Origin of the sequence: Agrobacterium larrymoorei, from assembly GCF_005145045.1 — a bacterium.
Taxonomy (GTDB): domain Bacteria; phylum Pseudomonadota; class Alphaproteobacteria; order Rhizobiales; family Rhizobiaceae; genus Agrobacterium; species Agrobacterium larrymoorei.
The window spans coordinates 230253-284240 of record NZ_CP039694.1 but is presented as its reverse complement, the minus strand read 5'-3'; the positions used below and the strand labels follow the sequence as shown (position 1 = coordinate 284240).

Annotated in this window: 55 protein-coding genes and 10 pseudogenes (2 of these 65 running past the window's edge); 30 read left to right on the top strand and 35 right to left on the bottom strand. The window is 57.5% G+C overall.

All coding sequences use genetic code 11. From position 1 onward, the window contains the following. On the bottom strand, positions 1–572 hold the 5' portion of the coding sequence (locus tag CFBP5473_RS24350) for a LacI family DNA-binding transcriptional regulator (protein WP_051441455.1). 448 nt of this gene lie to the left of the window's left edge; 572 of the gene's 1020 nt are visible here — the first part of the coding sequence; the start codon lies at positions 570–572; the stop codon falls past the left edge of the window. A gap of 157 nt (positions 573–729) precedes the next feature. Between CFBP5473_RS24350 and CFBP5473_RS24345 the strand changes: the two genes are divergently transcribed. After that, on the top strand, positions 730–1608 hold the full coding sequence (locus CFBP5473_RS24345) for a xylose isomerase (protein ID WP_051441454.1): 879 nt from the start codon (positions 730–732) through the stop codon (positions 1606–1608). A 25-nt stretch (positions 1609–1633) separates the two neighbouring features. Here CFBP5473_RS24345 and CFBP5473_RS24340 read toward each other — a convergent pair. From CFBP5473_RS24340 to CFBP5473_RS24310, 6 genes and pseudogenes are all read right to left on the bottom strand, one after another. Continuing rightward, positions 1634–1825 (bottom strand): annotated as a pseudogene (locus CFBP5473_RS24340) (IS3 family transposase); the annotation flags it as partial. A 317-nt stretch (positions 1826–2142) separates the two neighbouring features. Continuing rightward, positions 2143–3195 carry a non-homologous end-joining DNA ligase gene (ligD, locus tag CFBP5473_RS24335; RefSeq protein WP_136954453.1) on the bottom strand — a complete coding sequence of 351 codons (1053 nt, stop codon included), beginning with the start codon at positions 3193–3195 and terminating at the stop codon, positions 2143–2145. A gap of 341 nt (positions 3196–3536) precedes the next feature. Continuing rightward, a pseudogene (locus CFBP5473_RS24325) lies at positions 3537–3940 on the bottom strand (pyruvate kinase); the annotation flags it as partial. A gap of 10 nt (positions 3941–3950) precedes the next feature. Continuing rightward, positions 3951–5219, bottom strand: a complete 1269-nt coding sequence (locus CFBP5473_RS24320; RefSeq protein WP_027677242.1) for a glycerate kinase type-2 family protein — start codon at positions 5217–5219, stop codon at positions 3951–3953. Next, positions 5216–6304: a tartrate dehydrogenase gene (locus CFBP5473_RS24315; RefSeq protein WP_027677241.1), complete on the bottom strand. Its 1089-nt coding sequence runs from the start codon at positions 6302–6304 to the stop codon at positions 5216–5218. Before CFBP5473_RS24315 ends, CFBP5473_RS24320 begins: the two co-directional genes overlap by 4 nt. A gap of 2 nt (positions 6305–6306) precedes the next feature. Beyond that, positions 6307–7623 (bottom strand): MFS transporter, encoded by a 1317-nt coding sequence (locus tag CFBP5473_RS24310; protein ID WP_037171910.1) that lies wholly within the window; start codon positions 7621–7623, stop codon positions 6307–6309. 122 nt (positions 7624–7745) lie between these two features. On the opposite strand from CFBP5473_RS24310, the gene CFBP5473_RS24305 reads away from it, so the two are divergent. The 5 genes and pseudogenes from CFBP5473_RS24305 (at position 7746) to CFBP5473_RS24285 (ending at position 12845) form a co-directional block, all read left to right on the top strand. Continuing rightward, positions 7746–8660 carry a LysR family transcriptional regulator gene (locus CFBP5473_RS24305; protein ID WP_027677240.1) on the top strand — a complete coding sequence of 305 codons (915 nt, stop codon included), beginning with the start codon at positions 7746–7748 and terminating at the stop codon, positions 8658–8660. A gap of 424 nt (positions 8661–9084) precedes the next feature. Continuing rightward, on the top strand, positions 9085–10638 hold the full coding sequence (locus CFBP5473_RS24300) for an ISL3 family transposase (RefSeq protein WP_027677239.1): 1554 nt from the start codon (positions 9085–9087) through the stop codon (positions 10636–10638). 29 nt (positions 10639–10667) lie between these two features. Then, positions 10668–10991 (top strand): annotated as a pseudogene (locus CFBP5473_RS24295) (selenium-binding protein SBP56-related protein); the annotation flags it as partial. 377 nt (positions 10992–11368) lie between these two features. After that, positions 11369–11650, top strand: a complete 282-nt coding sequence (locus CFBP5473_RS25675; protein ID WP_337678402.1) for a hypothetical protein — start codon at positions 11369–11371, stop codon at positions 11648–11650. A gap of 754 nt (positions 11651–12404) precedes the next feature. Continuing rightward, complete coding sequence (locus tag CFBP5473_RS24285; protein ID WP_037171906.1) at positions 12405–12845, top strand: hypothetical protein; 441 nt, start codon at positions 12405–12407, stop codon at positions 12843–12845. A 45-nt stretch (positions 12846–12890) separates the two neighbouring features. Here the strand turns inward: CFBP5473_RS24285 and CFBP5473_RS24280 are convergent, their stop codons facing one another. Then, the gene (locus tag CFBP5473_RS24280; RefSeq protein WP_136954452.1) at positions 12891–13085 is read right to left on the bottom strand and encodes a hypothetical protein; all 195 of its coding nucleotides are present in this window, start codon (positions 13083–13085) and stop codon (positions 12891–12893) included. Positions 13086–13516: 431 nt separating this feature from the next. Here CFBP5473_RS24280 and CFBP5473_RS24275 point away from each other — a divergent pair, with 431 nt between their 5' ends. From CFBP5473_RS24275 to CFBP5473_RS24255, 5 genes are all read left to right on the top strand, one after another. Next, positions 13517–14275 (top strand): response regulator, encoded by a 759-nt coding sequence (locus tag CFBP5473_RS24275; protein WP_051441447.1) that lies wholly within the window; start codon positions 13517–13519, stop codon positions 14273–14275. Beyond that, a complete protein-coding gene (locus CFBP5473_RS24270; protein WP_027677234.1) occupies positions 14272–15630 on the top strand; it encodes an ATP-binding protein in 1359 nt (452 codons plus the stop codon). Before CFBP5473_RS24275 ends, CFBP5473_RS24270 begins: the two co-directional genes overlap by 4 nt. 121 nt (positions 15631–15751) lie before the next feature. Further along, positions 15752–16414 (top strand): DUF3313 domain-containing protein, encoded by a 663-nt coding sequence (locus CFBP5473_RS24265; RefSeq protein ID WP_027677233.1) that lies wholly within the window; start codon positions 15752–15754, stop codon positions 16412–16414. A gap of 147 nt (positions 16415–16561) precedes the next feature. Further along, positions 16562–16933, top strand: coding sequence for a hypothetical protein (locus CFBP5473_RS24260; protein ID WP_027677232.1), 372 nt, complete (start codon positions 16562–16564; stop codon positions 16931–16933). Between the two features lie 84 nt (positions 16934–17017). Continuing rightward, the gene (locus tag CFBP5473_RS24255) at positions 17018–17731 is read left to right on the top strand and encodes a hypothetical protein (protein WP_027677231.1); all 714 of its coding nucleotides are present in this window, start codon (positions 17018–17020) and stop codon (positions 17729–17731) included. Positions 17732–17903: 172 nt separating this feature from the next. Here the strand turns inward: CFBP5473_RS24255 and CFBP5473_RS24250 are convergent, their stop codons facing one another. The 4 genes from CFBP5473_RS24250 to CFBP5473_RS24235 all read right to left on the bottom strand — a co-directional run bounded on the left by CFBP5473_RS24250 (position 17904) and on the right by CFBP5473_RS24235 (position 20242). Beyond that, positions 17904–18224, bottom strand: a complete 321-nt coding sequence (locus CFBP5473_RS24250) for a MoaF-related domain-containing protein (RefSeq protein ID WP_037171904.1) — start codon at positions 18222–18224, stop codon at positions 17904–17906. A gap of 18 nt (positions 18225–18242) precedes the next feature. Beyond that, positions 18243–18632, bottom strand: coding sequence for a nuclear transport factor 2 family protein (locus CFBP5473_RS24245; RefSeq protein WP_027677230.1), 390 nt, complete (start codon positions 18630–18632; stop codon positions 18243–18245). Position 18633: 1 nt separating this feature from the next. Beyond that, positions 18634–19533, bottom strand: coding sequence for an MBL fold metallo-hydrolase (locus CFBP5473_RS24240; protein ID WP_027676425.1), 900 nt, complete (start codon positions 19531–19533; stop codon positions 18634–18636). Positions 19534–19609: 76 nt separating this feature from the next. Then, positions 19610–20242, bottom strand: coding sequence for a DsbA family protein (locus tag CFBP5473_RS24235; protein WP_136954451.1), 633 nt, complete (start codon positions 20240–20242; stop codon positions 19610–19612). Positions 20243–20354: 112 nt separating this feature from the next. Between CFBP5473_RS24235 and CFBP5473_RS24230 the strand changes: the two genes are divergently transcribed. Continuing rightward, a complete protein-coding gene (locus CFBP5473_RS24230; protein ID WP_027677345.1) occupies positions 20355–21257 on the top strand; it encodes a LysR family transcriptional regulator in 903 nt (300 codons plus the stop codon). 69 nt (positions 21258–21326) lie between these two features. Here the strand turns inward: CFBP5473_RS24230 and CFBP5473_RS24225 are convergent, their stop codons facing one another. From CFBP5473_RS24225 to CFBP5473_RS25640, 4 genes are all read right to left on the bottom strand, one after another. Beyond that, a complete protein-coding gene (locus CFBP5473_RS24225; protein WP_413228986.1) occupies positions 21327–21698 on the bottom strand; it encodes a winged helix-turn-helix transcriptional regulator in 372 nt (123 codons plus the stop codon). Between the two features lie 146 nt (positions 21699–21844). After that, positions 21845–22597, bottom strand: coding sequence for an IS21-like element helper ATPase IstB (gene istB / locus CFBP5473_RS24220; protein ID WP_027677343.1), 753 nt, complete (start codon positions 22595–22597; stop codon positions 21845–21847). A gap of 18 nt (positions 22598–22615) precedes the next feature. Then, positions 22616–24169 (bottom strand): IS21 family transposase, encoded by a 1554-nt coding sequence (gene istA / locus CFBP5473_RS24215; RefSeq protein ID WP_136954450.1) that lies wholly within the window; start codon positions 24167–24169, stop codon positions 22616–22618. Next, a complete protein-coding gene (locus CFBP5473_RS25640) occupies positions 24138–24260 on the bottom strand; it encodes a hypothetical protein (protein WP_272949278.1) in 123 nt (40 codons plus the stop codon). Before CFBP5473_RS25640 ends, istA begins: the two co-directional genes overlap by 32 nt. 206 nt (positions 24261–24466) lie before the next feature. Between CFBP5473_RS25640 and CFBP5473_RS24210 the strand changes: the two genes are divergently transcribed. Next, positions 24467–24991 (top strand): VOC family protein, encoded by a 525-nt coding sequence (locus CFBP5473_RS24210; protein ID WP_051441453.1) that lies wholly within the window; start codon positions 24467–24469, stop codon positions 24989–24991. Between the two features lie 163 nt (positions 24992–25154). Here the strand turns inward: CFBP5473_RS24210 and CFBP5473_RS24205 are convergent, their stop codons facing one another. Continuing rightward, positions 25155–25544 (bottom strand): winged helix-turn-helix transcriptional regulator, encoded by a 390-nt coding sequence (locus CFBP5473_RS24205; protein ID WP_027677257.1) that lies wholly within the window; start codon positions 25542–25544, stop codon positions 25155–25157. Positions 25545–25823: 279 nt separating this feature from the next. Between CFBP5473_RS24205 and CFBP5473_RS24200 the strand changes: the two genes are divergently transcribed. Together CFBP5473_RS24200 and CFBP5473_RS24195 are read left to right on the top strand one after the other, a co-directional pair. Then, the gene (locus CFBP5473_RS24200; RefSeq protein ID WP_027677256.1) at positions 25824–26414 is read left to right on the top strand and encodes an NADPH-dependent FMN reductase; all 591 of its coding nucleotides are present in this window, start codon (positions 25824–25826) and stop codon (positions 26412–26414) included. Between the two features lie 28 nt (positions 26415–26442). Then, positions 26443–27405 (top strand): NADP-dependent oxidoreductase, encoded by a 963-nt coding sequence (locus CFBP5473_RS24195; protein ID WP_051441452.1) that lies wholly within the window; start codon positions 26443–26445, stop codon positions 27403–27405. 245 nt (positions 27406–27650) lie between these two features. Here CFBP5473_RS24195 and CFBP5473_RS24190 read toward each other — a convergent pair whose 3' ends face one another. The 9 genes and pseudogenes from CFBP5473_RS24190 to CFBP5473_RS24150 form a co-directional block, all read right to left on the bottom strand. Beyond that, a complete protein-coding gene (locus CFBP5473_RS24190; RefSeq protein WP_210163880.1) occupies positions 27651–28991 on the bottom strand; it encodes an LLM class flavin-dependent oxidoreductase in 1341 nt (446 codons plus the stop codon). A gap of 109 nt (positions 28992–29100) precedes the next feature. After that, entirely contained in the window at positions 29101–30012 is a 912-nt protein-coding gene (locus CFBP5473_RS24185) for an ABC transporter substrate-binding protein (protein ID WP_027677253.1), read from the bottom strand. Between the two features lie 145 nt (positions 30013–30157). After that, positions 30158–30835: an ABC transporter permease gene (locus CFBP5473_RS24180; protein ID WP_051441451.1), complete on the bottom strand. Its 678-nt coding sequence runs from the start codon at positions 30833–30835 to the stop codon at positions 30158–30160. Next, positions 30832–31476 carry an ABC transporter permease gene (locus CFBP5473_RS24175; protein ID WP_027677251.1) on the bottom strand — a complete coding sequence of 215 codons (645 nt, stop codon included), beginning with the start codon at positions 31474–31476 and terminating at the stop codon, positions 30832–30834. Before CFBP5473_RS24175 ends, CFBP5473_RS24180 begins: the two co-directional genes overlap by 4 nt. Continuing rightward, positions 31476–32588, bottom strand: coding sequence for an ABC transporter ATP-binding protein (locus CFBP5473_RS24170; RefSeq protein WP_027677250.1), 1113 nt, complete (start codon positions 32586–32588; stop codon positions 31476–31478). The genes CFBP5473_RS24175 and CFBP5473_RS24170 overlap by 1 nt, the downstream gene beginning before the upstream one ends. A gap of 216 nt (positions 32589–32804) precedes the next feature. Beyond that, positions 32805–33626 carry a phosphate/phosphite/phosphonate ABC transporter substrate-binding protein gene (locus tag CFBP5473_RS24165; RefSeq protein ID WP_037171915.1) on the bottom strand — a complete coding sequence of 274 codons (822 nt, stop codon included), beginning with the start codon at positions 33624–33626 and terminating at the stop codon, positions 32805–32807. A gap of 205 nt (positions 33627–33831) precedes the next feature. Next, entirely contained in the window at positions 33832–34758 is a 927-nt protein-coding gene (locus CFBP5473_RS24160) for a fatty acid desaturase (protein WP_027677248.1), read from the bottom strand. A gap of 177 nt (positions 34759–34935) precedes the next feature. Next, positions 34936–35989 (bottom strand): annotated as a pseudogene (locus CFBP5473_RS24155) (NAD(P)-dependent alcohol dehydrogenase). A 94-nt stretch (positions 35990–36083) separates the two neighbouring features. Further along, a complete protein-coding gene (locus tag CFBP5473_RS24150) occupies positions 36084–37493 on the bottom strand; it encodes an aldehyde dehydrogenase family protein (RefSeq protein ID WP_051441450.1) in 1410 nt (469 codons plus the stop codon). A 119-nt stretch (positions 37494–37612) separates the two neighbouring features. Here CFBP5473_RS24150 and CFBP5473_RS24145 point away from each other — a divergent pair, with 119 nt between their 5' ends. From CFBP5473_RS24145 to CFBP5473_RS25550, 3 genes and pseudogenes are all read left to right on the top strand, one after another. Next, positions 37613–38194, top strand: a complete 582-nt coding sequence (locus CFBP5473_RS24145; protein ID WP_337678401.1) for a TetR/AcrR family transcriptional regulator — start codon at positions 37613–37615, stop codon at positions 38192–38194. Positions 38195–38260: 66 nt separating this feature from the next. Further along, positions 38261–39178: an NADP-dependent oxidoreductase gene (locus CFBP5473_RS24140; protein ID WP_027677245.1), complete on the top strand. Its 918-nt coding sequence runs from the start codon at positions 38261–38263 to the stop codon at positions 39176–39178. 120 nt (positions 39179–39298) lie between these two features. After that, positions 39299–40132, top strand: a pseudogene (locus CFBP5473_RS25550) (LLM class flavin-dependent oxidoreductase); the annotation flags it as partial. Here the strand turns inward: CFBP5473_RS25550 and CFBP5473_RS25780 are convergent. The 4 genes and pseudogenes from CFBP5473_RS25780 to CFBP5473_RS24115 form a co-directional block, all read right to left on the bottom strand. Further along, positions 40051–40623 carry an NAD(P)-dependent oxidoreductase gene (locus CFBP5473_RS25780; RefSeq protein WP_136954449.1) on the bottom strand — a complete coding sequence of 191 codons (573 nt, stop codon included), beginning with the start codon at positions 40621–40623 and terminating at the stop codon, positions 40051–40053. The pseudogene CFBP5473_RS25550 and the gene CFBP5473_RS25780 overlap by 82 nt on opposite strands. Continuing rightward, a complete protein-coding gene (locus tag CFBP5473_RS24125; RefSeq protein WP_157835825.1) occupies positions 40620–41018 on the bottom strand; it encodes a VOC family protein in 399 nt (132 codons plus the stop codon). Before CFBP5473_RS24125 ends, CFBP5473_RS25780 begins: the two co-directional genes overlap by 4 nt. Positions 41019–41097: 79 nt before the next feature. Further along, positions 41098–41839: pseudogene (locus CFBP5473_RS25545) on the bottom strand (SDR family NAD(P)-dependent oxidoreductase). Positions 41840–41851: 12 nt separating this feature from the next. Then, the gene (locus CFBP5473_RS24115; RefSeq protein ID WP_027677299.1) at positions 41852–42262 is read right to left on the bottom strand and encodes a DoxX family protein; all 411 of its coding nucleotides are present in this window, start codon (positions 42260–42262) and stop codon (positions 41852–41854) included. A gap of 168 nt (positions 42263–42430) precedes the next feature. On the opposite strand from CFBP5473_RS24115, the gene CFBP5473_RS24110 reads away from it, so the two are divergent. Then, positions 42431–42790: a winged helix-turn-helix transcriptional regulator gene (locus tag CFBP5473_RS24110; protein ID WP_027677305.1), complete on the top strand. Its 360-nt coding sequence runs from the start codon at positions 42431–42433 to the stop codon at positions 42788–42790. A 36-nt stretch (positions 42791–42826) separates the two neighbouring features. On the opposite strand, the gene CFBP5473_RS24105 is transcribed toward CFBP5473_RS24110, so the two are convergent. Continuing rightward, entirely contained in the window at positions 42827–43225 is a 399-nt protein-coding gene (locus CFBP5473_RS24105) for a DoxX family protein (RefSeq protein WP_027677306.1), read from the bottom strand. Between the two features lie 14 nt (positions 43226–43239). Beyond that, on the bottom strand, positions 43240–44091 hold the full coding sequence (locus CFBP5473_RS24100; RefSeq protein ID WP_027677307.1) for an SDR family oxidoreductase: 852 nt from the start codon (positions 44089–44091) through the stop codon (positions 43240–43242). Between the two features lie 183 nt (positions 44092–44274). On the opposite strand from CFBP5473_RS24100, the pseudogene CFBP5473_RS25540 reads away from it, so the two are divergent. Continuing rightward, positions 44275–44373 (top strand): annotated as a pseudogene (locus CFBP5473_RS25540) (winged helix-turn-helix transcriptional regulator); the annotation flags it as partial. A 62-nt stretch (positions 44374–44435) separates the two neighbouring features. Here the strand turns inward: CFBP5473_RS25540 and CFBP5473_RS25805 are convergent. After that, positions 44436–44723, bottom strand: a pseudogene (locus tag CFBP5473_RS25805) (efflux RND transporter periplasmic adaptor subunit); the annotation flags it as partial. Positions 44724–44815: 92 nt separating this feature from the next. Continuing rightward, on the bottom strand, positions 44816–45253 hold the full coding sequence (locus tag CFBP5473_RS24090) for a hypothetical protein (RefSeq protein WP_136954448.1): 438 nt from the start codon (positions 45251–45253) through the stop codon (positions 44816–44818). Here CFBP5473_RS24090 and CFBP5473_RS24085 point away from each other — a divergent pair. The 8 genes and pseudogenes from CFBP5473_RS24085 to CFBP5473_RS24050 all read left to right on the top strand — a co-directional run bounded on the left by CFBP5473_RS24085 (position 45240) and on the right by CFBP5473_RS24050 (position 50890). Further along, positions 45240–45587, top strand: a complete 348-nt coding sequence (locus CFBP5473_RS24085) for a hypothetical protein (RefSeq protein WP_051441462.1) — start codon at positions 45240–45242, stop codon at positions 45585–45587. The genes CFBP5473_RS24090 and CFBP5473_RS24085 overlap by 14 nt on opposite strands. A 47-nt stretch (positions 45588–45634) precedes the next feature. Further along, a complete protein-coding gene (locus tag CFBP5473_RS24080; RefSeq protein WP_136954447.1) occupies positions 45635–45994 on the top strand; it encodes a hypothetical protein in 360 nt (119 codons plus the stop codon). Between the two features lie 118 nt (positions 45995–46112). Continuing rightward, on the top strand, positions 46113–47126 hold the full coding sequence (locus CFBP5473_RS24075; RefSeq protein WP_027677311.1) for an IS30 family transposase: 1014 nt from the start codon (positions 46113–46115) through the stop codon (positions 47124–47126). 172 nt (positions 47127–47298) lie between these two features. Next, positions 47299–48360, top strand: a pseudogene (locus tag CFBP5473_RS24070) (ISNCY family transposase); the annotation flags it as partial. Continuing rightward, positions 48354–48482: pseudogene (gene glnQ, locus CFBP5473_RS25535) on the top strand (glutamine ABC transporter ATP-binding protein GlnQ); the annotation flags it as partial. The pseudogenes CFBP5473_RS24070 and glnQ, both read left to right, overlap by 7 nt. A gap of 103 nt (positions 48483–48585) precedes the next feature. Then, entirely contained in the window at positions 48586–49431 is an 846-nt protein-coding gene (locus CFBP5473_RS24060; protein WP_084631805.1) for a transporter substrate-binding domain-containing protein, read from the top strand. A 64-nt stretch (positions 49432–49495) separates the two neighbouring features. After that, complete coding sequence (locus tag CFBP5473_RS24055) at positions 49496–50164, top strand: amino acid ABC transporter permease (protein ID WP_027676679.1); 669 nt, start codon at positions 49496–49498, stop codon at positions 50162–50164. 3 nt (positions 50165–50167) lie between these two features. Then, on the top strand, positions 50168–50890 hold the full coding sequence (locus tag CFBP5473_RS24050) for an amino acid ABC transporter permease (RefSeq protein WP_027676680.1): 723 nt from the start codon (positions 50168–50170) through the stop codon (positions 50888–50890). Positions 50891–50957: 67 nt separating this feature from the next. Here the strand turns inward: CFBP5473_RS24050 and CFBP5473_RS24045 are convergent, their stop codons facing one another. Further along, positions 50958–52061, bottom strand: coding sequence for a LacI family DNA-binding transcriptional regulator (locus CFBP5473_RS24045; RefSeq protein ID WP_037171562.1), 1104 nt, complete (start codon positions 52059–52061; stop codon positions 50958–50960). Between the two features lie 143 nt (positions 52062–52204). On the opposite strand from CFBP5473_RS24045, the gene CFBP5473_RS24040 reads away from it, so the two are divergent. Both CFBP5473_RS24040 and CFBP5473_RS24035 read left to right on the top strand, forming a co-directional pair. Next, a complete protein-coding gene (locus tag CFBP5473_RS24040; protein ID WP_027676681.1) occupies positions 52205–53227 on the top strand; it encodes an SIS domain-containing protein in 1023 nt (340 codons plus the stop codon). A gap of 9 nt (positions 53228–53236) precedes the next feature. Then, positions 53237–53988: the 5' portion of a PfkB family carbohydrate kinase gene (locus CFBP5473_RS24035; RefSeq protein WP_027676682.1), read on the top strand. It continues 67 nt past the right edge of the window; 752 of the gene's 819 nt are visible here — the first part of the coding sequence; it begins with the start codon at positions 53237–53239; the stop codon falls past the right edge of the window.

Below are 53988 nucleotides of genomic sequence, written 5' to 3'. Positions count from 1 at the left end.
GACTGGGTTTTTGCATCGATATATGCGAATTTGCGATGCCCGAAATCAACCAAATGTCGTGCTAACTCTCGTGCGCCGTCTTCTACAGCGAAATTCAGCGCTGCAATCCCGGGGCCGGAGCGATCAGAATCGACCAAAATCATTGGAATATTGGCTTCTATCGGCTTCAGGTAAGCGCTATCGACAGATATGCCGACAAGTGCATCGATACCGATCGCGAGTAGTTGCTCTATGTTTTGTCGGGCGATATCCTCACCAACATCAGTTGCAACAATCAATACCTGATAACTACTTCCCAGTTCTCGCATGAGCTCCATATGGACAGCGCTAAAGAATGGGTTACCAACACTGTTGGGGACGATAAAGCCTATAAGTCGGCTCGTTCCAGTGGCAAGCCCTCGAGCCCGACGATCAACGGTATATCCCAATTCGGACGCCACCTTCAAAACCCGTTGACGGGTTTCAAGAGGGACACGTTTATCCGCTTTGCCGTTGATTACGAGCGAGACCGTCGCAGTCGAAACCTCGGCGGCTTTCGCTACATCCAGCGCTTTGATTCGAGGCTTCCTCATTACAACGCTCTTTCCGACATTGACTGGATGAAGCCTACGCCTCATTTAGCAATAGTCAAGCGCTTAACAAAACTATTTTCACCTTCGTTAAGCGCTTGACTGAATCTAACAATCCAGCTTTCCTGTCAACTTAAGATGAGCCGATGGGGTGTTTTCGATGCAGAACTTTCTTGTGTTGCAGTCGCTATGGGCAATGGAGCGACGTCATACTGACGGATACGAATTATTGCTGGAAGAAAATATCGCAAAAATCGCAGGTGCCGGGTTCGGTGGCGTTAGCGCTCATTGCCATGATCGGGATAGCGTACGCCGCATCAAGAAACTTTTGCCGGACGGATGTAAATATTATGAGGGGCAGTGCTTCGTACAAACCATTGATGATCTCAAACCAGTTCTTGAAGTTGCATCGGAATTCGGGGTCGACCATCTGGATGTGCACGCCGATATCCGTCCGCGAAAAATAAGCGATTGCGTCTCTGTCATCGAGGGATGGCAGCGTTTGGCTGAGCAGATCACATTTCCAGTCTTGCTTGAGACCCATCGCGACCGGGTGACTAGCGATCTTCTTTTTACACTGGATCTTCTGGACCAATTCCCAAACCTTCAACTCCTTGGTGATTTGTCGCACTATATGGTCGGGCGCGAGTTTGCGTGGCCGATATCAAATGAAATACATGTACAGATCGAGCGAATTATGGATCACTGCTGGGCCTATCACGGTCGCGTATCGAGCCCGCAGCAGATACAGGTCGAGATATCGTTTCCCCAGCATCAACAATGGGTCGATGTTTTCCTTGGCTGGTGGCGTAATGGTTTTCAAAGCTGGCGTAAACGCGCCGGTGCCGATGCCACGTTGCCTTTCGTCTGTGAGCTTGGGCCAAAGCCTTATGCCATAACGGGCCCGGATGGCAACGATATCTCAGACCGTTGGAACGACGCGCTTGTGATGAAAAAACTAGTGCAGGGACTTTGGGCCAGCCTATCTGACGAGTTCATAAGCAATCACCCGTCGAGTAGTGCGGTTGCAGATATCTGATCTCGGGAGGTTGGTTCCATGGTTAGCCATACCGCACGCGTGTCTCACAAATCTCCTTGATGCGTCGTTCGAGTGGGGCCTGTCCGGTGCGGCGGGACTTGTAGTGGTATGTCGAGGTGTCGAACCTCAGGACCTTGCAGGCCCGTCGGATTGATATGCCCCAGTCCACCAGCATGCCGTCGATCAGCTTGCGCTGCCGGGCAGGCCTCAAAGTTTTCGGCGGATGACGGCTAAAATCATCAGCATCACCGCGATTCCAATGGCGAGGTCGCGGATCGTGTCTCTCCAAGGCTTGCATAAAGCTCGGTTCATCTCGGTGGATTTTCTATTTAGCGCTCAAACTAGATAGCACGCCCTGCGTTGTTACTTTGTCCGAGCGGACCTCGCTCTCAAGGTGTATTTAACACCCACAGGCTTAAATTTTTGTTTACTCTCGTCGCCAAAGTAGTCTTCTGCGACGCGCTCGAGCAGAACTAAACCGAAGCTTCGCTTACTTGGCGCTACGACAATTGGGCCCGGATGCCACTCATTTCGCTAGTCGAGCTTGAAAACGTCGGCGTTGTCCTGCCGTTCCCGCAGACCCTTATAAGAAGCATGTCGCAATTTGCCGTCTCCAGTCCAGGCTCTGAACTCGATCTCGGCGATCAGGGTTGGCTCGACCCAGACGATATCTGATTTTTCGGGGTAGGGCACAGGCGGCTGCTTTTGCTTCCAGCGCAGCCTGTCCAGCATCTTACGCAGCTTTGTCATCTCAGCTTCCTTGAAGCCTGTGCCGACATTTCCGATGTGGACGAACTCGTCACCGCGGTAGGCAGCCAATACCACTGAGGCGAAGCCGCCAGGTGATACCGTCGATGGCTCAAAGCCCACGATCATGAACGCTTCGCTCGCAACGCATTTGATCTTCACCCAGTCGCCGGTGCGGCCGGAGCGATAGGGCTGATCCATGTTCTTGCCGACGATGCCCTCAAGGCCAAGGCTGCGAACGTGTTCTAGCAAAACGTCGGGTTTGGCGTCGAGGGTTTCCGACACACGGATAGCACCCTCACATCCCTTCAATGTGTCTTCAAGAAGATGGCGGCGCGAGCGATACTCTATCTCTCTGAGATCATGGCCATCCAGATAAAGCAGGTCGAAGGCGTAAAGGACAGCATCAGAGGCTCGATTACCGGTAGCCCTGCCCGAAGCACCCAATGACTTCTGCAGTAGGCCAAAATCCGGTCGCCCCTCATCGTCGAGCACCACCGCCTCGCCATCGATGATCATCGTTGCTGGTCCAAGCGCTGTGGCGGCCTGTTCAATCGCCGGAAACCTGTGCGTCCAGTCATGGCCGCCACGGGTGGGGATGCGGACGCCTGTTGGCTCGAGATGGACGGCCAGACGATAGCCATCCCATTTGAGCTCCCAGCTCCACTGGTCACCTTTGGGTGGATGCGCCTTTAGCTGCGCAAGCGCTGGCTCGACGCGATCAGGCATCGGATCGATCAAAAGCTGTGGCTGTGCGGGATTGCGCTTCCGACGCGGCTTTGAGCGGATCGGGGCTTCGGTATCACGAAGGAGCGACTCTGATCTCGGTGGCTTCGTCATTGGGAGAGTTCAGCACAAAAAGCTTAAGAAGAGCGTGACGACGGCGTTCTGTCCCCGATATCCACTAGTTTAGAATGGCTCAGGCCCTATTAATCAATCATATTCCCAGTCTGACGTTCTTTTGATTCACTTATGATAGGAGGATTTGCCACCAGTGATTTGTTTTTGCTGACGCCATCTCAGTTCAACTGCATTCGACCTGCGGCGAAGGAATACGGTCCACATAAGACGCTTTGTAACCGGTCCGTCCGCTGGAGCAGGCTCGGCGTCTTCAACCGCATCTTTGAAGCACATGCAGAGAAAGCAGGTCAACCCGACAGGCCCGAGCAGCCAATCGTGGTGCGCACGCGAACCAGGCCGTCGTCGATCAGAAGATCATCCCCAGGCTTCACGGCTGCGAAGATTTCGCGATGGGGAAGCGGAATGTCGAGCAAACCTTTGCCCGGTTCCGTACCACACAGAAACCGGACAGCCGATCCCTTGGGAAGATCAAGTTTCCCTTCGCTCAAAACGCCGATGCGTATTTTGGGACCCTGCAAGTCCTGAAGAATACCGATGGACGTTCCAAGTTCCTTTTCCAGCGCCCTGATATGGGGGAAGGAGGCGGCATGATCCTCATGACTGCCATGGCTGAAATTGAGCCGGAAGGTATCGACGCCGCGAGGAACATTTCCCGCAGTTTTTCGGGCGAGTTTGAGGATGGCCCGACCGTAGCGACGATCTTGGCTCGACGATTGCTGCGAATGAACATGGATTTAACCGATCAAAATTGCACGTATGTCGTTGACGTTTGTAAGCGTCGGGCCGGTTACGACCAGATCGCCTGCGGCCTTGAAGGCGGTGTAGCTATCATGCGCGGAAAGGGCGGTGCGTGGCGAGATGCCGGCCTCCTGCATGCGCGACAACGTATCCGGAGTGATGATGGCGCCAGCAGCGTCCTCCACACCGTCGATGCCGTCGGTATCGCCCGCAATGGCCCAGATATTCGCTGATCCGTCCAGACCGATCGCCAGGCTCAGAAGGAACTCGGTATTCCTACCACCGCGGCCGGTCGATCCCTTGGGCAATGAGACGGATGTCTCTCCGCCAGAAAGAATGACCGCAGGGCCGGAGATGGGAAGCCCTTTCGCTTTGGTCGATTTGGCAATGCCTGCAAAGACGGTGCCGACTTCACGGGCTTCACCCTCTAGCGCGTCCCCGAGAACGAGCGTCTGCAAACCGTTGGCCTTCGCAACCTTTGCCGCTGCCTCCAAGGCTATGGATGGAGATGCAATCAGCCGCACCTCGGCATTCAGTGGGCGGGATGCATCGAGCGAGCCGCCCTGTGCAAGCACGTCCTGTGCTGCGGCGGGAAGTTCCAGTCCGTAACGGGCAACGATTTCCCTGGCGTCCTCGATCGTGGTGTCATCGGCAACTGTGGGCCCTGATGCGATCTCTGAAGGGTCGTCACCAGGTACATCGGATATGACCAGCGTAACCACTTTCGCGGGATATGCGGCCTGCGCCAGCCTTCCGCCTTTGATATTCGAAAGCTGTTTGCGAACCGTGTTCATTTCCGAAATGGTTGCACCGCTTGCAAGCAATGCCTGATTGACCGCTCGTTTGTCGGCAAGGGTCATGTTGCCAGCGGGCGAAACCAGAAGAGAGGAACCACCGCCCGAAATGAGGGCGATGACCAAATCGTCTGCACTGAGGTTTTCGACCGAACCGAGAATGCGCGTTGCCGCTTCCACGCTCATCTCATCGGGGACAGGGTGAGCTGCCTCGATGATCTCTATGCGACCTGCGGGAACCGCATGGGCATAACGGGTGACGACGAGCCCTGTGAGCTCCACATCACCCCAGGCTGTGTCGAGTGCAGCAGCCATTGCTGCCGATGCCTTGCCGGCGCCTACGACGACACAACGACCTTTAGGACGTTCAGGGAGATGTGTCGCGACCACCTTGGCCGGATCGGCACTGTCTACGGCTGCGTCGAAAATTCGACGCAGCACCTTGCGGGCGGACACATCATCCCAGGTCATTCGGCAGCGACCAGAATATTCGATCCGGCGATTGCTTCGCAGACTGCGTCTGTGACCTGCTGGGTGTTTGCGGTTCCGCCGACATCAGGAGTAAGGATGCCTGCCTCGGTGACCCGTTCCACGGCTGCCATCAGGCGCGCTGCGGCTTCCTGCTCGCCGAGATGTTCGAGCATCTGCGCTGCGGTCCAGAATGTCGCGATCGGGTTGGCGATGCCCTTGCCGGTGATGTCGAAGGCCGAACCGTGGATCGGTTCGAACATCGACGGGAAACGGCGCTCGGGATCGATATTGCCCGTCGGTGCGACACCGAGCGAACCGGCCAGCGCACCGGCGAGGTCGGACAGGATGTCGGCATGCAGGTTGGTGGCGACGATGGTGTCGAGGGTTTCGGGCTTCAGCGTCATGCGCACGGTCATGGCGTCCACCAGCATCTTGTCCCAGGTCACATCCGGATATTCCCTGGAGACTTCGGCGGCAATCTCGTCCCACATCACCATGCCGTGGCGCTGTGCGTTGGACTTGGTGACGACGGTGAGTAGCTTGCGTGGGCGCGACTGGGCCAGCTTGAAGGCATAGCGCATGATGCGGGTAACGCCGACGCGGGTGAAGATGGCGACTTCGGTGCCGACTTCTTCCGGCAGGCCCTTGTGGGCACGTCCGCCATGACCGGAATATTCACCTTCCGAGTTTTCACGCACGATCACCCAGTCGAGGTCGCCAGCACCGCAATTGCGCAGGGGCGGGGTGATGCCGGGCAGGATCTTTGTGGGACGCACGTTGGCATACTGGTCGAAGCCCTGGCAGATGGGCAGGCGCAGACCCCACAGGGTGATGTGGTCCGGAACGTCGGGGGCGCCGACGGCACCGAAGTAGATCGCATCGAACTTCTTGAGCTGCTCGAGACCATCGGCGGGCATCATGACGCCGTGCTTCTTGTAGTAGTCCGAACCCCAGTCGAAGGTCTCGGAGTGGATCTTGAAGTTACCGCTGCGCTTCTCGAGCGCTTCCAGAACCTGAAGTCCTGCGGCAATCACTTCCGGACCAATGCCATCGGCGGGGATGGCGGCTATCTTGTATTCACGCATGTTTATTCTCCAATCTGAATTTTGTTCTGGGTGGAAGCTGGGGGAGTGCCCCGGTTCGAAGCGCCGCGAGCAAGGATCAGCGTTACCGCAGCGGAAACGACGAGGAGCGCCGATACGAAGTAGAGACCGCCAGCGAAACTTCCGGTCGTATCCTTGATCCATCCGATCATCGACGGACCAACGAAGCCGCCGAGATTGCCGATCGAATTGATTGTTGCAATGCCTGCAGCAGCAGCCGGGCCCGACAGGAACAGGGTTGGCATGCTCCAAAGAGGAGGCTTGGATGCGCTGATGCCGATATTGACCAGTGTAAGTGCAACGAGGACGGCGAAGACTGTGGTTGCGCCGGTGGCGAGAGCGAGGCCGGCTGATGCCAGCAGACAAGCGCCGACGACGTGCCAGGTACGTTCATTCGTCTTGTCCGAATGGCGTGCCCAGAGGATCATCGCGACAACTGCAAACACGGCAGGAATGGAGTTGATCAGGCCCGTGTGGAACGAGGAGAGGCCGAAGCTCTTGATGATCTGCGGCGACCAGATGCCGAGCGTGTAGAGACCTGCCGAGGTGCCGAAGTATACGAGCGCCAGTGCCAGTACACGGACGTCAGCAAGACCGGCCCAGATACTATGGCTTGCCTTCGGCTTGCCCGCACGTTCCTGCTCCATGGTCTGAACCAGCCAGTTACGCTCCTCATCGTTGAGCCACTTGGCCTTCTCGGGGCGATCCGTCAGATAAAAGAGGACGACGACACCAAGAATGACGGCAGGAACAGCCTCGATGATAAACATCCACTGCCAGCCAGCCAGCCCCCAAATGCCGTGCATTTCGAGAAGCGCGCCGGAAATTGGAGAGCCGATCGCTGTCGCAAGAGGTGCGGCAGCCATGAACATGGCGGTTACAGCCGCTCTGCGACGGGCAGGGAACCAGTAGCTGAGATAAAGAATGATTCCGGGGAAAAATCCGGCTTCCGCCACGCCGAGCAGGAAGCGCAGAGTGTAAAAGCTCGTCGTGCCCTGAACGAGAGCCATGGCACCCGAGATTATACCCCAGGTAATCATGACGCGGGCAATCCAGATGCGCGCGCCCACCTTGTCGAGAATCAGGTTCGAAGGGACTTCAAAAATAAAGTACCCAAGAAAGAAGATGCCGGCCCCAACGCCGAAGACAGTCGATGAAAATCCAAGATCCTGGTTCATCGTCAGCGCCGCAAAGCCAATGTTCACTCGGTCTATGAAGGCAATCAGATAAAGAACCATGATGAATGGCACGATACGCCATGTAATTTTGCGCAGGACGCGCGATTCCAACTCGCTGGACATAGCAAGCTCCTCCCGATGTTCGATGAGACGCATCCTCCTGCGCCATCCAAAAACGGTATTCTGCCGCTTGCGGAAATCCAATGTTCAGATAATTATATAATTATTTGATATTATGAGGCGTCATGGAGCTGGAACAACTGAGATGCTTTGTCGCGGTCGCCGAGGAACTGCATTTTGGCAAAGCGGCGCAAAAAACCGGCATGTTACCCGCTTCCCTCGGTCGCCATGTACGGCTGCTGGAAGAATCACTCGGAACCAAGCTTCTCTCCCGAACGACAAGGAGCGTCGACTTAACCGACGACGGCGTCATGTTGCTGAGGGAGGTGAAGCCTCTCTTTGGCCGCCTCGAAACCGTGGCAAATCGTTTTCGAACGTCACGTCCGCACCAGACAAATGTATTGCGCATCGGTGCAATCGATAGTGCAGCGGCGGGCCTGGTGCCTCAATTGCTGCACGATTTCCGTGAGCGATCACCTGAAACCTCGACACAGCTTATGGAAGACAAATCGATTCGGCTGATACCGAAGCTACTGGCAGGCCGCCTCGATCTGGTATTGATTAGGCCGCGCGAAAAGCTCAGTCGCAACCTCTCGATAAAAAGGCTGTTTTCGGAAAGTGTCGTCGTTGCGGTGCCAGTCCATAGCCCGATGGCGCAACAAGGGGAGATTTCGATCGGCGATCTTGCCGACGAGCCGCTTATCGTCCCTGAACGGCGCTCGCGGCCGCACAGTCACGATCTGACATTCGGAATGTTCGCAGAGGCCGGTCTGCGGCCTTGTATCGCCCAGGTTGCTGACGAGAAACAGACGATCATCAATCTTGTTGCCGCAGGTATCGGTTCTGCATTGGTGCCCCGCTGGACGTCAAAACTTGTGCTGGATGGCGTTAAATATATCCCCCTGCGCGTGACGGAAAAGGGAAGGCCCGACCGCTTACCTCTCGCCGTCGCCTGGGTTAAGGCCGTCCGGGATCCACGCCGAGATCAGATGCTGGAGGTCCTTGAAGACAATCTTGAGCGCTACGCTGCCAACGCGTGAACTCACGCGAGTGATTTAGTGTTGTGTTTTCCGGTTAGCGTTACGACGAACTCGGACATCTTTGGAATTACGTAGTGTGCTGCCGATTAGACAACATCAATCCCGCCTAAAGGCGGGACCAGCGACAGTAGCCTTATCAATTCACCTGCTGTCGCGGTCCGGGCCGCCCCAGCGATCGACTGACACTTCGTGCCAATCAGCTCTGAACAACATCGAACTTGTTGCCCTCGGGATCAGCCCGTCGCGCATATCGTATGTGAGACAGGTCGAATGTCTGGAAATGCTCGGCGCCGAGAGCAACCAGGTTTTTTGATTTCCGCGTCGAGGTCGAAGGTCCTGAAATCGGCATGTACCCGGGGGTCTGACTCATTCTCGATGATGTTTGTTGCTCAATTGGCTTGGTTTCCAATAGAGAATCAGCGCCATGCAAGCCAAATTTCGACTTTCCGATCTGATCCCTGCCGAGTTAAGCGTTGAATCGATGCATCAATCTGCCGACACGATCGTCGTTGCCGCATGTGGTCGTTCAGCAGATTGCAGATGTCCACAATGCGGTAGCGTCTCACGTCGTATTCATAGTCGCTACCACCGGATAATTGCCGATCTTCCCTGTGCTGGTCGAAGGATCGAATTGCGCCTGGCGGTCCGGCGCTTCGTCTGTTGTGCAGCCAATTGCCATCGAAAGATTTTCGCCGAGCGCTTCGGCGATGGTGTGATCCGCCCCATGGCCCGTCGAACGGTCCGTCTGGACTGCTTGGTACAGCATCTCGCTCTTGCATTAGGTGGTCGCCCGGCCACACGGTTTGCCGATCGTCTCGGACTTCCGGTGAGCAATGATACGCTGCTACGAACCGTTCGCCGATATGATCGCCCGCCGCCAACGGCGCTGACAGTGATCGGCATCGACGATTGGGCATGGCGTCGCAATCATCGATATGGCACGATCATTTGCGATCTCGAACGACGAAAGACGATCGCGTTGTTGCCTGACCGAGAACCCTCGACCGCCAAGGCTTGGCTGGTCGATTATCCACAGATCGAGATCGTCGCACGAGACCGCGGCGGCGGGTATGCGCAGGCCGCTGCACAAGCTCTGCCACACGCCAAACAGGTCGCCGACCTCTGGCATCTTATGGAAAACGCCAGCCACGCCTTTCTTGACGCTGTTCGCAAGTCGATGCGGCAGGTCCGCGTTGCAATCGGCACAGCAACAATAAATCCAAAGCTTCTGACTGCCGCCGAGCGCCTGCAATATGAGGGATATCTGCGGCGTGAAGAGGCAGACGCCGTCATCCGTGATCTCGTCAAAGAAGGCGTATCCATCAAGGAGATCGTGCGCAGGACCGGACACAGCCGAAAGCTGGTTCGCAGTGTCGTTCGCGGTCAACGGACCGACATCTTTCGGGTCCGGCAAACTTCCCTGGAACCGCATCTGCCTTGGCTTGAAGCGCAATGGGACGCCGGATTGCGAAACGGCGCTGAACTTTGGCGGCAGCTACGGTTGGCTGGCTTCGGCGGCGGTCTCCGGGTTGTCACCGAATGGGCGACGCGGCGAAGGCGTGCCGAAAAGGCCGAGAACGGACTCGGGCATGCGCCGGCCGCTCGTACCATCGTCCGCCTGATGACGCTTGAACGCAACAACTTGACCAAAGCCCAAACGGTGACCGTCGCCGCCATCGAAGAGAGGCTACCAGATCTTGTTGAGGCCAGGGATGTCGTCGAGAGCTTCCACAAAATGCTACGCAGCAAGTCCAAAGATGATCTGGAAACTTGGATCGACCGCGCCGCAAGAAGCTTGGTCGCGTCGTTTGCCAACGGCATAATCCGCGACCGGGCGGCGGTCCAGAACGCAATAACTTCAATGTGGTCGAACGGCCAAACTGAGGGACAGATCACCAAGCTTAAACTCATCAAACGACAGATGTACGGACGCGGGAAGCTGGATTTGCTCGAGGCACGTATTGTCGGAGCGCCCTAATGTCATCGAAATTGCGTCAGAGCCAATATTCAACGCCGATTGACAGGATCGTGCGGAAAGCCAAGCACCCGAATGGAGAGACCTTCGCCGGCGGACCCCAGATGGTGGAAATCAGTCGCGATGGAAAGCGTGTCTACTGGACGAATTCCCTGTATTCGACTTGGGACACGCAATTTTATCCGGCGGGGGTGCCAGCAGCGCAGGTCATGGCTCACGTGAACCAGCAAGGCGGGATCAGCTTGGCAGAGGATTATTGGGTCAAGTTCCCCGAAGGTTATGCCGCACATCAAATCCGTTTGGAAGGAGGGGATTGCTCGACAGATTCCTTCTGCTATCCGTCCGCGAAATCTTGAGCGTTTCTTCGCAAGTGGCACTATGGGCAGCCGTGCTTCTCAGCGGGCTCTACCATGGGGCCAATCCTTCGATGGGTTGGCCCTTGGCTGTATCAAATGCCCTCATGGATCGCAGCGCCAAGGGGTTGATTGCTGCGCTCTGCTGGTTAGGTGTCGGCCATAGCTTAGCGATATTGGTTGTAACTCTCCCATTTGGCTTGCTTTCGGCTTTGCTAGACTGGGAGCGTGAAATACAGGTCGCTGCGAGCCTTTTGCTGATTTTCATGGGTCTTGTGCTGCTAATCTGGCGCCGACACCCACGTGCTTTGGTGAGGATACCGCCTTCACGCCTCGCGCTATGGTCCTTTGCCGTCGCCGTCGCACATGGGGCGGGCCTTATGCTTGTCCCGGTTTACCTTGGCCTTTGTGGCCCGATGGGAATGGACAGCGCTTCTCAAGCCGCAACGTCGCTCGCCGGAACGAATCTGGGTATTGGAATTCTCGTTGGCGTCGTTCACACCATTGCCATGTCGATATGCGGAGGATTGATCGCATGGGCAGTGTACCGTTCGCTCGGATTGGGACTTCTGAAGCGAAGCTGGTTCAATCTCGAAGCAGTCTGGAGCATCGGCCTGCTATTGGTAGGCTTCACCTCCCTGATTTTAAACGACGCCACCTAGTCAGGTTTCTTTCAAACCAGGCTCAATAAGGCGATGCCCGCCACTGAAGGGCTTGTGGCGGGCATCAGATCGCCACGCGGAACAGGATCATCTCGAAGGCCGCATTCGACGCGGCGACGCCGCCTCCAACCTGCACGTCGGATCGACGTTTTCCGTCGATCCTTCGCCTCTCATTCTTTCGGCTGTCCCTACGATTAATGGTCGCGAAAATCTGGCCTTCCAGAATGTCCCGAACATGCTCCAATTTGAGGTTTGAAGCAAAGTGCTGTTCGATCGTTAGCGCATTGACCCGGCTTGCTCGGTTTGTTTAACACACTGACAGGTCGGGAAATTCCGATCCGCAACAACAAGACCTGTCGTGAGAGAAGCGGCGGCTTGGTGTACTTCGAATTGATCGATTCCAAACCTGAGTGATCTAAATTTGTTTCGGCTCGGCGCCTGAGAGAATTCGCCCCTAAGACGGGTTCCACCGAATGCGGCTAGACCGTGTTGCAACCCGCGCAAGTCGTCTCCGACCGAGCCGTTTCATCGGCCAAAGCCCATTCTCGGTCGAGCGGAAACGCACGCGCGCCCCGAGTCAGTTCAATGCTCACTGGCACAGGACGCTTCAGTAGACGTGGCAAAAAGGTGATTGGCTTCTTTTTCATATAGTTCTGTTGCAGCGCTACGATCCGCATAAAACTGCAAAAAACCAAACACAGTGCTGCAACGGCATGCGTTAGATTGCCATGACCAGCGATCAGGAAAGCGCCCAATGCCCAGCGACTGTGAATCGTCAAAACTACTCGTTTTTCTACCGGAGACGGCCGGAACAACAATCATTGCCAGACTGTCAGAGAGAGGGTTTACGTCCGCCTTAATATCCACTGTACCGCAAGCGTTTGACGCACTTCGGTCCGACAAATTCGCTTTTGCCATCACGACCAGGCCCGACATCAACTTGCTGCGGAATATTCGTCCACTGCCGGTGATCAATCTCGAGGTCTTCTTTCACGCGGGCATCTCGGGTGATGGTAGCTCTGTGAAATCGAAATGGTTCGACAACAAGGCCTTTATTGAACGGGTCGAGTTTCTCGCTCGAGCTTCAACGAAGGTGGGATCGAAAGCCGAGAAAGGTCGCGCAAAAGCGCCACAGATGGTAGAAAGAAGAAGCTTCAAATGGTGGACCCGCGCGGCAAACACGCTTGGCCTCTGAAGCCGCAAAGATTCGATGGATGTCGCTTGTCGATGGCCCTCGTCGTTATGTCACATGCTTATCGAATCTCTCAATGTTGCCCAGTCTGCTGGTCTGGTTCAGCGCCGGAACGGTATGTAGGCAGGCTGTAAAGGCGATGAGCTCGATGCGGCGGTTACGCGCCGCTGTTATTTGGAAAATCGCTGCACCGAGGCAGGAACGAATATTTTTGGGAGGATGTCTCTTGATATCCTGGTTCATAGATACCGCGTCCTTTACTGGATATGCGATACTGGCAATATTTGTACTCGTGGCGCTTGCGCGATTTGCCAAGGAAAGCTGCCTTGCGTTCGCACAAAGACTACCCAATCGGTCGCGCACCAGACATCATCTGATTGCCTGGGCGTCCGTTGCGTTCTTCTCGCTCCTGACCTTCAGAGCATGCTATCTCGCTGCCGTGATTGTAGACTCCCAGTTCCGGACGAACCCCTTGGAAATCTATAATGCGCAGAAATAGCCGGCCGGTCGGAAAGTCATTTATTTCTAATCTGCCCGAGAGCAAATCACCGCAACATCTTGCAACATTTCTGAATTAAGTTTTGCACGACATCGGATAGATGTAGAATGGCACGCGGCAGAACCGCTGACCTCGGCAACCGCATACTAGCCCTGACCGGAAAGAGCTTACAGACATGGCCTTGCCCCCCCAGCAGCCGGGAAGTATCATATTGTATCGAACTACGGCGCCAAAGGTCCTGATCGTCGAAGACGACGGCGACATCGCAGCCATGTTGGTCGATCTGGTCAAAGCCAATGGCTTCGAAACAGCTTCGGTCGCGAACGGGATAGAGATGGACAGGATCCTCGCCCGTCATAGTTTCGATCTGATCCTTCTGGATGGAATGTTGCCTGGCGAGGATGGTTTCAGCATTTGCCGACGATTACGGTCTTCCGGAAAAACGCCGATTCTGATGTTGACCGCCCTCCGCGAGGATATCGACCGTATTCTCGGACTTGAACTGGGTGCCGACGACTACGTCACCAAGCCCTTCAACTCTCGTGTATTGATGGCACGTATCAAGAATATTCTGCGCAGGGCCTCGAATCATGATGACGCGGAAGCTGAGCTTCTACCCAAGACGTTCTCGGGATGGCGAATAGATCCAAGAAGCCGTCAGCTCTTCGATGCGGACGGGGCTCAGGTTTCCATGACGACTGCAGAGTTTGACCTGCTTTGGGCGTTCTGCTGCCATCCCCACAAGGTCCTGACCCGCGAACAGCTTTTGGCGATGACACATGCGGGCTCGGCTGGCCCGATCGAGCGCAGCATCGATGCCCATATCAGCCGTGTTCGGCAGAAGATCGAGCCTAATCTCAAGGACCCGACATTCATCAAGACCGTGCGGCTGGGTGGATACATGTTCGCATCTAAGGTCGAGCGTATTGCATGAAAGGGCTCCGGAGCGCCTCTATCCGCACACAACTTCTGTTTCTTGCCATATTATTGGTCGTTCTCGTTTCAGCAGTTGCAGCGACAACGGAACCCTTCATTTATGGACGCCATGACAAAGGTATCGAGATCGGTTTGTTCGCTGGTCGCATAGAGACCGTGCTCGAACAATTTGTCCGTGCAAAAACTGCAGTTGAGGAAGATGCGGCAATTCGGTTTGCTGATCGGATGGGAATTTCGACAAAGCGCGCGAACGCTGCGCAAGCGTCAATGTCGTATGAGGCTGGCGCGCCAAATGACGAAGTCTTGCAGCAGGTTAAACGTCTCATCAATGATGGATTTTTGACATCGATTCGAAGCGCTGTCTCCGGTAGCAGTCTGTCGACGCTAACCGTCAAGGTCGATGAGGGTAGGGCACTGTCGTTCGCCATGCCACAGTTCCCCACCAGCGTCTGGCTTGCACCGGCCATGGCAAGCGGACTTCTCAAAATCGTCATTCCGCTCATACTTCTCGCCTATCTTGGAAGTTGGCTGGTTACTGAACCTTTGGTCCGGTTCGCCGGCGCAGCCCAGCGCGCCAGCATGGATGATCACTCCGAGCAGCCCTTTAAAGCCGAAGGTGCATCCGAAATCCGGAGCCTCGCAGCGTCACTTAACGTTATGCAAGGCCGGGTTCAAACTATGCTGCGCGAACGGACGCGGGTCCTCCGAGCGATCAGCCACGATCTCAGGACCCCGCTCACAAGGCTTCGTATGCGGATCGATCGATCAAATGAGCCTGCGCTGAAAGAAATGATGCTGGCCGACGTCACGACCCTCTCTTCTCTGATTGACGCTGCACTCGGTTTTTTGGACAACAAGTTCGAGCCGGCTCGCAAGATTGACCTCTCGAGCCTGCTGCAAACGATTTCTGACGATTTTGCCGACACCGGGGTCAGCATAGAATTCACCGGACCCAGACGCCTTACATATGTTTGCATGCCGCAGGGATTGACACGCGCGATTTCCAATCTCGTTGATAATGCCTCTCGTTATGCTGAACACATCGGAATTAATTTGCAGGATCGTCGTGACGGCGTGTTCATCAGGGTTACTGACGACGGGCCTGGTCTACCGGATGATCTCAAGGAAAAGGTCTTCGAACCATTTTTCAAAGCGGATGAGTCTCGACAGACTGGCACTAAAAGCGGTGGTTTTGGATTGGGGCTTTCAATTGCTCAGGGCGTTGTGGTCATCGGCCACAGAGGTTCGCTCAGGCTACTGGACCGTCAGCCAAATGGTCTCATCGTCGAAATCGTGTTACCAAAACAGCAAATGGCTCGTCCCGGCAGCTTTTCCCCCGATATAGTTGTCTAATAAGACATTCTCGCGGCACGAACATTTTTCAACATTACAAAAGACACAGCAATATCTCCGTGCGTTATCCCTTTTCCAGCCACATTCGCCACACGGCACAACACCGGCTGGAGCCAAACCATTGAAGATATTTTCCAGAGCCACGATCTGCGTCCTCGTGGCCAGCGCTACGCTTGCCAGTTGTACCACGGCAGATCCGACGGCATACAGCGGTCTCGCGTCAGCCCAGCGTCTCAAAGCTGATCCAAGTGATCGCAGCGGTCGTGTCCCGTACCGCTACAACAGCGGAGCGAACTGGAGCGAGTACAACAAGATAATCATCGATCCTGTCACGGTCTATCGTGGGCAGGACAATCAGTTCATTAAAGTCAGCGAGCAGGACAAGGCCGCTCTTGCCAGCTATATGCAGTCCCGGTTTACGCAGAAGCTGCGAACAGGATTTTCCGTCGTGAATTCGCCGATGCCTGGAACGTTGCGTATTCATCTGACACTCACGGGAGCAAAGACGACCACGCCTGTCCTTGGGCTTCTCTCGCATCTTGATGTCGGAGGCGGTGTCTACAACGCTGTGCAATCTGTTCGTGACAAGGAAGGGTCGATGACCGGCTCTGTGTCTTACGCCGTCGAAATATACGACGCTACAACCAACACGCTTTTGTCCGCCTATGTTACCAAGCAGTACCCGAATGCTATGAACGTCGGCGCCAGCTTTGGCGCGCTGAAGGCGTCTCAGGTGGCCATCGAAAAGGGCGCAGACGCGCTGTTGGCTCAATTGCGCCCATGAGATCGACCGCAACATTTCATAACAACAAGCGACACACCGCAACAGCAGTCAGGCGCACCGTATCGGCAGGACAGTATCGTCGCCAAACTTGATGCGTCCGGCTGATTTACAAACGAGCCTATGCACAACAAGATCGAGGAAAAGTCTATGAGACGCAATGTCATTCTGGTCGGTGTCGCCATCGCTCTCAGCGCGATCGCTACGCTACCGGCCTTTTCGCAGGTTGTGATTTACGATGGTCAGTCTTCGGACCGTTACTCGGTCGATGGCGACACGGAATCGGACTTTCTTCACGCCTGGAACCGCCATCACGACAACCAGAACCGTTGGTCGGGGCGCAGCGGAAATTTCGGACCAGATGACGTTATCATCCTACTCCAGGATCGTGGTTACCGGGTGAGCAACGTGCAGGATGTCGGGGAGCGGTTTCTTGTCAATGCGACCCGAGGCGGGGATAAGGTGCTCGTCAGCGTATCGCGGTCTGGCGATATCATGGGTGTTGTCCACGACCAATACTGAGGCAACGCCTCATCCGAACCACCTCTTTAGCCAAGCGGCGCGGCCCCGACAGGCGATTGCCGGCCGCCATGTGAAAAGCATCCAATGTCCAAAAATCTTAACGGCGATATCATCTTGCCCTCGACGACATCGCGTAAAGAGGATGTGATCCGTGTCGAACGTGTCTGGCAGCACCGACATAATCTGGAGCTTCGTACACAAAAGCCGAGACAGCATCGTGTGCTGACGCTTGCCTTTGGGACGGGTGTCCTACTGCTTGGCGCAACCTGCATGCTCGCCAATGGTGACCTGAGTTCACGGCATGCCACGGTTTTGAACGAGGCAATGGCCTCGTATCCAGCGCCACAGGAAAGTGCGAAGGTCTCAACAAAATTCCAGCATGTCGAAGATGTCACGCTGAGGCAACTCGGTGGCGCGGACACACAACCTGTCTTGCCGACATATTCGGTCGTTCCAATTAGACGTCCTGCCAATGCGAATATGAAACCTCGAGGATCTGGCCAGACAGATCAACGTGTATCGGCATTAAACGCTGCGTCTGTTCTGCGTTATGACCGGTGTGCTCCCGATTGCGAAACTAGGGATACTCTCGTTGTCGGCACGGTCCCCACAATTTCTGCGGCTCCACATTCGGCCTCTTATCAAAACATGGAAACTGAGCCGACAAACAAAGCTGTTGAAGTTGGGAAAGCCGCAATCAATGGCGCAGGTTTTGTGCTTGTTCAGACCGCCGCTCTCCCATTCAAGACCCTGAAACTTGGTCGGGATGCCGTGATTAAATTATCCGAAATGGATTGATGAGCCAATAGAAAGCAGGTGCCTTACATCGTAAGCGTTATGGCGGCGACATTGTAATGATCGATTACTCCTGCGTTCGCGCCCATCGATGAGGGGCCAACGTTAGGACGTCGCCGCCCTCCTAACTGTCAGTGCTTCTGGCACCGATCTGTTTAACACGAACGACGATCTTTTAGGAAACTTGGGTCAACTTGGAGAAACCATTGTAGAACGAGCCATCGGGTCCCGTGATGTTCGTATAGATTTCGCCCTTGCCAAAATCCTCCACATGGACGACGGTCGTCTTGTCGGCTTCCTGCCAGTAGACGAGAAACACATCGTCCCGGATCGGTTTGTGGGTGAACCTGACTGTCTCGACGGAACCCTTGTTGGGCTCGACGAGCCTGGTAAAGACCATTTCGGTGTTCGAATTGAAGGCGATGCGGAAGGCGTTGCCCCCGCCGAAATCGACTTCATAAGCATGGCCGACAGCCGGGAAAGAAATCTCGTTCATATTGTCTTGGCTCCTGTCTTAGCGGAGGGCGTCCTGCACCATCGCGGTGTCGACATATTGCTGCATGCGCAGGATCTTGCCGTCCCAAAGTTCGTAAAGATGCGCGAAGTGGGCGGTCATGGACCTGCCGGTCGCCTTGTAGGTCCCGGAATAAATGCCGAAGGCGGCAACGCGTTCGCCATCGGCAAGATAGGTGTGAACTTCGGCCCTATAGCCACCCCATTCCGTCGCGAGACGATGAAAGACGCCCCTCATCAGGGCATCCACTCCTACATAAGTGCCCACATAGGGAAATCCCGCTGCCTCTGTCCACTCGATGTCGGGAGACTGAACGGCAAGAAGATTCTTGCCGTTCTCCTCGGAGGACCCTTCATAGGTCCTCCGGATGATGTCGCGATTGCTGCTCATCTCAACCCCACTTCATTTCGCCCTTGGCGACCTTGGAGCCGATCTCCAGTGCAATGCCCATACCAAGTCCGGGGAAGCGGGTCTCCATCGCTGACTTCAGCGCGACAGCGTCATCGGCCTTGCCCAGTTCCTCTTCGAAGGCGAGGAGATAGGCCTTGGTGAAAGCGACGGCGCTAAGATCGGTCGCGGCCTGCGGATCGAGGTGACCGGGCACGACGACGGCCGGGTTCAGAGCAGCGACCTTGTCGAGATTGGCAACCCATGCCGCCCGGACCTCCTTGGTCGGTGTGTCGGCAGTCCAGACATGGACGCCCGAAAAAATCAGCACACCACCGAACACCGCGTTGAGCGAGGGAACACGCAGATAGCGCCGGCTGGCCAGCCCCTCGGCGGCGACGATCTCGACCGTCTCGCCATCAACGGTCAACGTCGAACCGTCGAATGCTTCGGGCAGCACGATATCGGCGAGCGTCTGCGGCCCGTTCTCCTTCAACTGGGGCCCCCAGACGGCCAGTTTCTTCTCAACGTTGGCGTTGATGGCGGCGATCGTGTCGGAAGCGGCGATGACCTTGGCATTCGGGAACGCCTCGCGCACCTGCTTCAGACTGAAATAATAGTCCGGGTCGGACTGGCTGACATAGATGGTGGTCAGCGTCTTGCCCGTGGCCTTGATCGCCTCGGCCAGCGCGCGGCCATCCGGATAGGTGAAGCCGCCGTCGATCAGCAGCGCTTCGGTCGGCCCGGTAAGCAGCACCGGCGCGCGGAAGAAGCCGTTCTGGCCGGCGGGAAAATGTTTCCACGTCAATGTCGATCCGGCTGCATGCCCAAGACCTGCCGGGGCGAAGGCGATGGCGGCACCTGCTGCAAGCGTCGTTTTCATGAGGTCTCTCCTTGAATACATGGTTGTCTCCTGTCTTATCAGTTGCCGATACGCGCACGCACAGCGATGTTGGAAATGTTGATTGGGCGCGCTTCGATCAGCCCACTTGAAGTTCGGCGACGAGCAGATCGAATTCACCATAAAGAAGACGGCTATCGATCTTTCGGCACTGATCCCCGTGCCTTAAGAGAATGGCGGGTACGCCCTGAATGCCGAAACGCGCCATGTCGGCCCGTGCCGCCGAGATCCTGCTCCGATAGGCGGCGAGAAGCGCCTCGTCCGGAGCCTGAACCCGCTGAGCCGTCTCGACGAAGCCGGCCGATGTGAGCGTTTCGGCAACGATGCCGAGATCGGAATTGTTGCGGCCCTCCTGATAGCGGGCGCGCTGAAGGACCTTCAGCGCTTCAACCTCGCGCGCCGGCTCGCTGAGGCCGACAGCGACCAGCCCAAGCGTGGCCGGCGCGGCATCGAACAGGCCGCCCACCGCACCGAGCACATGCTCGCGATAGGCGTCGGAGAAGGGCTGCCCGGTCAGGCGGGCGATGCGCTGGTCATTCTGCCAGCCATAGTCTGCAAATTGCTTGTTCATTGGCCGCGAACCCTCTCCGGCAAACAAGCCGGTCGGCGCCAGATCGAGCGTCACACCGTCGAGTCGTGACAGTTTCTCAAGCGCTGGACCGGCGCCGTAGCACCAGCCGCAAAGAGGATCGAAGAGATAGGTGATCTGCATATCCGTTTTTCCGTGTTGTCTGGCACTGAAGATATGCGACTAGGATTGAATTGATAATTGCGATGACGTCGCCCAGACTGTGCGTCATTGGCTTACAATGTGGGAGCGTCTTATGGAGGCGATCAATCTCAATCGGCTCGCTTATTTCGTTGCCGTGGTAGACGCGGGCTCGTTCACGCGTGCCGCCGAGCGGCTCGGCATCACCAAGACTGTCGTCAGCCAGCAGGTGGCCCGGCTGGAAGCAGACCTGAGGACGAGCCTCCTCTTGCGGATGACCCGCCGCGTCGAGCCGACCGAAGCGGGCTGTTTGCTGCACGCGCGATCGGTGATCATCCTGCGCGAAGCGGAGGATGCGTTCGGAGAGGTTGCCGAGGTCACCGCCAGTCCGATTGGGACATTGCGGATCACAGCGCCGAACGACTTCGGCACATCGACCATTGCCCCATTGGTGGCTCAATTCTGCCGGATCTATCCCGTCTGCACGGTTGACCTCGTCTTGTCGGACGCTAGGATCGACCTGATCACCGACCACATCGACGTTTCGATCCGGGTCGGCTGGCTCGACGATTCCAGCCAGCAAGCCCGCCGTATCGGCACTTTCCGGCAGTTGCTTGTTGCCGCGCCGGACTTTGCGCGCACGATCGCCGCCAATATACCCGATGATCTCGCCCAGCAGCCATTCATCGCCAACATTGCCTTACGTGAGCCGCTGGTCTGGCATTTCTCGCGTTCCGACTTTGATCGCCGCACCATACGCACGCGACCAACGATGACCATCAACGCGACACCAGCCGTGCTTGCCGCGACACTAGCCGGCGGAGGGCTTTCGGTACTGCCGGACTTTCTGGTCAGCGAGCTGCTGGAGAGAGGCACGCTCGTCCAGGTGTTGCCAGGCTGGTCCTTGCCATCGGGCGGCATCCATGCGGTTTATCCCGCCGCAAAGTTTCGACCACCTAAGGTGACTGCGTTCGTCGCGATGCTGGCAGGCCACATGACGCATGCATCGGCGGACTGATCGTTTAGAAGGATAAGCTGGAATATTCAGCCTGACGCCGCGTGGAGCCACAATCAACGATTATTGTCTTCAGGCATTCGGTGGCATCGCTTTCTTGCCGCCGTCAGCCGCCCAGGAAAGTATGGCCGCAAACACCGGTCGAAGTTCGAGCGCGTGCTCTGTCATTCCATATTCAACGCGTGGCGGTATCTCCGGATAGGCGGTCCGGGTAACGAGCCCGTCTGCCTCGAGTTCTCGCAACTGTGCGGTGAGCATGTGCTGGGTCACACCGGGGATGGCCCGCTTGAGCTCGTTGAAGCGGTGGACACGTTGGTAAAGCAGCGAGAGAATTTCGAGCTTCCACTTGCCGCTTATCAGCCCCACGGCTGCCCGCACTCGTGATCGCATCTCGGCCACTTCAGCCGGAGAGCTGCGCAACAGATCGTCGGTATTCATTTTCATCCCAGGTATTCATTTTTGCGGATTTCAGATTAACGGGACATCGATTCCGGTAAATCCCGGACAGTCGTTTCACTAAATCGCGGACAGTCCCGCGGGATTGACTTTCGTTCGCCTGGTTGATGTCATTGGTTATTGATTTCGGCGTTTTACGCTTCGGTCAAGAGCGGTCTTGGTTTTTGCTTCCTCATGCTGTCTCCCTCGAGCGCAATTCGATGGGCGTTATGGACGATACGATCGAGGATGGCGTCAGCGATCGTTGGTTCGCCGATCATCTCGTGCCACTGCGCGACGGGAAGCTGGGCGGTGATCAGAGTGGATTTCCGGCGGTAGCGCTCTTCGAAGATTTCCAGGAGATCGAGCCGCTGCTGATCGCTGAGCGCGTGGGTTCCCCAGTCATCAAGGATGAGTAATTGAACACGCGCGAGCTTGTCGACCAATCGGGGAAACCGCCCGTCGAGGCGCGCTAGCGCCAAATCCTCGAAGAGACGGGGCATGCGGACATAGAGAACGGAATAATCGAGGCGGGCCGCTTGCCGTCCGATGGCGCAGGCGAGCCATGTTTTGCCCGTTCCCGTTTGTCCGGTCAGGATCAAGTGCTCATGGGCCTTGAGCCATTCGCCTTGGGCAAGCGAGAGGAGCTGTCGGCGGTCGAGGCCGCGAGGGGCGGCGAAGTCGATGTTCTCGATGCAAGCATCGGGGAAACGCAGTTTGGCGATTGCAAGCCGGTTGGTCAGTCGCTTGTCGCCGCGCACGGCCATCTCCCGATCAAGCATCAGGCCGAGCCATTCATCGCGGTTGAGATCGCTGCCCTCAGGTTGATTGGCCAGGTCGCGATATGCTGCCGCCATGCCGGATAGGCCGAGCGCATGCATCTGGTCGAGGGTTGGATGTGTGAGCATGTGAGTATCTTCCTTTCTTCACTGGTAATAGGAGCTGCCGCGGATGTTGCCATGCACCGGGGTGGGCTTGACTGGCTCAGCACCAGGCGGGGCCTGATCGAGACCGGATTTGAGGATGGTGCTGACGGAGGAATAGCTGAGCGCATTGATCGTCAGTGCCCGATCGCACGCCGCTTCCAGACGCTCGGGGCCGTACCGGCGCGCGAGCGATAGAACGCCTTGAGCGGCGCGGTATCCCTGCTGAGGATGAGGTCTATCGCGCATCAGCCGCTCGATCAGGATTGCAGCGTTGCGGCCAATCTTTGCAGCTTGCTTGATGAGGCTCGCAGGCGTCGTGTTGGCATAATGCTGATGTGTCTTCGGCATATGCTCGTTGACGGTGACATGACCGCCCCGCTGCGACGTCCGGCGGTGGCTGGCGACACGTTGGTGATCATGGAGGATCTCGACGATCCGGCTTGTAAGCCGGACATCGACCTGGCGGCCGATCAGGCGGTGCGGCACGGAATAGAAGGCCTTGTCGACCTCGACATGGTAGTCGGGATGAACCTTTGCCGACTTCCATTCGGAATATTCGAATGGCGTTGCCGGCAAGGGCGCAAGCGCGTCTTGCTCGATCTCCTCGAAGAGCTGCCGGCGGGATTTGCCAACCCGGCGCATCGGCCGGCTATTGAGATCGTCGAGAAGCTGGCTGATCCGCACGTTGAGATCGACAAGGCTGAAGAAACGGTCGTTTCTCAGCCGCGCCAGGATCCAGCGCTCGACGATGAGAACGCTGCCTTCGACCTTGGCCTTGTCCTTCGGCCGTTTCGGACGGGTCGGCAGGATCGTCGTGTCGTAATGCTCGGCGAATGCCGCAAAAGTGGCGTTGATGGTCGGCTCGAACCACAAGGGCTTGGCAACGCCGGCCTTGAGGTTGTCGCAGACGATGGCTTTCGTCACGCCACCGAAGAAACCCAGCGCCAGCTGCTGACCCTCGATCCAGTCGGGCAACCGTTGAGTGAAGCTTGCATAGGCGAAGGTGTACAAGGAGGCTGGCAGAACCGCGACGAAAATCTGCGCCAGCCGGATTTCGCCCGTCACCGGATCGATCACCGGGACGGTTTGGCCGGCGTAGTCGGTCTGCATCGCCGCGCCGGCAGTGTGGCGATTGCGGAAGGTGGCGCTGGCGCGCTGCTCGAAAGCGGCAAACCGCTCGCAGAACCACGTGTATCCGTAACCGTTGGGGTGCCGTTCGCGATATTCCTGCCACAACAGCGTCAGTGTCACGCCCTTCCGCTTCAATTCACTGGCGATCTTGCCCCAGTCGGGTTCGTGCATGTCCTGGGGCGGACGGCCGCGACGATGGAACAGGCGGCGCTGCAGAATGCCATCATCGTCCAGCCCAGGCGGTAACGGCCAGCCCGTCAGCCCGGCCTCACGCGCCCGCAGCAGGTAGGTCGAAATGGTCGTTTTGCTGATCTTCAGCCGTTCCGATATCGCACGAACCGAAAGCCCCTGTTCGTGCGTCAGTCGCAATATCGATCGAATGTCCTTCACGTCAGTAAGTCTCACCTGCTTCCGTCTCGCCATTCATCAGCCCCTCGTTCAAATCGAGGTCCAGAATGGCAAAACGGCGCGTGCGAAAGTCGATCTTTATGCCGAAAGACTGTCCGGGATTCACCGGAATCGCTGTCCGGGAATTAGCGGAAATGCTGTCCCGGATTTAGTGAAATCGCTGTCCGGGATTTAATGGAATCCCTGTCCGCGAATTACCGAAACCCGCATTCATTTTCATCCTTCTTGTACGATCAACTGTATCCCGGTTGAATAGCGTAACGCAACAAAGCGCGCTCCGCTTCTCTGCCTGATGCAAGAAAGGTTTGCCTCATGTCGTTGAATACTGACACAATCGTTCACCCGCGACTTCATCATATTGGCCTTACGACCTCGAACGGCCCGCGCATGGCCGAGTGGTACAGGCAGGTGCTTGGGATGGTCGTCGTTCACGAGACGCAGTCCGCTGCACCTGCACACGCGGGTGTTCCTCCTATCAAAAGCATCTGGATGAGCAATGACGAGGCAAATCACCGGTTGGCTCTGGTCGAAGTGCCCGGCCTGGAAGTCAACGCCGAGCGATCCCATCACAGCCGGGTTCAGCATTTCGCCTTCGAATATCCGAAGCTCGATGACCTTCTTGGGACATACCAGCGGCTCAAGGGAATAGGTATTCTGCCTGTGCTATGTACGGATGGGGGTCTTCAAACAGCGTTTTACTATGCCGATCCTGACGGCAATATCGTCGAGATCAACGTCGACAATTTCGGTAATGCGTGGACCTCCGGCGAGTATATCCGCACGTCTCCCGAGTTGCGCGTAATCCGGTGGGCGTCTACGTCGATCCTGACAAGATGATCGACGCGCACGCGCTTGGCGCCTCTCAATGGGGCTTGCACGTTCGCGCACGCGCCGGGGAGTTTGCGCCGGAAACTCTTTATGACCCACGCATCCTCATGTAGAAACTTGACCGCATGGTTTGTGCGCCGGGCGGTGTCAGCAGGGCTCACCGACGGCGGGATCAACTGCATTTTGCATCGAAAGCTGTTCGAGCAGCTTCGATGTCCTTGCTATGCTTCTCTCCCCATTCCAGCAAAGTGGCCAAGGGCTCGGTAAGTGAGTGACCGAGTGGCGTGAGCTCATATTCAACCTTGGGCGGGATGGTGGCATAGGCCGTTCTGAGGACCATGCCATCGCGCTCCAGACCACGCAGCGTAAGTGTGAGCATGCGGTGCGACACGCCGCCGATACGCCGCATGATGGCGTTGAAGCGCAGTGGACCGTCGGAAAGCGCTCCGACCGTCATGATCGTCCATTTGTCGCCGACACGGTCGAGAATCTGGCCAAGCAATCTGCACTTTGCGTGCTGCTGATGGTCAAGCGTATCGCGTTCCTTCGTCATCGCCGGCATGTAGACCCTTCCACGAACATAAAGGTGCGTGACGCACCATTTTGTACATTCTTACGCGCCTGTCAGAGAACATATATAACATAAGGAACAGAGTGTGCCTATCAGCCGGGAGGAAGTGCAAAATGAAAAACCGGAGTGAGGCTCGATCAATGCTGCTTTGTCTGCGCTGGTCTGGCTAGGGCCTTCCTCGCCACATTCGCGACGGAGAAGGCCGCTGGGCCGAAACTGCCGTTTGCCGCGTCACCCTTTAATATAAGCAACCAGTACGAGGAGCTCATTATGCATTCCACGCCAAAAATCGCCCTCATCATCGGCTCGACCCGTCCCAGCAGGATGGCCGATATTCCTGCACAATGGATGCTGAAGCAGGCGCAGGCGCGCGGCGACATCGAGGTCGAGGTGGTCGACCTTCGCGACCACCCGCTACCCTTTTTCGACGAATTTGCGTCGAACCTCTGGATGCCAAGCCAGAATCAGGAAGCGGTGCGCTGGCAGCAAACGATCGGCCAATACGACGGATATATTTTCGTCGTCGCCGAATATAATCACTCGATCACTGGCGTGCTCAAGAACGCGCTCGACCAGGCTTACAACGAGTGGAATCGCAAGCCGTTCACCGCGATCGGCTATGGCGGAACGGGCGCCACCCGGGCCGTCGAGCACCTGCGCGGCATCGCCGTCGAGCTGCAGATGATTTCCACCCGATCCGCCGTCCATATCGGCGGCGCCGACTTCATGGCGATCCATCCTCAAGCAGGGAAGCAGCTGATCAAAACGATCGAGGCAAACCTGATTCCGTCCGCGACAGCCGCGCTGGACGAACTTGTCTGGTGGGCCGGCGCGACGATGACGGCGAAGGCGAAAGCCTAACCGTCAACAACAGCTCTGAGGACGACGCATGGCGATGAACAACCCCACTCCACCCATCAGGCGCATCCAGTATTACCGCTTTGGTGGTCCCGAAGAGATGAAGCTTGAAAACCATGTTCTACCGCCGCCCGGACGGCACGAAATCCGTGTCCGTGTCCGCTCGGCCTCGGTCAACGAGATCGACTGGAGACTGCGAGACGGCTATCTCAAGCTGATAACAGGCTGGCGGTTTCCGCGCGGCATGGGCATGGACTTTGCCGGTGTAGTCGAGCAGGTCGGGCCGGAGGTCAGCCGCTTTGCCATCGGCGATCGCGTGATGGGCATCGCGCCGTTGCGCACGCCCGGCGCCTTCGCTGAAGCGCTCATTACCCGAGAGGGTCAGACGTTACTCATGCCGGACGGACTTGATTTCGAGGCCGCGGCGGCGCTTCCCACGGTGGGCGTCACGGCGTGGCGCGGGCTGTTGAAATATGGCCGCCTTCAGTCCGGCCAGTCGGTCTTCATCAACGGCGCCATGGGCGGCGTCGGGCGGGCGGCTGCGCAGATTGCCCGCGCCAAGGGAGCCTCCGTCATCGCCGGCCGCGTTGGTCCGGACGATATTTTGGCCGCCGGAGCAGCCGGCATCGATCCGGCCATCAGCTACAAGGGGCCGATCCCACCTGAGCTGCGCCACCAGTTCGACATCGTCTTCGATTGCCATGGCAGCCTGACGCCGGCAGAAGGCGATCTGCTCGTCCAGCCTGGAGGCGTGATCCTCGACACCAACCCGTCAGGGCGCAAACGCTTGCTGGCGATCCTGTCGCGTCGGCGAAAAATGGTGTTCGGAAGCATGAGCGCCAAGGAGATCCAGCCGGCGGTCGATCTCGCCTCCGCTGGTCAGCTTCGCATCCCTGTCGGCCGTGCGATCGGTCTGGAAGATGCCATCGCGCAAATCGCTGCCATGGAGCAGGGTAAAGGGGGGAAGGGGAAGACCGTCATCGTCATACCGTGATAGTACGTGCCCCCACCTATTGCCTTGCCCCGCGTGCCGCGCGCCCCAGCGCGATCGGCGTGGCTATCACGGTGTCGCCAAACTCCTGCCACCACGCGGTCAGCGTCCATGGTCGGACCGAGCTCTGGCGATTTGGCGGCCATCTCCATAGTGAATTCGCGGTGGAATTCCGCATAGACCGTCCGCGAGCCTTCTAATCGAGAAGATCGCGTTTCGACACCAAGGGTGTCGGTGTGAGCGTCCTGTTACCCGCGACCCAAAAAATGATTTGGCGGGAGCCTCAGACTAAGGCGGTCACGGAAAGTTCCTTCCTCGTACTCTGTGCGAAATAGACCACGACGTTGAAGTTCCGGGACGACCGAGCGAGCGAAATTGATCCAGTCGTCTGGGAGCAGTGGGAACATCAGATTGAAACCATCGGCGATGCCAGATGAAAACCAGCCCTCCAGCTGATCTGCTACGTCATTGACAGTACCCGAGACCATTGGCACGGAGCCGGTATTGGCAATCTTTCGCGCCAACTCGCGGACCGTAGCAGAACTGTTCGTCTCGCTCTTGACAATGTTGAGCCAGGTTCGCCAGCCGTCGAACTTTGCTTCGTCTGGAAGATCTGGCATAGGTCCATCGAGCGCATGCGAGGACAGATCCATCCCCGACCAACTTGACAAGAGATCGAGGCTGACGCGGTCAATCATGAGCTCCTCAAGTTCTGCTTGACGCTCTCCAGCTTCCTGTCGAGAAGACGCGACAACGGGAAGCACGCCCGGCAAGAGCAGAAAACTCTCTGCTGTCCTACCCTTCTTTGCCAGCCGCATCTCGACGTCGGCACGGTACTGCTTCCCTTCCTCCTCGTTGCGAAAGACAGCGAAGTGGATGTCTGCAAAGTCGGTAGCCAATTCCCTTCCTGCCTCAGAAGAGCCAGCCTGTACGATGAGCGGGCGCCCCTGTGGCGAACGTGCAACGTTTAACGGTCCTCGAACCTTGAAGTGCGTGCTGGCATGGTCGAGATAGTGGACTTTGGAAGGATCAGCAAAATACCCACTTTCCTTGTCCATGAGCAGCGCGGCGTCTTCCCAACTGTCCCAGAGCTTGATGACGACCTCTAGAAACTCCTCGGCCCGCTGATAGCGGGTTGCGTGGCCTATGTTGGCACTCAAGCCGAAGTTCTTGGCTTCTTCCTCTAGCGCCGATGTGACCACATTCCAGGCCACCCGACCTTTTGAGAGATGATCAAGCGAAGCGAACGTGCGAGCAATATTATAGGGTTCGTTATAGGACGTCGACGCCGTGACGATAAAGCCGATCTTCTTTGTAACCGCCGACAGTGCAGCGACGAGGGACAGCGGCTCCAACCGCGCATTAGCATAATGCGCGACGCCGCTTTCGAAGGTATCCCAAATGCCAAGGTGGTCGGCTATGAAGATCGTGTCGATCTTGGCTTCTTCCGCGATTTCAGCGAGGTTCCTGTAATAGTCCAGATCGAAAATCTCACGACCGGGGGCCGCCCGATGCCTCCACGAAAGCCGGTGGTCCCCCTGCGGATTATAAAAGAACGCAGAAAGGACCATGTGCTGGCGTCTTGGCATGTCGAATTCCTCATTGCAAATTCCGGCGCCCATCGTTCGGGCCTAGCCCCTCGGGCGGTAGCAGAAGGGGAGCTGGGAAGCCGGGCTCCATCTTGGCCCGACCGTCCTCTCACTGTAGCTTATGCGCTTTCAGCCAGTCGTCAGCGATAACATCGTAGCTTTCATGTGCTGTGATCCGCGCATTCATATCGAGAAGATCGTCAGTCGTCAGCGCGTCCGAAACCGCGTCCAATGCCGCAGTAATTTCCTTGGTTACCTTTGTCGATGATATCAATGGAAGGACGTTCTGAGAGGGGAATTGATTTAGCGGGTCGGCGAGCGCGACGAGCTTGTTAGACTTGAGCGCCGGGTCGGTGGAGAAGCCGCAACCCACCTCGATCTGGCCGTTGTTGAGAGCGGAGAGAACCAGCGGCCCACATACGTCCAGGGCTTTGTAAGACTTGAACTTGACGCCGTAATTCTTCTCGAATCCCGGAACGCCATCTGGCCTTACCTTCCATTCGGGCGGTCCGCCCAGTACCCAGTCACCAGCATGATTTTTAAGATCACCAATCGCCTTCAATCCATATTTTTCGGCGCTAGCCTGCGTGACGACAACCGTGTTGGTATCCTGCGCCGACGATGCCGATAGCGCCTGCACGCCTTCTGGCAAAACCGTCTTAAGTGCTGCCAGAACGTCATCACTTGAGTTCAGCGTCGAGCTTCTGTCGAGGTATCGAAGCACCGCGCCACCATATTCCGGTATGAGATCGATGGAACCATCCTTCAAAGCCGGAAAATACACTTCGCGACTACCAATGTTCGCGTGGATCTCAACTTTCACACCCTTTGCAGCCAGCGCCTTGGCATAAATAGTAGCGAGCAACTGGCTCTCCGGAAAATCAGCGGAACCGACGACGATCGTCGATTTGTCTGACACGACGGAATTGCCCCCAAGAGGATCGCTTTGAGCCAACGCCGATAGCGCAGTGAACGCCATCAATGTGGCGGCGGTGACAACCGTTACGGCGGTTTTCTTCATGAGGCTTCCTTCTCCATACCTATAGATTATGTATACAATATCGCGTGTTGGTGACAGGTACTTTCGCCTAGCGTAGGCCGGTTTAGAGGAACAGATGCGTCTTAAAGTGCGCAGATGCACAACGTCGTTTCGATCTTCCTTGCACCTAGACAGGGTGGCCCAGCCCGGGAGAGACCAAAACTCGGCCAATGGTACCGATTAGAAAATCCACCAATATGACGAGAACGCCCACCATCACCGCACCGGCGACCATCTGGCCGTAATCGCTTTGGGCCCGCCCATCGATGATCAGTCGGCCAAGGCCGCCAAGGGAGGCGTAAGCAGCGATCGTAGCTGTGGATATGACTTGAAGAGTCGCGTTTCGAAGGCCCGAAAAGATGAAGGGAAGTGCACAGGGAATCTCCACATAAAAAACGATGCCTAGTGGCCGATATCCCATGCCTCTGGCAGCATCGACGGCAGATGGGTCAACAGCGGCGATACCGGCATAAGTCGCCGTCATGATGGGCGGCACAGCAAGCAGGACGAGAACGATCAGGCTGGGTACTTCGAACGCCAGGTCCGAGGTGAAGAGCGGACCGCAGAGAATGACAAGAAGGACTAGAAGGCCGAGGCTGGGAAGAGCTCTTAACGCATTCGCTAGTCCAGCGACCATAGTTACTCCTCGTCGCGTGTGGCCGACGTAGATGCCAATCGGAAAGCCGATCGCACCCGCCAGGAGCAAAGTAATAAGCGTGTACCAAAGATGCTGACCGCAGAGGGCGAGAATGCCTTCCGAGCCCACCCATTTATCCGTATCAAGCAAGTACCCAAAAAACTTCACTTGCTGCTCCTGTTCCAAGGAGCTAGTCGACGACCGACCCGGACGACAGCCTGATCAAGCAGCAATGCCAGGAGAAAGGAGAGGACGATGCCGACGATAATCGGCGTCAGGAAGCGAAGCTGTAGCCCTTGCGTGAAAAGACTTCCGAGCTGCGGGGTTCCAATCAGTGCGGCCACCGACACGATGCTGACATTCGATACGACCGCTACTCGCAATCCGGCTGTGATGGCGGGGACGGCCAGTGGTAGTTCCACCGCGAGAAACCTCGCTATCGGCCGGTAGCCCATCGCCGTCGCAGCCTGCAACGTATCCGATGAGACTGTCGAAAGCCCATCTGCCACCGTTCTGACCAGCATCGCCAGGGCGTAGACCGTTAGCGCGACAACGACGTTGAGTGGATCCAGAATGCGCGTGTGAAGCACAAGCGGTAGGAGGACGAAGAGAGCCAAGGAGGGTATCGTATAAAAGAGTCCCGCAAAGCCGAGCCAGAAGGGACGCATGAAGCCGGAGTGGTGTGCCAGCCCTCCGATCGGGATGGCCAGGATCAGGCTGATGATGACCGGCACGACGGAAAGAGCAAGATGCCACAGGAACAGGGTGGCGATCGATCCCGACTCACGTAAGATCCAATCAAAGCTCATCAATGCACTTCCGCCCAATTGCGCGACCGGCCCTCTTCTAGAACAGCAGAAACGCTGGCGAGAGTAGCCGTGCCAAGCAGCCGGCCATCGGCATCGACGACGACGCCGCGGCCCGACGGAGAGCTCAGCACTGCATCGAGAAGCACGCGCAGCGGATCACCTTGTGCGGCCACGGTACCGCTAAGATTAAGTTCGACAGGCAAAATGCGCTTGGACGGCAGGTTCAGGTCGGCCCAACCCAAGGGCCGGTTGTGTTCGTCCAAGGCCAGAACCCACCGTCCAAGCGCGGCCGCCTTTGCCTCCTGGGCGTCGGCACCCGGTCGAACAGTCGGCTCTGCTTCGAGGCGAACTGCTTCAGCTGTGCCAGCAAATCCAAGAAAGCGGTAACCGCGATCCCGACCCACGAACTCCGCGACGTATTTGTCGGCTGGCTCGGCAAGAAGCCGGCGTGGGGTTGCAACCTGTGCAAGCGTTCCACCCGGTCGCAGCACGGCTATCTGATCGGCCAGTTTCAGCGCCTCATCGATATCGTGGGTGACCATTATGATCGTCTTTCCCAGCTGACGTTGGAGCCGAAGAAATTCGTCCTGCAATTGGGTACGGACTACTGGATCCACGGCGCTAAATGGCTCGTCCATCAGCATAAGTTCAGGATCAGATGCCAACGCCCGTGCAACGCCCACACGTTGTTGTTGCCCACCGGACAACTGGGAGGGATATCGGCCTGCGATTTCGTCTGCCAGACCGACACGCTGAAGCAGTTCTTTGGCAGACCCTAGCGCTTTTGTTTTGGACACGCCATTCAACCTTGCTGTCGTAGCGACGTTCTCCAGAACCGTCAGATGCGGAAACAGTCCGGCGTTTTGAATGACATATCCTATGCTTCGACGGAGCTTCACGACATCCATATTTTGTGTTGGCTCACCATCAATGAAGATTGTACCAGAGGTGGGAACCACCAGCCTGTTAATCATACGCAGGCTCGTTGTCTTCCCGCATCCCGATGGGCCGACCAGTGCCGTGAGCTTTCCTTTGGGAGCCTTCAAAGAAAGGCCGTTCACACCGATAGTTTCATCGGCAAATCGTTTTACCACGTCTTCAAAGACGATCATGATCGCTCCGTAACATAGAGAATATTCTCCTGGCACTCTCTCTTGGTCGCCAGACTTTAAAGTCCACGGCACACAGCGCCCCGCTCGAACGGTCGACCACCAATCTGGACCCGGCGCTTTCATGTGACCTTAAAAGGCTGAGATAGGGCCCGAGCCGCATATGCTGCACAAAACCACCCAGTTGACCCGAGGCTTTCGCTTTTCGGCTGGCAATTTTTAGCCGATGACGGGATATCCCTGGCGGTATGCATCACGCTCAAGCTCCGCTAGAGGTTCGTAATCGGCATCAGAAAGGACAGCGATATCCTTGAGGGCCAGCGTGTCGCGTGTTTCCGCAAGCGAAGGATCGGTGATCATTTTGTAAAGTGCGCGGCGAAGTACGGCAACGTCGTCATCGGAAGCATCCCGCCGCGTGATAAAGGGAAGCCCCGGTCCGTTGCGGGTTTCGGCAAGGACTCTGACCCCTGCAAGCCGGTCGGGATCGAAACGAAGCGTATTGCCATAGGTTACGCAGTCGATAGCGGCCACATCCGCTTTACCCGCTGTCACCGCATCTAGGCTACTGTTATGACCGCCCGTCTCGATGACCGACGAAAAGTAGTCAGCACCTTTCGCAAAAGGCGCAATTGCGGCGCGAAAGAGATTGACGCCGGAATTACTGTTCGGATCGTTGATTGCTGCTCGAGCCCCTCGCAGGCCTCCCAAGGAGCGCACTTGAGAATCTTTATGCACGATGATGAAGCTGCACATGTTCGGCCCATCACAGCCTGGAAGAGAATAAACCGGCGTTGCAACAAGCCGCACTTTGCCGCGCAGATGCTTCACATAAGGATAGCCACAGCTCTGCGCGAGCAGAAGCTGAGGATGGACCCAAGCTGCATCGTAGCGAATAGTCTGGTCCAATGCCTCGGGAACCCCGGCAAGACCCTCATCCCGCAATGTGTCCCGCACAAAGCCCCAAAGTCTTGCGTTCGCCGCAGCGATTGGCGGTGGGCGCACGTACATGGCAAGGCTTGCAAGCATTACGAAATCCTTCATGTTTCCGAGTATCGGGTCTGTTAGCTTAAGGTCTGATAGCTTGTGCATGCGAAAGCGTTGTCGCCTACCACTTCATCCGCAATAGGCCTTTTGAATCGCACGAACGGCGGCAGACTGCGAAGAAAAATCAGACCCGGTCGTCAACCTGTGGCCATTGTGCCAGCGATATCGAATCCGCGCCCTTTTCACTCATGCAGCTTGATTGTCATGAATGACGTGGGTGGGTGGGATCGTCGTGCGGTTTGAAGAAAAATCGTCGCGCTATTTCCCAATAACCATTGTAGACCAGGCCGCCGTTCGAACGAACGAGCGTCTCGCGATTTTGGCGATACACTCTCGGCAATCGATACCACGAAATGCCTGGGCGACGATGATGAAGGACGTGAAGGTTATTATAAAGAAACAGTAATCCAAAAAAATGACTATTCTCGACGATCGCCGTGCGCTCTTCATGGTTTTCGGCATAACGATGCTCGGCGTATGACCTCAGCCGAGTCATCGCCGCGCCGATATAGACGAAGCCGAAGAAGTAGAGCGAGATCGGCATGCCACATATGACCGTCACCCAAATGAGCAGTAAGCTCACGCCGACGAGATGTCCTGCCCAGATTCGCCTCCGTCCAGCTTCGTTTGCCCTCACAAGGGGCCATTCCTGTGCAAGAAAACTCAGAATCATCACGGCGGGACCAATGGTTAGACGCCCGAAAAGCGTGGTGTTCCAAAGCGCCAGGCCACGTCCGAACCGACCGAGTTGTTCCCACGTGTTGCGCGTGAAATAGGACGACTCAGGATCCTCGATCGGGTCCGTGAGATGCTCATCACGATGATGCTTCAGATGACTGTCTTTATAAATTTGATAGGGTAACCAAAGCGACAACGGTATCGATCCGATCGCGTCGTTGATCTGCTGGCTGCGGGTCGGATGGCCATGCATGACCTCATGCTGGAGCGAGCCCTGCCATGCGATAAGCCACCCTCCGGCAACCGCAACCAGGATCGACGGCATTGACTTCCACCACCAGGTAATCCCAACAAATCCGCCGTAGATTGCGATTGCTAGGATGACTGTTGGCCATTCTATGGAGCGTCGCGCGGGTGCCGCCTTGCCAGCATCGGAAGCGTGATTGGACATAACTTAAACTCCCCTTAAACGCCAACAAGCTAGCGAGCTTGGCTCAACAAAGAAAATAAAGTTTATCTATTTTGTAGACTATATTGCGAAAACCATTCTATCGGGATGATGGTTCGCTAAGACTTGGTGATGGCGCGGCGCTGACGCGCCACGCAATGGTTCTCATACCAACTTCATTCAAATCGATGGCTGCAAGGTCGCCATATCGATGACGAAGCGATAGCGTACATCTGCACGCTCAAGTCTTTCGAACGCTTCGTTGATTTCATCCATGCGAATGAATTCGACATCGGGCAGGACTTTGGCCTGGGGCGCAGAAGTCGAGCAGTTCCTGAGTTTCGGTGATACCGCCAATCGGTGATCCGGCAATCCTGCGCCGCCCTGTCATCAAGGGAAGCGTGTTCATCTCGTTCATCGGTCCAAGCTGGCCGACCAGAACAAGGGTGGCGTCGACATCGAGCAACGGCAGGTAAGGATCGACATCGTGCCTGACAGGGACCGTATCGATGATCAGATCGAAGCTTGAATGCGCGGATGCCATGGCCTCGGTGTCAGACGAGACGAGGAGACGCTCGGCGCCCAGTGCTAGGGCATCGGCCTGCTTGTCGTTCGATCTGCTCAGAACGGTGACGTGCGCTCCCATCGCGACAGCCAGCTTGACCGCCATATGTCCAAGACCACCCAGCCCGACGACGCCTACGCGACTGCCTGGCCCGACATTCCATGTGCGGAGCGGCGAATAGGTGGTGATGCCGGCGCAAAGAAGCGGGGCCGCCTTCGCCGGATCGAGTCCTTCGGGCAGCCGCAGCACGAACTCCTCTCGAACGACGAGGGTCGCTGCATAGCCGCCGGTCGTCAATTGCCCGGTGATCCGGTCCGGGGCTCCATAGGTAGACGTGACGCCCTGCCGGCACATCTGCTCTTCGCCCGATCGGCACTGGTCGCAACTCTGGCAGCTGTCGACGATACATCCCACCGCCACGAGGTCGCCTACCTTGTAGCGCGTCACGTCAGGGCCGATATTCGTGACACGGCCCACGATCTCGTGTCCGGGGACTAGTGGATAGGTCGTCCATCCCCAGTCATTACGTGATTGATGCAGATCCGTGTGGCAGACGCCGCAATAGAGCACCTCCATTGTCACGTCGTTGTCGCGCACTTCGCGGCATTCGAACGAGAGCGGCTTCAGGGGGGCATCAGGGGCGGTCGCAGCGTATCCGTCTATTTGCATGGTGTACTTTCCATATGAAGGTTTGAGATTTGTTTCGGGGTTCCGGCGACGGCTGTTCCGTCACCATTCATCAAATGGCATCGCCAGTCGGCTCTCAGGCCAACGAGTAGGTCTTGATGTTGGCGAAGGCATCCATGCCGCTGCTGCCTAGCTCGCGGTCCACGCCGGATGCCTTCGTGCCGCCGAACGGTATTTCGACGGGCGCGCCGAGATACTGGTTGATGCCGACCATACCGGTATCCAGAGCCTCGGCGACGCGTTTCGCCTCGGTCAGGTCCTGTGCGTAGACAGTGCCGCCGAGGCCATATTTGCTGTCATTGGCAAGGGCGATAGCGGCATCGGCGTCGGCGACCCGATGAATGATGCCGATCGGGCCGAACGCCTCTTCATGATAGAGGCGCATGTCGCGCGTGATGCCGGTCAGCACCGCGGGTTTGAAATAGGCACCCGTTCCTTCCACCTTGCCGCCTTCGACGAGGACGGTGGCGCCCTTGTCCACGGCGTCCTGATACTGCTGCTGGAGTGTCTCCACCGCTGCTGGGCTGGAGACCGGACCCAAAGTGGTTGCCGGATCGAATGGATCTCCGACCTTCTGGTTCGCAAAGGCTTCGGAATAGCGTGTGATGAAGGCGTGGGCGATCTTCTCCGTGACGATCACCCGCTTGGGTGACACGCAGACCTGGCCGCCAAGCGCCAGGCGGCAAACGGCCGCCGTGCCAGCGGCGGCATCGACGTCGGCGGAATCCAGCACGATGAAGGGATCGGAGCCACCGAGTTCAAGCACGACCGGCTTGATGTGACGGCCGGCCTGTTCTCCGATTACCGAGCCGGCCCGATCGGATCCGGTCAGGGTTACAGCGCGAATGCGCGGATCGGCGATGAGCCGCGAAATCTGCTCATGAGAAAGTGCCCCCGTCTGGAAGACGCCCTTGGGGAATCCGGCCTCGACGATCAGCTCTTCCAGGATCAGGGTTGAGCCGATCGTGATCTCGGCGGGCTTGAGGATCACGGCGTTGCCGAGCAACAAGTTCGGCGCAGCGACGCGACCTGCTTGATAGATCGGGCCGTTCCAGGGAGAAATGCCGAGCGTTACACCGATGGATTCGCGCCGGGTATAGACGCGCGAGAAGCCTGCAACTTCGATCTCGGTATCGCCGAGCAGGCTTTCGGCATGCCTGACGTAGTAGCGCAGCATATCGACCGGCAGTGCGACCTCGAACTTCGCCTGCGGCAGCGTCTTGCCCATTTCGAGCGACACCTGATGGGCGAGCCGTTCGTTGTTGGCTTCCAGCAGTTCCGCCAGCTTCAGGAACAGGCGCACCCGCTCGGGCACCGGCACCGAGCGCCACGTGAGATAGGCATCGTGCGCCCGCGCTAGCAGCGCTTCTGCTTCATTGTCGGTCAGGGTCGGATAGCCCTTCACCAGCTCCTCGGTCGCAGGATTGAAGGTGCAATAGGTCAGCGACGTAGGCGTGACGGATTTGAGTGCCGCTGGCTGGGCCATGGGTCGTTCCTTTCGTTGGATCGGCGTCACTTGCGTTTGGGCAAGACTATGATAATAAGAGGAGGACTCCTCCGTTTTATACATACGGAGATTTCCTCCGTTTATCAAGCCAGGAAGTTATGATGACCGCCCAATCGCAAACGCCACGCAAACCGCGCGCGGACGCCGAGCGCAATCGGTTGAGGCTGATGGCTGTGGCGAAACAGGTGTTCGCGGACAAAGGCACGTCGGCGAGCCTGGACGAGATTGCCCGCGCGGCCGGAGTGGGCATCGGCACGCTCTACCGTCACTTTGCCACCCGCGAAGCCTTGATCGGTCAACTTTACGAGAACGAGGGCGATCAGCTTGCGGAAGCAGCCGAAAATCTCTCGCAAGGCGAGCCGCCCATCGAGGCGCTGCGCCAATGGCTGTTGCTGTTCGCCGACTATCTCGCGACCAAGCGGATCATGGCCGATGTCCTGAGCCTGCTGGGTCCCAATGCCGACGAGATCTGCGCGGCCTCGGCCGAAAGGCTGATCGCGGCATGCGGTTATCTTCTCGATAACGCGACAGCGAGCGGGGCCATCCGTCGCGAGGTCGAACCCCTCGACCTGCTGATGGCTATCGCCGGGGGCGCCAATCTGGGGCACGCACCTCAATGGGAAACCGGCGTTGCGCGGGTCATCGACATCATGATCGCCGGCCTCACCCGCGAGCCATGACGCATTCATCAAAAACAACAGAGACCTGCCGGAACGCCGATGGTCTCCTAACCGAAAGCAGGAACCATGAAGAGCATTCGATACCATGACTACGGCACGCCCGAACAACTGCGCCTGGAGAAGATCGACGCGCCTGTCCCGGCGGAGGGAGAGGTTCTGGTCGATGTCGCAGCCGACGCGGTCAATCCTGTCGACTACAAGCTGCGAAACGGCTGGGCGCGCGAAGCTCTGCCGCTGAACCTGCCCTATGTTCCGGGCGGCGACTTTTCCGGCACCATCGTGGCGGTGGGGCCCGGTGTAAGCGAGGCGCGGATCGGCGAACGGGTCATGGGGATGATCAGCGTGCTTCGCGGCGGGGCCTATGCGGAACAGGTGAGCGTTCCGGCCGAGGACGCCGTGCGGGTGCCGGAAGGGTTGGACCTGATCGTGGCGGCGGCACTGCCCATGGGCGTCATGACCGGCTACGACCTGATCCAGCGGGGGATAGATGCCCGGGCCGGCGAGCGTATCCTCGTGACCGGCGCGGCCGGAAGCGTCGGTCGGGCCGCCGTATATGCCGCTGCCGCTCGCGGGGCGACAGTGATCGCTCTGGTGCGTGCGCCGGTTGACGTGCCGATCAGCGGCGCAGCCGAGACGATCGTGCTTCCTAATGGAGACGCGATCGCGAGCACAGGCCCCTTCGACGCGGTGGCTGACACGGTTGGAGGCGATCTTGCGCAATCGCTCGTCGCCCAGATCCGACCAAAGGGCCGCTTCGTGACGGTGGTGGGGCAGTTGCCCGAGGTACCCACGGACAGCGGCATTACAGTTGGGCACGTTGTCGTGGAGAGCAGTGCCGCAAACCTCCTGCGCTTCGCGGAGGCGGTAGCTGCCGGAAGGGCGCAGGTGCCCGCTCCTCAATCCATGCCACTCGAACAGGCGGCAGAAGCGCATCGTCGGCTCGAAGCGGGCGGTGTTGGAAGCAAACTGGTGCTGGTCCCATAGTACACCGCTGTAATGGCCGATAATGGAATGGCGCATAGGCAACCCGGTCGCCCATTCCGCGTGAGGGCCGCCAGCATTGCTCAGGCTTAACGCATAACGGAGGCAGTAAAGGAAGCGGCCTTGGAACTCGGTGTATTCTCCCTTTCCGATATCAATCCCGACAGCGGCGACACGGCCCGGAGCCGGATCGACGACATCATCGACTACGGCAAGCTCGCCGAGCGCCATGGGCTCGACATATTCGGCGTGGGCGAACATCACAGTCCCGCATTCGCGGTGTCGTCGCCGGCCGTGCTCCTGTCCGCCGTCGCGCAGGCGACGTCCCGGATCAAGCTCGCCACCACGGCGACCGTGCTCACCGTGCTCGATCCCGTCCGGCTCTATCAGGACTTCGCGACCCTCGACCTGATCAGCCACGGACGGGTCGAAATCGTCGCCGGGCGCAGCGCCTTCGCCGAACCCTTCCCGCTGTTCGGCGAGGACATGGCCCGTTACGACGAGACATTCGCAGAAAAGCTCGATCTGCTGCTGAAAATCCGATCCGACGATCCGGTTTCATGGCGAGGAACCGTTCGTCCGCCGCTGGACGCCGCCCGTATTGTTCCGCGCGCGACCGCCATTCTCCCCGTTTGGGTCGCGGTCGGCGGCACGCCGGAAAGCGCGCAGCGGGCGGGACGTCTCGGCCTGCCGATGATGCTCGGCCTGATCGGCGGCACCATCGATCAAGCCAGGCGCATCGTCGATATCTACCGCGAGGCCGGACGCCGCGCCGGCCATGCCGACGACCGTTTGTCGGTCGGCATCACGAGCCATTTCCACGTCGGGGAAACTGAGGCGCAGGCACGGGAGCGCTTCTTTCCCTATTATCAGCGCTATCTTTCGCCGAAAACCAATGGCGGACGCGGCTGGCATGTCGAGCGTTCCGACATGGACAAGGCCGCTGAGCCACGCGGCGCGCTGATGGTCGGCAGTCCGCAGGAGGTGGCGCCCAGGATTCTGGACCTTCGTGCGACGCTCCGTATCGACCGGTTCATGGGACAGGTCGATCTCGGCGGAATGCCGAAGGACATGGTCGCAAGCTCCATCCGGCTGTTCGGCGAAACGGTCGTTCCAGCAGTCCGCGTGCCGGTGGAGATGGCGATCAGCCGTGTGACATTCTCCTCCTTCATCGCGGAGATGACGGCCTGTGTCGCCCGGGTGATCGGCAGGTGTCTTGGGTGCGGGGTTTTCGACGGGCCGAGCGCCGACAGCACGGCATCGGCGCCGCGAACAGCCTCGCGCAGGACCGCACTATCCGAGAGATCTCCCCGTACCACATGAACCCTGTCGTCCTGGAAAGGTGTCGAAGAGCGGGCAAACACCGTCACCTCGAAGCCGCGCTTCAACGCTTCATCGATCAGATAGGGACCGGTTTTGCCGGTCGGGCCGAAGAGGGTGACGTTCATGTTTCGCATCCTTCCTGAAGCCAGCGCGACGGGTTCACTGCCCCCGCACCGCGAAATTTTTCCTGCACGAGATCGAATTTGTTGCCGTCCGGATCGCTCAGCGTCGTATAGCGGATCTGCGGCAGTTCGAACTTCTGCACGACCGTCGCGCCGAGCTGAACCAGCCGTTCGGTCTCACCGTCGAGATCAGATGTCCTGAGATCGACATGGACGCGGTTGCGCTGCGTCGGCACGTCTCCGACCTTCTGGAACTGGAACGGGGGGACATCAGGAGACGCCGCCAGTTGAACGATCATGCCAAAATCGTTGGCGACCGCGATACCGAGAGCTTGCGACCACCAGGCGGCCAGTTTCTGCGGATTCGCAGTGTCGATGGTGACAGCGTGTATTTTCATGGTCTGTTTCCTTGTTTCTTCGGACAGGGAGCGGCCCCCGCCCTCGCATGCGCTCACTTGCGAGGACCACTCGGGTAGCTCAGCGGGCACTGTCGATGATCGACCCACCATCGGGCGTGAGCGAGTAGCCGGTCAGGAACTGGGCGTCCTTGCTCGCCAGGAACAGCACCACGGGCGCGATGTCTTCCTCCGGCGATCCGTAACGGCCGAGTGGATTGGTCGGCGGCGGGACATCGACTTCGGGTCCCAAGTCTCAGCCACCGGCAGGACATTGTTGACGGTGATCTTGTCCCCCCCCATTCGCGGGCGGCCGTTCTCGTGAGCGCCCGCACCGCCTCCTTGGCCATGTTGTAGGGAGCCATGCCTGCCAGTCCCGACACGCCGGCCAGGGAGCCGAAGTTAATGACACGACCATCCCCGCTCACTTTCAGATGCGGATAGGCCGCCTGCATGGCGCGCAGATAAGCGATCGGGCCGATGTCGAGATTGCGCTGGAACTGTTCCACCGGGAGGTCGAGCACGGACGCGTAGGCAACGGTAGGATCGAAGGCGTTGTTCACGAGAATGTCGAGACCACCATAGGCGTCGACCACCTTTTTTACCACTGCGTTGATGTCATCGGCATTGCCGAGATCGGCTGGAACCGCGAGCGCCGTGCCGCCGGCGGCCTTGATTTCGGCTACGACGGCTTCAACGTTGGCCAGGGTGCGCGACAGTACGCCGACCTTTGCGCCTTCGGCTGCAAACAGCTTCGCGGTCGCGCGGCCGATGCCCCGACTGGCGCCGGTGACGAGTGCGATTTTTCCTTCAAGTCTTGCCATGGTGTTTTCTCCTCAGTTGAGACTTGTCTGTTGGGTTGCCGCGACCAGACCGTAAGGCGACGGCACATCGCGAGCGGCATTCTGCGTGGCAAAGGAAGCGGCGAGCAATGCGAGGCCGATCACGGCAGGCAGCGCACCAGCAGGCTTGCGAACGCCCAGATGCGCCGATCCCGATAGGATCAGATGGAAGAAGGTGCCTGCATAAGCCAGATCGCTCAGCGGCACGCTGACCCGCGACAGGATTGCGAGTGGCCCGAGAACCTTCACCCCGATCATGAGAGGCAGGAGATAGGGAGCCGGATAGTTCAGCTCGGCAAGGGTTTGCCGAACCCAGGCTCCTTTAGTCAAATAGAGAAACGCGGAACTTAGATAGAGCAGCGAAAGCAGTGCTGTGCTGACCCAGTAGATGACGGTTGCTGTCATGACTATTCCCGTGGGCGTCGCGCCTCCGATGAGACGTCGGCCGATTTCGCTGTTTTCCTTCATGTCCTCATTGGCATCGCAGCCGAGAACCTGTACCACAATTTGGATATTGAACGGAAAAGCGCAAGTAGTATGAATTTTCGACAGTAAGTATGGAAAATAAGACCAATGGGAAAATGTGACGACTTCACGATGCAGGACGAGATGCGCCGCGCCTTCGATATGCTGTCGGGCAAATGGAAGCTGGAGATCATGTGGCTGCTGCATCAGCGTACCCATCGCTTCGGCGAATTGCGCAAGGGCATCCCCGGCATCACGCAGCATATGCTGACGGCTCAGCTTCGTGAGCTCGAGGCCGATGGACTAGTGGCCCGAACGGTGTTCGCCGAGGTGCCGCCGCGCGTCGAGTATGCAATGACCGACAAAGCGCGGGGGCTCGGCCCCACCATGGAAGCGCTCACCGCGTGGTGGAATGAATATGGCAGGCAGTCCCCACCAAAGCCAAGAAACCGCAAGGCAAAAGATTGACGGAGCCGTCCGGCATTAGGCCGGACGGTCTTATCCTCACGCGGGTTCGGCTACCTTAAAGAGTTGACCATAAGGCGAGGGCTTGCGTCGCGCGGCGTTCTGCGTGGCAAACGAGACAAGCAAGGCGGTCAACCCGATTAAAGCTGGCGCGAAGCCGTAGTCGCCAGCATTGAGATGTGCGGAAATCGCCAGCAGCAGGTGATAGAACATTCCCGCATAGGCAAGGTCAGACAGAGCGACATTGAACCGCCAAAGGATCGTCACCGCAGCAAGCGGCTTCAATACAGCCAGTATTGGCACGAGATATGGCGGGTAGCCGAGTGTCGGGAAGATGCGCTGCACGCCGGCGAGGTCGGAAAGATAATAGGCGCCGCCGGCCAGATAGATGAGAGACAACAGGCCTGTGGCGACCCAGTAAATCCATTTCAGCTTCATTGGTGATTTCCTATTTACGAGAGAAGTAGGGCGGCAAGGACCTGCCGCAGAGCCTTGGGCGGACGGCCGGAGAGTCGTTCGACATCTCCGGTGACAATGTCGAATGCGCCGCGGATGAAGCTTTTCTGGATATCGATGACGGCATTCACCACCGCCTGGGGCAATCCAGCCTGCGACAGGCCCGAATGCAGTTGCTCCTCTGGCAGAACGAGGAAGGTGAGGGGGCGGCCTATGATGTCGGCGATGAGCGCCGCACGCTCAGCGCCCGAGAGGCGCTGTTCTCCTGTCGCGTGGTAAATCGCGCCGTCGTGTCCCTCGCTCAGGAGAATGCCCGCAGCAGTCGCGGCGACATCGTCGCGCGAGACGAAGGAAACCCTGTTCTCGGCAAGGCCGGTCAGCACGCCGCTGCCAAGGGACGCCCGTGCCTCGTCGGCCAGGGCCTCGGCGTAATAACTCATGCGCAGGATCGTCCACATGGGCGCTTTGGCGATCAGATGCTGCTCACCCTTCCAGTACCCCGAGCCCAGTTCGGCATCGTCGGCCCGCTTCGTTCCCGCAGCTGACATCAGGACGATGTGGGGTACGCTAGACTTCCTCGCAGCATCGATAGCGGCAACCAGTTGCACCGCGCGCTTGCCCGGCTCCAGGTCGGCCGAGGGGATCAGCAGCAACCGGTCCGGCCCTGCATAGGCGTCGGGAAGTCCGTCGGGCTGATCGTAATTCCCAGGTCGCTGCTGGACGCCATCCGGAGCTCCTTCCGGCGTTCGCGAGATCGCGAAGACCTCATGTCCGCCGCCTCGCTGGAGCAATTCCGCGATCACTGTCTTGCCGAGATGCCCGGAAGCACCGCTGACGCCGATTTTAATTGTTGGCCTCTTTGTTTGATTTAACGCACAAGCTGTTCCCAATGTTGTATATGTTCCCACCGCAACGCGTAAGAATGTACAAAACGGTGCGTCACGCACCTTTATGTGCGTGGAAGGGTCTACATGCCGGCGATGACGAAGGAACGCGATACGCTCGACGATTAGCAACACGCAAAGTGCAGACTGCTTGGCCAGATTCTCGACCGTGTCGGCGACAAATGGACGATCATGGCGGTCGGAGCGCTTTCCGACGGTCCACTGCGCTTCAACGCCATCATGCGACCATCGAGAAGCCAGCCGAGATGGACACTGCGAACCTCAACCTTGTCGTCCTGCCCAACCAGATAGAGTTGCGATTTCCCGGCATTGTCGCGTTGCACCGCCTGCTGGGGTACGGCGAATGCGCCTTCCATCGAGGCCTGCTTCATTCTCGCCCTGACATCCATGCCGGGGAGAAGGTTTGTCTCGGGATTGGGAAACGCCGCTCTCAGGATGATCTGTCCGGTCGCTGCATTGACGACCGCCTCCGAAAACAGCAGCTTGCCGTTATGCGGACAGGATTGACCTTCTGCCGATGCGAGCTTGAGAAGAGCACTGCCTGTTTCATCCGCCTTCAGTCTTCCGTTGCCCACCGCATTCTTGAGGGCAATGAGGATGTCTGCCGGCCGGGTGAAGTCGGCATAGATGGGTCAATTTATTGTTGCCAGAACATCGGATGTCTGGCTTACCAAAAGCGCCTTCCGTCACCAGTGCGCAGCCGATCCTCCCCGAGATCGGCGCGCGGATTTCGGTATATTGCAGCTCGAGCTGCGCGGTGCTCAAATCGGCCGCGCTCGTTCGACATCGGCATTGGCCTGCGCCAGTTGCGCGACGGCGCTTTCGGTCGTCTCCCGGCTGGCAACGCCGCCCTGCAGCAATTGCGTCTGCCGATCCGCTTTCTGCCTGGCAAGCGTCTGAGCGGCCAGTGCCGCATCCAGCGTTGCCTGTAGGAGGCCAGTTTGGCGCGGAATGGAGCAGGGTCGATGAGATAGAGAACATCGCCCTCGCGAACCGTCGAGCCCTGTTCGAAAATCCGCTTGAGGATCAAGCCGGTAACGCGGGGGCGGACATCGTCCGTAACCATGGGCGCCACCCAGCCGGGAAGCTCGATGACTACCGGCAATATCTCCGCCTGCACATCGATGATGGCGACTTTAGTTGGCGGGAGCTTTGGTCTGCTGTTCGTCCGAGCACCCCGCGATCGCGAAGCAGAATCAGGAAGCGAGCAGAAATCCTGCCTTCTTCGACAAATACGGAATCAATTCATCCTTCATTATTCCACGCGGCCGTTCATCGCAAGCGGTCGACCGTTGCGAAGCCCGCCGCGGCTGCATGGCGGCCATCGACTGGTGCTCGGAAAAACCGGATTTGTCCTCATCGCCGCGCTGATGCCGCTCCGCTTGAGGCAGGCCTTTGACAACGCCGCGCGTGCCCTTCGAGACAGGTTCGAAACATAATTTAATCTTATAACACAGTACGCAATCTTGATCCGGGAGAAAGTGTCTTGCTCCGAGGGGGTTTCGCAAGCGGAACGCCCCCTCCCTCCCAACAGATCACGAGGCATCCCAATGCATTTCAAGACAGTCGTTCTGGCCGTTTCTGCGGCTCTTCCTTCCACGGCGGCGGACATAACGTTTGCGTAGCCCAGCCCCCAGCTAGAACATCAGGCTTATGCGGTTTTGACTGGTCCGGCTTTTACCTCGGCGGCCAGGGCGGCTATACCTGGAACCAGGCAACCATCTTCGATTCGGTCGAAGAGCTTGACAGCGGTTCGGCCGGTCTTCATGCCGGTTACTACTTCCAGTCCGGCGATATCGTTTATGGTATCGAGAACGACTTCAAGTACAATTTCGAAAACAAGTGAGCCCACGTCTGTCGAAAGTTCCATAAGATAGATTATGCGATCTTGGTGTGTAAGGGCTGGCAGATTCCATTTTCAAATGCAACGAAGGCCATAATGGCCATGGTTTCAGGAGGATGGAATGGCCCGCTCTTTTGTGGAGTTGAGTTTGGATGAACGCCGTATCATCGCACGGATGCATGAGAAGAAGATCAGTCAGGCTGAGATCGCGCGCGCCCTTCGCCGCGACCGCTCAACGATCTGCCGGGAGCTGCGGCGGAATTTCTGGCATGATCGCGACGTTCCGATTGCGGAAGGATACTGGCACGTCACAGCGCATAGGATGGCGTGCGACCGGCGTCGCAAATACCGCAAGCTGCTGCGCGACCCCAGTCTGTACGCCGCCGTTATCGATCGGCTCAAGGACGGTTGGTCACCGGAACAGATTTCTGGTCGGCTGCGGCTTGCCAGTGGCGCAACCACCCGTCTGAGCCATGAGACAATGTACCAGTATGTCTATTCTCAGGAAGGCCAGGATCAGCAACTGGCGCGTCACCTGCCTGAACGACATCGTAGGCGGCGGCCGAGATATGCACGCAAACCCAGAAGCCTTGTCTTTCCAATGGAATGCGCCATTCGCAACAGGCCTGAAGTCATCAACTCCCGCAGTGAATTTGGTCACTGGGAAGCGGATATGATGATCTTCAGAAAGGAGCGTGGCGCCGCAAACATCGCCACCGTCGTGGAGCGCAAGAGCCGTTACACTCTGCTGTTTCGAAACAATGACCGGCGCTCGAAGCCGATCATGAACCAGTTGATCAGGCACCTGGCACCCCTGCCCTTCCAAGCCAGGCAAAGTCTGACATTCGATCGAGGGTTGGAGTTCGTATCATGGCGCGAGCTCGAGCACGGCATGGGAACGACCGCCTGGTTCTGCGACCTGCAAGCTCCATGGCAGAAAGGCACGGTCGAGAACACAAACAAGCGTGTTCGACGATACCTGCCGTCCGAAACGATCGTGCTGGATGTCAGTAATCAGGAGATCCGCTCCTTATGTGACAGGCTGAATGACACGCCGCGCAAGTGCCTGGGGTTTCAAACACCAAAGGAGATGTTCAGCAGACATCTATTGGCTCTGGAAGGGCAATGCTTGTAGCTTTCGAAGGAGCGTTGCATTCAAGCTGGAACCAGCAGCTATTTAGTAATGCGACACTTGGGCCAGATAGAAATGCGACACTCTCCTCGCACGACTCTGGTCAATGTCAACGTTGGGAGCAAGGATGCGACGATGTTCAGCCTGACTTCGCTCAGGAGCGTTCGGAGTTGCCATGTCCTTTTTGATCACCATGTCGCAGAAAGAATTGCATCGCCTCGAAGTCATCCAGAAGATTCATGATCGGCGCCTGAGTGTCGTCCAGGCCGCCGGCGTGCTCTGCATCAGCCGAAGCCAAATGCATCGGCTGTTAAATGCATATGAGACCGATGGCATGCCCGGTCTCATCTCTAAGAAACGTCAACAACCAAGCAACCGGCGTCACAGCGAGGATCTTCGCAACGCCGTTCTCGATCTGGTCAGAGAACGGTATGCCGATTTCGGTCCAACCTTGGCTCGTGAGAAGCTGATTGAGCGGCACCAACTGGCGATCGGCAAGGAGACGCTGCGCCAATGGATGACCGAGGCAGGCATCTGGATATCTCGGAGAGAACGCAAGAAACGTGTCTTTCAACCCCGAGGCCGGCGCGATTGCTTTGGCGAGCTGGTGCAGATCGATGGATCGCATCACTGGTGGTTCGAGAACCGAGGGCCAAAATGCGCCCTTCTCGTCTACATCGATGACGCCACCGGCAATCTGCTGCATCTGCGTTTTGCCGGATCTGAGAACACTTTCGATTATCTGCATGCGACAAAAGCCTATTTGCAGCAATGGGGTAAGCCGCTTGCATTCTACAGTGACAAGCATGGCGTGTTTCGCTCTACGCACGCTTCTCAGAAGGATCGAACCAGTGGCCTGACACAGTTCGGACGCGCGCTTTATGAGCTGAACATCGATATCATCTGCGCCAATACCCCGCAGGCAAAGGGTCGAGTTGAACGTGCGAACCAGACCCTGCAGGATCGATTGGTCAAGGAATTACGGCTTCGCGGTATCGACACGATAGAAGCTGCTAACCACTACATTCCGGAATTCATTGCTGATTTCAATACTCGTTTCGGCAAGCCACCCCGCAATCCGAAAGACATGCATCGTCCCCTCGCCACCCATGAGAACCTTGATGGCGCCATGTGCCGTAAGGAAGTCCGCACGCTGTCCCAGTCACTGACGCTACGCTATGACAAGGTGATATTTATCCTCGACCCGACGGAACGGGCAACGTCGCTTGCCGCCAGATTGCCGATCGGGTCGTCTTCATGGATGCGGGGCGGATCGTCGAAATCGCATCTCCGGAGGAATTTTTCAGTGCTCCGAAGGGAAGCCGGACAAGAGCTTTCCTGAAGCAAATTTTGCACTAGCCGTGTCGGCAACAGGTTTTTCTGCATCCGGGGAAAGGTGCGGCAAAAACACAAGAACGAGAAACGTTCGATCGACAACGATGAAACAAAGGGAACCGCAGCCATGACCAAAAACATCAGCATGATTTCGCGCACCGCAGCAGCTCTCGGGGCCATCGCAGCCCTGATGCTTCAGGCCGCGCCAGTATCCGCACAGTCCTTGCCAAAAGCGATCAAGGACGCCGGCATGATCCGGATCGGCGTAAAATGCGACTCTCCGCCGTTCGGCGCATCCGGCACCGATGGCAAGCCGGCCGGCATCGAGATCGATATTGCCAAGCAAATCGGCATCGCCGCTTTCGGTTCAGCCGACAAGGCGGAATTGAGCTGCGTTGCGACCGATGCCCGCATCCCGTCGCTGACCGGCGGCAAGATCGACCTCATCATCGCGACACTCGGCAAAACACCGTCGCGCGAGCAGGTCATCGACTATTCGAATATCTATTACTGGGGCAGCAGCCGCGTCATCGTCCCGAAGGAAAGCAAGGTCCAGAAGCTTGCCGATCTCGGCGGAAAGTCCATGCTCATCGTCAAGGGCGGCTCGCAGTTGAAGTGGCTCAAGGAGCGCATCCCGACGCTGAAATTTATTCAGCTCAACACTAACGCCGATAATCTTCAGGCTCTTCAGCAGGGTCGTGCCGATGGTTATGTCGGCGACGCCATCACCATCGCGACGCTCGCCAGCAGCTATCCTCAATTCCGTACTCTGGAGGAGCCGGTCGATCTTGGCTTCAACGGTGTCGGCATCCGCAAGGGAGAAGATGAGTTGAAGGCTTTCGTCAACGGCGTCCTGAAAAAGCTGAAGGACGAAAAGTTTTATTCGAAGACGGTTCCGACCTATGTCAAGGATCCGGTCGTCGCCCAGGAAATGATCAAGTCCTTCGAAACGGACCCGCCAGCCGCGAAGTGAACGCCTGATGAGGTCCCGGTCGCGATAGCTGCCAGGACCGACGATCACTGGAACGCGATCACGGATGATGGCCATGAATTTTGCCTATACTCTCGAAGCCTTGCCGGATCTGATTTCCGGCCTCAGGATGACGCTGCTCGTCAGTTTCATCGCGATCTTCCTGTCCTGCACCATCGGCGTGATCGGCTCGATCATGAGGACAAGTGGTGTGAAGGCACTGGAATATACGGTCACCGCATATGTGGAGTTCATTCGCGGCACGCCATTCCTCGTGCAAATCTTCTTCGTATTCTATGGTCTACCCAGCCTCGGCTTGCGTTTCAGCATATTCTGGTCCGGCGTGATCGCGCTGACGGCCTGGGCCAGTGCGTTCCAGATCGAGAATTTCCGCGCAGGTTTGGCGGCGGTAGACAGGGGAATGCAGGATGCGTCGGCATCGCTTGGCCTCAAGCGATGGCACTACGGCCTTTTCATCGTGCTGCCGCTGGCCGCGCGCGCCGCGCTGCCATCTTCGATGAACACGATCGTCGCCACGATCAAGAACTCCGCTTATCTGCAGGCAATCGGCCTGGTGGAACTCACTTTCGTCGCCGTCGACAGGATCGCCTACGATTTCCGGGCAATCGAAATGTTCGCCTCGATCTGCGTGATCTACCTGCTTTGCGTCTTTACTGCATCCGGCCTCGGCTACATGGTCGAACGCCGCCTCAACAGACCCTTTGCCGGGAGGTAAGAAATGCTGCTTCTCGAGTTCAAGTCCTTCCTGCTTGAGGGTATCCTCAACACCCTGCTTCTTTGCGGCATTATGATCTTGGGCGGAACCTTCTTCGCCATTGTTTTCGCGGCCGGCCTCTCCGTGAAGTCGGGCTGGGTCAGCCGTCCCGTGTACGGTCTGGTGGAATGCCTTCGCGACATTCCGCTGATGGTTACTGTTCTGATGGTCTACTTCGTGCTTCCGCATGCAGGGCTTTCATTGAACCCGTTCTGGTCAAGCACTCTGAGTGTTTCCGTATGGGGCGGCGCGAACGGCGCGCACATCATCCGTGCCGGATTGCTCTCTGTGCCGACAGGACAGCGAGAGGCGGCATTGTCTTCCGGCTTACGCAGCTGGAAAGGGCTACTCCTCGTCGTATTGCCACAGGCTATGCCCATCATTCTGCCGCCCTATGTTAGCCTTGTTACTGGTCTGGTACAGGCGAGTTCTCTAGGATCGGTACTTGGCGTGAACGAACTTCTTCGCTCGGCTCAGATCCTCATCGAGCAGACCACCATCTCACGTGGAAGAAGTTTCGCCTATCTCTTTTATGGCGCCATTCTTGTTGTCTATTTCGCTCTTTGCTGGACCATCTCTGCTCTCGGAGCACGACTTGAGCGACATTTTGCCCGCCCGTATCGGAAAGACAGGCACCGGAAGGCGCAAATAGAGGAGGCCACGCCTGTAATTCAGACGACGACATAATCAGGGCCGAAACGACGCCTTTGCTTAAGATTGAACCCATTCACGCAGATGCGTCACGCCGGGCAGATCACTTGCTCGCCTTCTGGAGTCGTTTCACCTTACCTAATGGCTGCGGCTCTAAAGCGGTGCTCACAGAGTCCCGCACGACCAGGGTCGCCTGGAGCAGCGTTTCCCGACTTGTTTCAGTTGTCTCTCCCGTTAACCGAGCGATAAGGTCCTCGGTGGCGGCAGCAGCTAATTCTCTGATCGGTTGCGAGACGACGGTCAGAGGAGGTGTCACCGCCGCTGTCCAATCAGCATTGTCAAAAGAAATGAGCGAGACCTCATCCGGTATAGCCAATCGTAAATTTCTGAATACGTTCAACAAGACAAGCGCAACAGAACTATCTGTGGCAAGAATTGCGCTGGGACGGTCCGGTCCATCGAAGAGCCTACGGACCTTCTCAGCCAACTTCACAATGTCCCAACCGCCGAGAACCACCAAGTTGGGATCAATCTCGATGTTTGCATCGTGCAGAGCGGCACGATAACCGTCGATGCGTTCACGAACGGACGAAATCAGGTATTCTTTCTCTCCGTGAGACGGAGCGTTTGAGACGAGCGCAATGCGTTGGTGCCCCTTCGCGATGAGCGATGCAACCGCCTGGTGGGCCGCCCCATAGTTGTCGATTGCAAATGTATCTGCATTGAGAACAGGCACGCGGCGATCAAGCAAAACCAGCGGGCAACCACCGTCTCTGGCACGCTTTAAATGATCGACATCGATGCTGGACGTCGGCGATACGATAAGACCGTCGACGCGCTTGGATAGCAGAACACGCACCGCCTCACGTTCAAGCGCGATATCTTCATCAGTCGTTGCTAGAATGACCGCGAAACCCTTGGCACTGGCGGTATCAGTAATGGCTCTGATCGCACGGGCGAAGTAGAGGTTCTCGATATCGGCAATGACGACACCGATCGTCTTGCTACGCCCTGTCGCCATGCTTCTGGCCAGCTGATTGGGCTGATAAGCTAGCTTCTTCGCCGCATCGAACACCTTTTTACGCGTGTCCACACCGACGTAGCCGTAGCTGCCCAGGACGCGCGCAGCAGTGGCTCGAGAGACACCTGCAACCCTTGCTACATCATCGATTGTCGGCTGACTGCCCACGCGTTCATTTTCTTTCATTTCATGTCCGCCTCGAAGATCAGGAAGATCGTCTCGTATCAGATCAAGACACCTTAAACAAATCTCTTGACAGCGGCCAGCGGAATATGGGAGCGGTATCACCTGAGAGCGGTATCACACATCGCCGCCGTATGAGGAGCATCATGACAAACTACCCAAACCTTGTTTCGCCCGACGTCGATTTCCGCCGTATCACCGAGGCGGCTGTTGCGCAGCGCGAGCGCATCAGCACCGTTGCACAAACAGCAGCCAAGAACATGAGCAACCTGTTCCTTGTTGGTTGCGGTGGCTCCTACAACGATTTCTCGGCAGCATCATACCTCGCAGATCGTGCTGCTGAATTTCCGACGTTCATTTTCAACAGCGAGGAGTTCAATCGCCGCCGCCCTGCATTGCTCGGTCCAAAGTCGGTTGTCTTGGTCGCCTCCCATAACGGCACGACTAAAGAGACGATCGAAGCCGCCCGCTGGGCGCGAGCCGCTGGTGCCCACGTTATTGGATTCACAAAGGACGACAGCACCAACCTCGCGGCGGAATGTGACGAGGTCTTCACCTATAACAGCGACCGCACGATCCTTGCTCCGAAGCAGGTTCTGATCGGCCTGATGCTCACAGCGCTGTTGAAGGCCGCTGGTTCTAAACTCGATTTTACGACAATCGACCAGGCTTATGCCGCTGTACCGGCCGCTTTTGAGAAGGCAATCCAGGAAGCAGAGGCTCATCTGCACGAAATCGCCAAAGCCTTTGGTCACGAGCCGTTCACATATGTCCTTTCCGCTGGACCGAACCAAGGCGCGGGGTACGGGTTTGCCATGTGCTATCTGATGGAAATGCAATGGAAGCATGCATCCTGGTTCAATGCGAACGAATTCCTCCACGGCGCTTTCGAAGTCGTCCAGCCTGATACGCCAGTCCTGCTGTTCAAGGGCGAAGACGACACCCGTGCCGTGATCGATCGAGTTGAAACGTTCCTTAACAAGAACACCAAGCGCTGCTTGGTCGTCGACTCCAAAGATTACAGCCTGCCGGGTGTACCCGCGTCGATGCGCGGTGAGATTTCTCCAATGCTTCTGTCGACGCTCTCGAAGCGCCTCGCCGAGCATTATCAAGCTGTCACCGGGCACCTGCTGACAGACCGCCGCTACATGTTCAAAACAACCTACTGAGGCAGCGACATGCGTATTTGTGGCGTCGGCGACAATGTGGTCGACCGATATTATAAGCAAAAGCTGATGTTCCCCGGTGGCAATGCGGTGAATTTTGCCGTCCATGCCGAACGCAGCGGGATGGATGCTGCCTACGTTGGAGTTATCGGGACGGACTCGGATGGTGATCTGATCCGGTCGAGCCTTCAGGCCGAAGGCGTCGATCTGACACACCTTCGTGTCAAGGACGGCCCCAATGCCTTTGCGACCGTGCACATGGATGACGACGGCAACAACCGGAAATGGGGCCTTTGCGAAAAGGGCGTGTCGATGTTCCAGCTCGATAGCGCCGAACTTGAGTACCTCGCAGGTTTTGATCTGGCTCATACAGGTGAGACAAGCCGTTTAGATGGCCAGCTTCCCGAGATCCGTGCAAGGGTTGCGATCTCCTTCGATTTTTCGGATCGTGATCTCGATTATGCGGCGAGCGTACTGCCCTACGTGAAGGTTGCGGCTTTCTCACGCTCGGGTGCGAGCGAAACTGAAATAGCCCGGATCCTCGATATCGCCCATTCTGCCGGAGTCGAGCTCGTAACAATCACGCAGGGAGCTAAAGGGGCCACCGTATCCTATAACGGTGAAGTCCTATTCGTACCCGCAATGCCCGTGGATGCCGTCGACACCCTCGGGGCAGGCGATGCGTTTGTCGCCAGATTGGCATGCCGCGTTCTGAGCGGCGTTCCACTGGCCGAAGCCGGTAAAGACGCAGCCCAATACTCTGC

What these genes read in the sequence shown, in the direction of transcription:
- CFBP5473_RS24255 (WP_027677231.1), top strand. Translation starts at nt 17,018, where the DNA reads ATGTCCAAAAATCTTAACGGCGATATCATCTTGCCCTCGACGACATCG.
- CFBP5473_RS24315 (WP_027677241.1), bottom strand. Translation starts at nt 6,304, where the DNA reads ATGCGTGAATACAAGATAGCCGCCATCCCCGCCGATGGCATTGGTCCG.
- CFBP5473_RS24145 (WP_337678401.1), top strand. Translation starts at nt 37,613, where the DNA reads ATGATGACCGCCCAATCGCAAACGCCACGCAAACCGCGCGCGGACGCC.
- CFBP5473_RS24125 (WP_157835825.1), bottom strand. Translation starts at nt 41,018, where the DNA reads ATGAAAATACACGCTGTCACCATCGACACTGCGAATCCGCAGAAACTG.
- CFBP5473_RS25675 (WP_337678402.1), top strand. Translation starts at nt 11,369, where the DNA reads ATGCTTGTCCCGGTTTACCTTGGCCTTTGTGGCCCGATGGGAATGGAC.
- CFBP5473_RS24160 (WP_027677248.1), bottom strand. Translation starts at nt 34,758, where the DNA reads ATGTCCAATCACGCTTCCGATGCTGGCAAGGCGGCACCCGCGCGACGC.
- CFBP5473_RS24170 (WP_027677250.1), bottom strand. Translation starts at nt 32,588, where the DNA reads ATGATCGTCTTTGAAGACGTGGTAAAACGATTTGCCGATGAAACTATC.
- CFBP5473_RS24150 (WP_051441450.1), bottom strand. Translation starts at nt 37,493, where the DNA reads ATGGCCCAGCCAGCGGCACTCAAATCCGTCACGCCTACGTCGCTGACC.
- CFBP5473_RS24285 (WP_037171906.1), top strand. Translation starts at nt 12,405, where the DNA reads ATGCCCAGCGACTGTGAATCGTCAAAACTACTCGTTTTTCTACCGGAG.
- CFBP5473_RS24210 (WP_051441453.1), top strand. Translation starts at nt 24,467, where the DNA reads ATGTCGTTGAATACTGACACAATCGTTCACCCGCGACTTCATCATATT.
- istA (WP_136954450.1), bottom strand. Translation starts at nt 24,169, where the DNA reads ATGGCGAGACGGAAGCAGGTGAGACTTACTGACGTGAAGGACATTCGA.
- CFBP5473_RS24245 (WP_027677230.1), bottom strand. Translation starts at nt 18,632, where the DNA reads ATGAGCAGCAATCGCGACATCATCCGGAGGACCTATGAAGGGTCCTCC.
- CFBP5473_RS24055 (WP_027676679.1), top strand. Translation starts at nt 49,496, where the DNA reads ATGATGGCCATGAATTTTGCCTATACTCTCGAAGCCTTGCCGGATCTG.
- CFBP5473_RS24275 (WP_051441447.1), top strand. Translation starts at nt 13,517, where the DNA reads ATGGCCTTGCCCCCCCAGCAGCCGGGAAGTATCATATTGTATCGAACT.
- CFBP5473_RS24050 (WP_027676680.1), top strand. Translation starts at nt 50,168, where the DNA reads ATGCTGCTTCTCGAGTTCAAGTCCTTCCTGCTTGAGGGTATCCTCAAC.
- CFBP5473_RS25780 (WP_136954449.1), bottom strand. Translation starts at nt 40,623, where the DNA reads ATGAACGTCACCCTCTTCGGCCCGACCGGCAAAACCGGTCCCTATCTG.
- CFBP5473_RS24165 (WP_037171915.1), bottom strand. Translation starts at nt 33,626, where the DNA reads ATGAAGGATTTCGTAATGCTTGCAAGCCTTGCCATGTACGTGCGCCCA.
- CFBP5473_RS24205 (WP_027677257.1), bottom strand. Translation starts at nt 25,544, where the DNA reads ATGCCGGCGATGACGAAGGAACGCGATACGCTTGACCATCAGCAGCAC.
- CFBP5473_RS24195 (WP_051441452.1), top strand. Translation starts at nt 26,443, where the DNA reads ATGGCGATGAACAACCCCACTCCACCCATCAGGCGCATCCAGTATTAC.
- CFBP5473_RS24110 (WP_027677305.1), top strand. Translation starts at nt 42,431, where the DNA reads ATGGGAAAATGTGACGACTTCACGATGCAGGACGAGATGCGCCGCGCC.
- CFBP5473_RS24175 (WP_027677251.1), bottom strand. Translation starts at nt 31,476, where the DNA reads ATGAGCTTTGATTGGATCTTACGTGAGTCGGGATCGATCGCCACCCTG.
- CFBP5473_RS24345 (WP_051441454.1), top strand. Translation starts at nt 730, where the DNA reads ATGCAGAACTTTCTTGTGTTGCAGTCGCTATGGGCAATGGAGCGACGT.
- CFBP5473_RS24185 (WP_027677253.1), bottom strand. Translation starts at nt 30,012, where the DNA reads ATGAAGAAAACCGCCGTAACGGTTGTCACCGCCGCCACATTGATGGCG.
- CFBP5473_RS24270 (WP_027677234.1), top strand. Translation starts at nt 14,272, where the DNA reads ATGAAAGGGCTCCGGAGCGCCTCTATCCGCACACAACTTCTGTTTCTT.
- istB (WP_027677343.1), bottom strand. Translation starts at nt 22,597, where the DNA reads ATGCTCACACATCCAACCCTCGACCAGATGCATGCGCTCGGCCTATCC.
- CFBP5473_RS24300 (WP_027677239.1), top strand. Translation starts at nt 9,085, where the DNA reads ATGCAAGCCAAATTTCGACTTTCCGATCTGATCCCTGCCGAGTTAAGC.
- ligD (WP_136954453.1), bottom strand. Translation starts at nt 3,195, where the DNA reads ATGACGAAGCCACCGAGATCAGAGTCGCTCCTTCGTGATACCGAAGCC.
- CFBP5473_RS24240 (WP_027676425.1), bottom strand. Translation starts at nt 19,533, where the DNA reads ATGTATTCAAGGAGAGACCTCATGAAAACGACGCTTGCAGCAGGTGCC.
- CFBP5473_RS24075 (WP_027677311.1), top strand. Translation starts at nt 46,113, where the DNA reads ATGGCCCGCTCTTTTGTGGAGTTGAGTTTGGATGAACGCCGTATCATC.
- CFBP5473_RS24250 (WP_037171904.1), bottom strand. Translation starts at nt 18,224, where the DNA reads ATGAACGAGATTTCTTTCCCGGCTGTCGGCCATGCTTATGAAGTCGAT.
- CFBP5473_RS24230 (WP_027677345.1), top strand. Translation starts at nt 20,355, where the DNA reads ATGGAGGCGATCAATCTCAATCGGCTCGCTTATTTCGTTGCCGTGGTA.
- CFBP5473_RS24235 (WP_136954451.1), bottom strand. Translation starts at nt 20,242, where the DNA reads ATGCAGATCACCTATCTCTTCGATCCTCTTTGCGGCTGGTGCTACGGC.
- CFBP5473_RS24280 (WP_136954452.1), bottom strand. Translation starts at nt 13,085, where the DNA reads ATGAACCAGGATATCAAGAGACATCCTCCCAAAAATATTCGTTCCTGC.
- CFBP5473_RS24310 (WP_037171910.1), bottom strand. Translation starts at nt 7,623, where the DNA reads ATGTCCAGCGAGTTGGAATCGCGCGTCCTGCGCAAAATTACATGGCGT.
- CFBP5473_RS24115 (WP_027677299.1), bottom strand. Translation starts at nt 42,262, where the DNA reads ATGACAGCAACCGTCATCTACTGGGTCAGCACAGCACTGCTTTCGCTG.
- CFBP5473_RS24105 (WP_027677306.1), bottom strand. Translation starts at nt 43,225, where the DNA reads ATGAAGCTGAAATGGATTTACTGGGTCGCCACAGGCCTGTTGTCTCTC.
- CFBP5473_RS24225 (WP_413228986.1), bottom strand. Translation starts at nt 21,698, where the DNA reads ATGAAAATGAATACCGACGATCTGTTGCGCAGCTCTCCGGCTGAAGTG.
- CFBP5473_RS24040 (WP_027676681.1), top strand. Translation starts at nt 52,205, where the DNA reads ATGACAAACTACCCAAACCTTGTTTCGCCCGACGTCGATTTCCGCCGT.
- CFBP5473_RS24305 (WP_027677240.1), top strand. Translation starts at nt 7,746, where the DNA reads ATGGAGCTGGAACAACTGAGATGCTTTGTCGCGGTCGCCGAGGAACTG.
- CFBP5473_RS24060 (WP_084631805.1), top strand. Translation starts at nt 48,586, where the DNA reads ATGACCAAAAACATCAGCATGATTTCGCGCACCGCAGCAGCTCTCGGG.
- CFBP5473_RS24320 (WP_027677242.1), bottom strand. Translation starts at nt 5,219, where the DNA reads ATGACCTGGGATGATGTGTCCGCCCGCAAGGTGCTGCGTCGAATTTTC.
- CFBP5473_RS24045 (WP_037171562.1), bottom strand. Translation starts at nt 52,061, where the DNA reads ATGAAAGAAAATGAACGCGTGGGCAGTCAGCCGACAATCGATGATGTA.
- CFBP5473_RS24200 (WP_027677256.1), top strand. Translation starts at nt 25,824, where the DNA reads ATGCATTCCACGCCAAAAATCGCCCTCATCATCGGCTCGACCCGTCCC.
- CFBP5473_RS24085 (WP_051441462.1), top strand. Translation starts at nt 45,240, where the DNA reads ATGACTACCGGCAATATCTCCGCCTGCACATCGATGATGGCGACTTTA.
- CFBP5473_RS24140 (WP_027677245.1), top strand. Translation starts at nt 38,261, where the DNA reads ATGAAGAGCATTCGATACCATGACTACGGCACGCCCGAACAACTGCGC.
- CFBP5473_RS24190 (WP_210163880.1), bottom strand. Translation starts at nt 28,991, where the DNA reads ATGCCAAGACGCCAGCACATGGTCCTTTCTGCGTTCTTTTATAATCCG.
- CFBP5473_RS24260 (WP_027677232.1), top strand. Translation starts at nt 16,562, where the DNA reads ATGAGACGCAATGTCATTCTGGTCGGTGTCGCCATCGCTCTCAGCGCG.